Here is a 57,671-nt window from a genome sequence, read left to right as displayed (position 1 = left end):
TCGCGGTAGGCGGCCAGGGCGGGCAGGTCCGGGCCTTTGACTAGAGGCCGCACTCGGGGATCGGGGGCCTGTGTATAAGTAAGGCGCGTGTGGGCGCGCGGAGCCGGGGCAGGCCGGATATCGAGGTAAAGCTCGTCGGCTATGAGGGCGATGCGGGGGAAGAGCTCGCCGCCTGAAAGCAGCTCCAGCATGGCGGGGACGAAGCCGGCGGGCAAGGCTCCAGCCACGGATTCGAAGCGCTTCAGGTGGAGCTGGAGGCCGTGCGTGCGGCCTTGCGAATGGCGCCAGGAATCGGCCACGGTGCAGGAAGCGGTTGGTGGGGTGCAGGGGATAAAGGCGCCGTCGCGCCAGATATAGGAGCTCATGACCACGCCCCGAGTACCGATTGGGCCTTGAGGTTTCTTTCGGCCAGCTCGGCTGCGGGATCGGAATCGAGGACGATGGCGCCGCCGGCACCGACGGTGACCTCGTTAGCCGCGCGCACCGCGGTGCGGATCACCACGCTGAAATCCGCCTCGCCGGAATAGCCGAGGTAGCCCACGATGCCGGAATAGACGCCGCGGGGTCCTGCCTCGAGGGCATCGATAATCTCGCAGGTGCGCAGCTTCGGCGCGCCGGTCATGGAGCCGGGCGGGAAGGCGGCGCGGATGGCATCGAGCGCGGTGGTGCCGGGGCGCAGCTGGCCGGTAATCGTGGAGACGAGCTGGTGCACGGTGGCGTAGCTTTCCACGTTCATCAGCCCTGGAACGCGCACGGTGCCGGGCTCGCACACGCGGGATAAATCGTTGCGCAAAAGGTCCACGATCATAAGGTTTTCGGCGCGGGTCTTGGGGTCGTCGCGAAGCAGGGAGGGGTCCTGGTGGGCTGGAATGGTGCCCTTGATGGGCTTGGCCTCGACGCGGTTATCGCGCACGCTGAGGAAGCGCTCTGGCGAGGCGCTGCAGATTTCCACGCCGTCGAATACCAGATGCGCCGCGTACGGTGCTGGGTTGTGCCGGCGCAGCGCTGTATAAATATCGCCGGTGGCCTGCGCGGTATAGGTATCGGTCAGGCAGACCTCGTAGCTTTCCCCGGCGTGCAAAAGCTCTTGGGCGCGCTGGATTCGGTCCAGGTAGTCGGTGGTGCGCCAGGCGCCCGCGCTTGCCGATGCCCCGCCACCACCCTCGCTTTCCTCCTGTTGCGCGCTGTGCACGGCGCTTTCCAGGCGGTCAAGCAGGCGCTGGGCACCGTCGCCGTCGAGGCAGCACAGGTGGGTCACCTGCCGGTGGTGGTCGTAGATGAGGAAGGACTGCGGCCGGATGAAGTAGGCATCGGGATACGGCGAGCGGTGGCGCAGCTGGATGGGCAAGGTAAGCTGCGCGCATCCGTAGCCCAAGTAACCGATTACCCCGCCGGTAAACGGTAAATCCGGCGCGTCAAAGACCTGCGTGGATAGCTCGCGCTCGAGGGTGGTGAGGATATCGGGGGCATCGCCAAGCCGGTAGCGAAAGGAGCGGCTAAGCGGACCGGTGGCATCGCCAAGAATGCTATAGCGCCCGCGCGCGTCGGCGGAGTCCAAGAAGAAGGCGTCGTTGCCGTCTGCCTGCAGCGCCGCGAAGACCCGTGGGCAGTCAATCGCGCCGGGGACCTCGCGGTGGAGCAGGCGAAAACCGCCGAGGAAATTGCGCAGCAGGGTCGCGCCGTGCTGGGTGAGTACCGATTCGGGGTGGAATTGCACGCCCCAATGCGGCAGGCCATCGACTTTGAGGGCCTGGACGGTGCCGTCCTCGCTGCGGGCGTGCACGGTGATGCCGGGGGCGGGCTCAATGTGCAGCGAGTGGTAGCGCACCGCCTGAAAATCCTGCGGGATGGTGGCGAAAATTCCCTCGCCGGAGTGGCTGATGGTGGATACGAAGCCGTGGCGCGGTTCGGGCGCGCGGCGTATGCGGGCACCGGCGAGCATCGCCAATCCCTGGTGGCCAAGGCAGACGCCGAGCAGGGGAATTCGCGCTGCGGCGGCCGCCTCGATAACGCGCCGGGACATGCCAAAGTCGTTGTCTTCCTCCGGGGTCCCTGGACCAGGGGAGATAACCACGTGGCTGAACTCGCCGGCGCGCACGTGCTCTGGGATGCCGGCGGCCTCGCCCGCGGGAACGACGAGCGGCTCGGTTCCGGAGACCTCTGCGATGAGGTGCGCGAGGTTAAACGTGTACGAGTCGTAATTATCAATGAGCAGGATCATCAAAGGCAGAGTCTATAGCCCAGCGCGCCCCACGCGTAACTTGCTCCACGCGAGGGCTAACTACTGGGTTATGACCAATCAATTGACGGATGTCACACTGCGCTGTAAGGTTAACTTTAAGTTAACAAAAAGCAAACGGGGAAAGAATCCAGAAAAGGGGATAACAATGAACCAGTTTGAAACCCTCCGCCAAGACCTACACACCAAGTACGGTCACGGATATACCCGTGCTGACATCGATGCGAAGCTGGACGAGGTCATCGCCAAACACACCGCCAACGCCGAGCTCGTGGAATTCATCCCCGTGCTGGTAGAGCGCGAGGTGCGCGAGTTCTTCGGCGCCCACCGCATCCACGTTCGCTTCGCCGCGGGCAATAACCACGCCCTGGCCAAGGCCGCAGCGGACCTCACCAAAAAGCACGCCGGTGCGGCGCTCTACGTCGATACCGCCGCCGCCCACCCGGAAAATGACGGCAATGACCACCTGGCCCACGTCATGAGCGAGCGCGGCATGGGCCAGGCGCCCAAGAAGTACCTCGAAGAGGTGCGGACCGTGGCCATGCCGGATTACATCGTGTACCTGGGTCGCGAGGTCGAGCGCGATGAGGCCGGCAAGGACATCAAGATCTGGGACATCGCCCCGGCTGAGACCGTTGAGCAGGCCCGCGAGCTTGCCGATGACCTAGAGGCTCGCGTCTACTACATGCTGAACAAGCTGGGCATCGACCCGGTAACTGAATCCGTGCGCGTCTAGCCTAAGGCAGGGCGAAAGCAAAAAGGGCTGAGGGAAACCTCAGCCCTTTCATCATGCATGCAGTGTACTTCCATTCCGGTGGTAGGCCAGATAGAGCGGGCGGCGCGAGCGGAAGCCCGCGGCGTCGAAGACAGGGGTTAAGTAGCAGGAGGGGATCCGGACACTTTTAAGAATATTGGGGTTGCCCGCAAATAGCGGTTGCGTCCTTTCGTGTGGTGTCGTTTTTATAGAAGAGTTGGCCTATTCAGGCGTCATTGGTTTCCGTGGTGTTGCTGGTAAGCGGCTGAATGCGAGCCCTGTGGTTAAGGACAGGGCTAGTGCCATTGCCCATATTCTCTTTGAGAATGGTGTAAAGAAAATCAATTGACTTAAGTCCGCGCATTTTAGAGGGACAACCCTTATCGTAGGTAGAATTGCTACCTACGTAGGTTATCGACCTATCTTGGGTTGAAATATTTGTTGGAGGTTTCGTGAAGCAATGGACTCGTAAAATTGCATCTTCGGTGTTGCCCTTGTCGATTCTGGCGATTCTTTCAAAGGGAGAGTCATACGGTTATGAGATCAGAAAGATGCTCGTAAGTTTCAATCTTGGAGATTTTAAAAGCGGTACGGTGTATCCGCTTTTAACTCGGTTGGAGGAAGAAGGGCTCATTGCTTCGAGATGGGCGGAATTACATGATGATCCTCCTCGGAAAATGATTCAGATTACAGACGCCGGTCGAGATGCTCTCAAGGAGGGCGTCCAGGACGTGGAGTACTTACTAAGCGGTATCCGCAATGTGATGGAAGGGAAATAGCATGAGCACTCTCAATGACGAATACCTGAAAAGTCTGGCTCGGGAGCTTAGGTTAAGGTCAGTCTCCGAATCGGATATTAATCAAGAAATTCTAAGAGTCATGGAAAGTGACGGTGCTGGGGTTAACTTGAGGAACGAGTTTGGAGCCCCTGATGAATATGCGGAAGCGCTCTACCCAAATCGTCCTAAAAAGCAGTTCTACCTTTTTACGGCTATTGGAATTGCCCTTGCAGTTATAGGCTTCGTTACCTTGCATGTCTTGTTTAAAGGCGATGAGGCTTCCAGCGCAGTATCGTTAGTTAAATTTATTCCACTTATTTGCATGCCGATTGGTATAGCTATTGACGTAAAAAGATTCTCTAAAGTCTAAATTCGTCATCGGATCCAGCCTTTAGAGAAGTCGGACCCTTTCTGCAATTCCCGCCTGCGGCACGGCGGGTGTGTCACACCAGAGAGTGTCTGATGGTTTGTGTGTGGGAACCTAACCTGCATAAGGAGGGGCCTGACCCCCGACGTGTCCACTTTCCGGGGGTCAGGCCCGAATTGAGAATGCTACTATCGCAATCAATCGCGGATGATGATATTGCACACTTCAACTGCTTTAACATCGTCCGCCGAAAAGTCTAGGCAGTTTCGTTGTCAACTAAAGGACGTTAGGTCATGTCAGAACTTGTACGACTAGAGCGTCTTTGTAAGGCCTACCCCAATCAAGAAAAGCCCGCAGTCGACAACGTTTCGCTAAGCATCGACAAGGGTAGTGTCTACGGTTTAATTGGGCGCAACGGTTCAGGGAAAAGTAGTTTAGCTCGAATCCTCACCGGCCTACTACGCCCTACTTCCGGCCATATCTGGATAAATGAAGGCAGAGATGCGTCCGCGACCTCTGACTGGCAGAGGTCAAATGTCGCATATTTGTCGCAATCTCCCCTAGCCCTAAACACTATGACTGTAAAGGAATCAATGGATTTCTTTGGTCGGCTGTACAGGACGAAGTCATCGAACAAGCAGCAGAAATGTCTCCTAGAGAAGCTAGGCATTCTTCGATTCCACAATCAAGAGGTGAGATCGCTATCTGGTGGACAAAGTAAACTTGTCCAACTTGCGATCGCTATCTCCTCAAACCGCCCTTTCGTCATTCTGGATGAGCCCACGAATGAGCTGGATGCGCTAAATCGCCGTCTAGTATGGGACGAAATTGAGGCCCTCTCTCATAAGGGAGTTACCGTATTGGTAATCACTCATGCAGTCTCCGAAGTTGAATCCTGCTTAACCCATCTCGGAATTATGGATAAAGGACGGCTCATTGCTAACGGCACGGTTAACCAAGTCATGCAAAACGTTCAAAATAGACGAACCATTGCGTACCGCACTGCATCCAATAGTGATAAAAGTTCAAAACCTTGGGAGCAGATAGTAGATGTCGACCAAGTTCCGAGAATTGTCTCGAAACTATGTCACGAAGGAGCCGACGATATTACTATCAGTTCACCCAATCTCGAGGATGTTTTTGTCAACCTAATCGCATCCAAATCGAATAAAGCATGAGTAACACTCTTACATTTACGCGCATACAGCTGACCAATTGGCGATGGTCTTGGCCGTCCATGCTGCTTACTGGAATTGTCGTTCCTGTTCTAATGTCCTTAGGACTTGGTGTGTACGCACAAAATTCAGGCGGGGCCGCCGTTGAGTACGCTGTTATTGGTGGTCTATCGTTTTCTTTACTATTCGAGCTGCAGGGGAAAATTGCCACCAATATTTCCTTTATGAAGGCGAATGGAGCCCTAGATCAACTAGCGGCTACTGGGGCGAAGCGCCTCCAGTTTGTTGTGGGGAGCTTTATCGCCTTTAGCCTCTTAGCTACTCCTTCACTGCTCATAACCCCAGTTGCGGTAGTTAAGATTCTCGGGCTTTCTTTATCTCCTTCTTTCACTATCATTCCTTCCCTAGTTTTTGCTGGTTGTACTTTCCTTTCTGCCGGAATGATAATTGGAGCATTATGTTCCAGCCTTGAGCAGGCATCTTCCATCTCATTGTTATTGGCCATTACGCTGCTAAGTCTCGGCCCGGTTGCCGTTCCTGAAGACTTGTTGCCTTCGTGGCTTCAGATAGTGGGAGAAGCCAACCCGGCTGTCCACATAAGTGAAGCCATTAGATACGGCCTCTTTGGCGGCGATGGAATCCCCTGGGGATCCATAGCATATTTAGTGGGTGCCACTGTCGTCTTGCTTCTTGGTGCTGTGGTTTTTCTACCCTGGCGGCATAAACGGGTATAAACGTTGTTTTCCCACGTGAACTGTCCCAGGTTTTGTTCCGTTTGAGTAGATGGGAAAATCTGGAATATGCCAAGAAAATTTGACTAGGATGCCAAGGACCGTGTGGTCCGAGAGTGTCGGAGATTTTGTGTGTGGGGCTCTGATTTGAAAGGAGCTTCACCGATAATGACTACGGTATCCCCGCAGAAGAATTATGACCCGTCTAGGGTCAACGAGATCAGCGAGAAGCTGATGGAAAACCTTTAAGCTTGCCAGTCTAATCGGTGACTTGTCGACCTCGACTGACGATGCCAGCGAGCTTGTGCACGGCCATGTTGCAGGCCTCGGTTAACGCCGGGCTGCAGGCTGAAATGGATGCTCATTTGGGCTACGAGTATTCCGACCGTATGGCGAAAGCTCAGGTTGACCGCGGCCAAGGCAATAACTTCCGAAATGGGGCCTATACCTAAACCGTTGACTCTGGCTACGGCCGGCTTGAGGTAGTTATGCCCAGAGACCGCGTGGGTAGGTTTGTTGCGCGGATGGTGCCGAAGGCGCACGCCGGTTGACCGAACTCGATGACATGATCATCTCGTTGTACGCCGGCGGTATGACGGTGCGTGACATCCAGCATCACCGTGTGTCCACCATCGGGCTGGATATCAGGTGTCTACCAAACAGGGGTCAGGTCCCTTTTGCTACTTAACCCGAAGACACATCCGCGTGTAAACCCGAGTAATCCTCATAAAACAACTACGCTAAATCGCTGACTACTGTTTAAATAGTTTGGAGAATCGAAGCAATCGTGACTGCCAACAACACCACGGCTTATGAGCCCCTGCAGCGAATCTTGCTGCCCAAGCGCGGCGAACCCTTTGACGTACGCATGCTCTACCTCATCGAGGCGGAGCAAAACCGCGAGCGCTTAAGCTGGACAAACCGCACCGCCGTGACCATCCCGGCCGGCGAGGAAGCCTCCTTTGAAACCTACTTCAACGCCTTCCCAGCCTCCTACTGGCGCCGCTGGTCGCAATTGCGCTCGGTGGTCCTAAGCCTGGAGATCGAGGGCCAGGCCAACGTGTCTTTGTACCGTTCTAAACAGGATGGCCAGCGCATCTCCGTGGCCAACCACCTCGTGGGTACGGGTCACCACGAGTTTGAGCTGCCGCTGAAGAACTTCGAGGACGGCGGCTGGCTGTGGTTCGATGTCACCGCGGAAAAAGAAACCACGTTGTCGGATGCAGCCTGGTGCTCCCCGCAGGCCCCGGCGGCGCAGACGCTTCCCGATGGCACCGAGCTCGCCCCTTCCGAAAAGCGCGTCGCCGTCGGCATTCCCACCTTCAACCGCCCCACGGATGCCGTCGCCGCCCTGCAGGCGCTGGCAGAAGATCCCGTGGTGGATGAGATCATTGACTTCGTCCTCATGCCAGACCAAGGCAATCAGCACCCCGCCGATGAGCCCGGTTACGACGAAGCGGTAACGCACTTTGGCGATCGCTTCCGCGAATTCCGCCAGGGTAACCTCGGCGGTTCCGGCGGTTATTCCCGCATCATGTACGAGGCGCTGGAGAACACCGATTCGCCCTTCATCTTGTACATGGACGATGACATTGCCATCGAGCCGGACTCCGTGCTGCGCGCGGTACAGGCCGCGCGCTATGCGGAAAAGCCGATCATCGTTGGTGGACAGATGCTCAACCTGCAGGAGCGCTCCCAGCTGCGCACCACCGGTGAGCAGGTCAATCGCTCCGACTTCATGTGGGGCGCGGCCCCGCACGCCGTGTACGACCACGACTTTGCCAAGTACCCGCTGCGCGCCATCGGCACGCAGGAGACCCGCCTGGATCCAAAGAAGTACGATTCCCGCGACCTGCACCGCCGCGTGGACGTGGAATACAACGGCTGGTGGATGTGCCTCTTCCCGCGCGTGGTGGCAGAGACCAACGGCCAGCCACTGCCGCTATTTATCAAGTGGGACGATACCGAGTACTCGTTGCGCGCCGCCCGCAATGGCTTCCCCACGGTGACCTGGCCGGGCGCTGCCATTTGGCACATGGCCTGGGCGGATAAGGACGATGCCATTGACTGGCAGGCCTATTTCCACCTGCGCAACCGCCTGATCGTGGCCTCGCTGTACCACGATGGCGCGGTATCCGGCATTACCAGGTCCATCTTTAAGTCCACGCTCAAGCACACCATGTGCATGGAATACTCCACCATGGCCATCCAAATCGAGGCCATGAAGGATTTTCTGGCGGGGCCGGACCGCCTCTTCGATATCTTGGATACCTCGTTGCCGCGCATCGCGGAGATCCGCAAGAACTACTCGGACGCGGTCATCATCGAGTCCGCGGACCAGCTGCCGGCGCCGACCGGCGCGCCGGGCGTTCCCACCCGCAATGTGGGCGGGCGCCTGGGCAAGGTCAAAAAGCTGCCATGGGCGGCCAAGGGCCTCAAGCACCTGCTGAGCAAGGAGGATCCGGCGCACCACGCGGCACCGCAGCTAAACCTCACCCCAGAAGAGGCGCGCTGGTTCACCCTCTCCCGCCTGGATTCCGCCACCGTATCCACCGCCGGCGGCACGGGCGTGGCCTTCCGCAAGCGCGACCGCGATTTGGCCAAGGAGCTTATCGCTGAAACCCGTGGCCTGTTGAAGGAAATTGAAGAAAACTTCGATGACCTGCGGGCACGCTACCGCGCCGCGTTGCCAGAATTGACCGCGCGGTCCTCCTGGAAGAAGGTTTTTGATGCCCAATAAGCTTTCCATCGCAGAATCCCGCGTCCTGGAATCCATCCAGAACGCCGCCTTTGATGTGCCGGGAGTGCTGCCCACCGCCCGCGGATTAAGCCACTTGGGCGAGCACGCCCTGGGCTGGTTGGGCAGCGCGGCCTTAGGCGCCAGCTTGGACAAAAAGCGCCGGGAAGACTGGATTCGGATCGGTGCCGCAGCGTTTATCGCGCATGCGGCAAGCGTGGTGCTCAAGCGCATCGTGCGGCGCAAGCGGCCCGACTATTCCTACGTGCGCGTTGGGGTCAAGACTCCCTCGCGCCTGTCCTTCCCGTCCTCGCATGCCACCTCCACCACCGCCTTCTTGGTGGGCCTTTCCCGCCTGACGGGGTCCAAGGTTCCGCTTATGGGAGTGCCGGTGATGATGGCATCGCGTATGGTGCTCGGGGTGCATTATCCAACCGATACCGTCGCGGGCGCAGCCATTGGCGCTGCCACCGCGCGGGCAATGACGAAGGAGAAAGACGCATGAGTGAGGCTGAGAATCAGCACTTTCTCTATTCGGAGCCGCATACGTCCGGTGTCGATACCGGCCGCAAGCGCAAGCCGCCGAAGAATTTGGCCGATGGCATGGTCAAGGCCCTGCGCCCGAAGCAATGGGTAAAAAACATCCTCGTGCTGGCCGCGCCCGCCGCGGCCGGTGCGGACTCGCTCTTTCATGGGCGCGTGCTTGTCGATGTCCTCCTAGCCTTCATCGTCTTCTGCCTCGGCGCCTCTTCCATCTACCTAATCAATGACGCCAAGGATTGGCGCGAGGACCAGGAGCACCCCACCAAGCGCTTCCGCCCGATCGCCTCGGGTGTGCTGCCCATCAAGGTGGCCTATGTCATGGCCGTGGTGTTCGTTGGCCTGTCCATTGGGCTGTCCTTCTTGGCCACGGCGGGGCTAGAGCTCGCCATCGTCATGGCGGTCTACATTGCCCTGCAGCTGGGCTATTGCTTTGGCTGGAAGCACATTCCAGTCATCGATATCGCGCTGGTCTCCTCCGGATTCATGCTGCGCACCATGGCTGGCGGCGTGGCGGCCGATATTGAGCTTTCGCAATGGTTCTTGCTGGTCGCCGCCTTTGGTTCCCTCTTTATGGCCTCCGGTAAACGCTATGCCGAAATCCTGCTGGTGGAAAAGACCGGTGCGAAAATCCGCAAGTCCCTGCAGGGCTATACGCCAACCTACCTGCGCTTTGTGTGGACGCTAGCGGCTACCGCCGTGGTGATCTTCTACTCCCTGTGGGGCTTTGAGCTGGCTAATGCCGCAACCTCCGGTGGCGTGTGGTACCAGATTTCCATGGTGCCGTTTACCATCGCCATCCTGCGCTATGCCGCCGACGTGGACCGCGGTCAAGGTGGTGCGCCGGAAGAAATCGCGTTGGGGGACCGCACCCTGCAATTCCTCGCCATCGCCTGGCTGGCTTGTATCGCCATGGCCGTCTACGTCATGCCATTGGTCTAGGCAGCGGCGGATTTTCGATGTAGCAAATTCCGATCGGACTGATACACTCTATCCTCGTGTTTAACACCGATAACAAGGCCCTCGCGCGCTGGAGCATTCCAGCCTCGGCTCTTGTCATCGGTGTTTTGTCTTTGTGGGGCGGTTTCGCCCGCCGCTGGATTTCCGATGATGGGCTTATCGTCCTGCGCACCGTCCGCAACCTAGAGGCCGGTAACGGTCCGGTATTCAATGTGGGCGAGCGCGTTGAGGCCAATACCTCCACGCTGTGGCAATACCTCATCTTAGCGGTGCGGTGGGTCAGCAATGCTGAACTAGAATCCATCGCCATCTACCTCGGGCTGGTCCTAGCCGTGGCGGCGATGGTGCTGGGCACGTGGGCATCGGCAAGCATGCACTCCGGCATCGTGCTCCCGGCCGGCGCCTTGGTTTATGTGGCGCTGCCGCCGGCGCGTGACTTTTTTACCTCCGGCCTGGAATGGGGCCTGTGCCTATTTTACCTGGCCATGCTGTGGTGGCTGCTGCTGCAGTGGGCGCGCCCGCACCGCCACGAGCGAGGGAATTCCGCCGCGTATTGGCTCGCCTTTTGGGCCGGGCTGTCCTGGCTCATCCGCCCCGAGCTGGCACTGTACGGCGGCATCGTTGGAATCGTGCTGTTGATTTCCACGCGCTCGTGGAAAGTGCTGGCCATCGCCCTGCCGCTGCCCTTGGGCTACCAGATTTTCCGCATGGGATATTACGGCCTATTGACCCCGCATACGGCGGTGGCGAAATCCGCCAGCGGCTCCGAATGGGGAAAGGGCTTTACCTACCTCGGTGATTTCATTGGGCCCTACTGGTTGGTGCTGCCGCTTGCCGTGCTGGTGGTAGCCGCACTCTGGAAGGCTGAGCTGCGCCCGCCGCAGCTGCGCTCTACCGCAAGCGCCGTCTACCTCTTTGTCGGCACCGCGGTGCTGCACACCCTGTATGTCCTGCGCGTGGGCGGCGATTTTATGCACGGCCGCATGCTGCTTTTGCCGCTTTTTGCCGCGCTGCTTCCCATTTTTGTGGTGAACCTGCGGTTGTGGGTGGCCTCGGCCGCCTGCGGGGTGTGGGCCATTGTCATTGCGCTGCGCGGGCACCCGGTGGATCCAGCCGTCTATGACAGTGATATTTCCATTGTGGACGAGCGCGATTTTTGGACCCACGCCACGCAGATGGATACACCGCCCCGCCACCACGAAGAATTCCTGCGCAGGGAGATGATGCACGGCTATACGGACGCGATTAAGGAGCTGGAGGACGGCGATGCCATGACCTTCCGCTACCTGCAAGACGATGGCAGCCCCTCCTGGCTGGCTACCGAGGGGGATCCTTCGCGCACGGATCCGCCCACGGTCTATTTCTTGAACCTGGGGCTTACCTCCATGAATGCCCCGTTGGATGTGCGCGTGCTCGATGAGATTGGCCTGAGCAACCCGTTGGCCGCGCGCCAGCCCCGCATCGAGGGCGGGCGGATTGGCCACGATAAGAGTCTGGGCATGCCGTGGCAGGTGGCGGATTCCGCGGCCGATATTGATTCCGTACCGTTCTGGATTGATAAGGACGCGGCCCGCAAGGCCCGCACCGCGCTTAACGATGCCGATTTTCAGGAACTCTTTGCTACGTACAGGGATCCCTTAACTTGGGGCCGATTCTGGGAAAATATTAAATTTTCCCTGACAGACGGGCGGACGCTTTCCTTCTCTTCCGATCCGGGGTCTTACCTGGACTGATGGGGGAAGATGCAACATTTGGCCCGGGAGTGCATTAGACTGCTTGCTAGTTAGGCTTCTCGCGTCGGGATGTTAACGGTTCACAGATTCCGAGCGATAAAGCTAAGTGACAATTACCAAATACTTTGTGAAGGAGAAAGATGACTGCATCTATTAGGGGTCGCGTCCTTTCGGTCATCATGGCAGTCGCCGTAGCGCTGGGTCTTGCCGTAGTGGCAGGCGGCACCCAGCAGGCGCACGCAGCTCACCGCGATTTCTTGCGTGCGGACAATACTGGCACGTGCGAGTGGGACCAGGTGGGCTGGTGGGTCCAGCGCTGCGACGTGTGGTCTCAGTCGATGGGCCGCAATATCCCAGTGCAGATCCAGCCCGCAAAGAATGGCGGCAACGCTGGCCTGTACCTCTTGGACGGACTGCGTGCGACCGACCGCACCAACGCGTGGGTCAATGACGTCAACGCGGCACGTACCTACGAGCCGCACAACATCACCCTGGTCATGCCGGTAGGCGGCGAGTCTTCCTTCTACGCTGACTGGCAGGCACCCGCTAAGTACGACCCGAACGAGCCGGTCAACTACAAGTGGGAGACCTTCCTGACCAGCGAGCTTCCCGCCTACTTGGAGAGCAACTTCGGCGTGGCCCGCAATAATAACTCCATTGCTGGCCTGTCCATGGGCGCTGGTTCTGCCTTGACCTTGGCCGCAAAGCACAATGACCAGTTCCGCCAGGCGCTGTCCTTCTCTGGCTACCTGACCACGACGGTTCCGGGCGCGCAGACCTTCATGCGCTTTGCCATGCTGGATGCCGGTGGGTTCAACATCAACGCGATGTACGGCTCGCTGTTTAACCCGAAGCGTTTCCAGAATGACCCCTTGCTGCTCATCCCGCAGCTGCGCAATACCGATGTCTACATCTCCGCCGCAACCGGTATCCCGGGCGACCTTGACCGCCAGCGCTACCTCCCAGAGCACCAAGCAGCCGGTGCTGCCCTTGAGGTCGGTTCCCGCATCACCACCCACGTCTGGGAAGGTGCAGCTCGCCTGCAGGGCCTGAACCCGACCGTGGACTACCCGGCACAGGGTCTGCACAACTGGCTGCAGTTTGGCTACCAGCTGGAGAAGTCGAAGCCGCAGGTTCTCAACGTTATGAACGCTTGGTAAAAGCCGCTTAACGCTTTCGTCCCCTACCTTGTAGTAGGGGACTTTTTGCGTCTGTAATAGGGCTTGAGTTCAGCCTCGTCCGAACCGCAATAAATGGTGATATAAATTGCCTCCGGCGTGTCAGCCTTTCTTAAGCCTCAAGTTCAACTTAAACTTAAGCGCACAATAGACAGCTCACGCCGCAGGCGGCAGTCCGGAGGAGGGGAACCTTCGGAATGTAGCCGCGGTAAATCTTCAAGGACGTTTACCTATGCGCAAAAACACTTCCCCGGGCAAGGCCCGCAAGGGGCTTGCGGTAGCAGCCGTACCGACCGCCATCGCCGTTGGACTGGCCCTGCTGCCCAATGCCACAGCCCAAAGCTCACTTGGTGATATTAGCTCTGCTCAGCCAGGCGGTGGCGGCAGCCTGTCTGACCACTTTGCGCCCAAGGAACCGCCGGCTCGTACCCCAGTGGAGACCGAGTACCCAGAGGTAGAGGGCCTGCCGGATGGCGTAAAGATCAACCGTGTGGAGTACCTGTCCAACCGCCACCTGATGGTCTATATCAAGTCCGCAGCGATGCCGGATCAAGAGCAAAAGGTGCAGATCCAGCTCGCGCGCGACTGGTATTCGCAGCCGGAAAAGAAGTTCCCTGAGGTATGGGCACTCGACGGCCTGCGCGCCCGCGATGACGAGTCCGGCTGGACCATTGAGACCAATATCCTCAACCAGTACGCGGACCGCAACGTCAACCTCATCATGCCGGTGGGCGGCGAATCCTCCTTCTACTCCGACTGGCAGCAGCCGGATGCAGGCAAGAACTACAAGTGGGAGACCTTCCTGACCAAGGAATTGGTTCCCATCTTGGATAAGGAATACCGCTCCAACCAGAAGCGCGCGGTCACTGGGCTGTCCATGGGCGGTACCGCTGCGATCAACCTGGCGGAGCGCAACCCGTACCTGTTTGGTTTCGTGGGCTCGTTCTCCGGCTACCTTGATACGACCACCCGCGGCATGCCGCAGGCCATCATGGCTGCGCAGCGCGATGCCGGTGGCTTCGATTCCCGCAAGATGTGGGGCGAGCCGGGCTCGCAGGACTGGATTGACCACGATCCAAAGCTGGGCATCGAAAACCTCAAGGACATGCAGGTCTATGTCTCTGCCGGTAACGGCAAGGATGACTTTGGCAATGCCACCTCCGTGGCCAAGGGCCAGGCAAGCTTGGCCGGCATGGGCTTGGAGGTCATCTCCCGTATGTCCACCCAGACCTTCGTGGATTACGCGAAGCGCGCCAATGTGGAGCCTGTGGTGCAATTCCGCCCCTCCGGCGTGCACAGCTGGGAATTCTGGCAATTTGAGATGCAAAATGCATGGCCCTACATTGCGGATGCCCTCAACATTGACAAGGCCGACCGCGGTGCGGACTGTCAGACCGAAGGCGAGATCGCCAAGGCCACCAAGGAAGGCCACATCGGTTCCTGCCTGAATAACGAATATGACGTTGCCGATAAGGGCAAGGCACAAGACTTCGAAACCGGTACGGCGTACTGGTCCCCGGAGACCGGTGCGCACGCCCTGCACGGCCGCATTGGCGCCCGCTATGCGGAAATCGGTGGCCCTACCTCCTGGTTGGGCTTCCCGAAGTCCGATGAACTTAAGACGCCAGATGGCAAGGGACGCTTCGTGCACTTTGAACACGGTTCCATTTACTGGAGCCCAGAGACCGGCGCCTGGGAAATTACCAGCGACATGTTTAAGAAGTGGGGCGAGAAGGGCTACGAAGGCGGCGATCTGAAGTACCCGACCGGCGCGGTCAAGAAGGTGGGCGAAGGCTTTACCCAGGAATTCCAAAACGGCATTCTGACCCGCAACCCGGACGGCAAGAACCAGGTGTCCTTTGGTGCCATTGGCAAAAAGTACAAGGATATGGGCGGTGTCGAATCCCCACTGGGCTTCCCCACGGACGGCGAGAAGAAGGTCGAGGGCGGCTTCTTCCAGGAGTTTGAACATGGCTCCATCTACTGGTCCCCAGAATCCGGCGCGCACTACATCTTGAAGGGCGCCATCATGGATGAATGGGGTAAGAAGGGCTGGGAGCACGGCGAATTTGGCTGGCCCACCTCTGATTACTCCGAAATCGCAGCTGGTGGATTGAAGCAGGAGTTCCAGCACGGAACGATCAGTGAAGTCATGGGCCGCGTACAGACTGAAAAGAAGTAAGCATGCGTAAATTAGCCCTCGTAGGAGCGGTCTTATGCCTCGGCTTGGCAGGGTGTGACTCTGCCACCGTGGATAGTGACTCCGGCAATGACACTTCGGTGGCGCCGCTGTCGCGCGAAAAGACCTCCGAAGAATCGACCACGAGCAGTAGCGAGTCTGCATCTCGCAGTGCTTCCTCCTCGCAGGAGCCCTCCGAGTCCAAGGACGATTCCAAGGGCTCCGCTGAGCCGCGGAACGGCTCTGGTTCCGCGAACTCCCCGGAGGACCGCGGTGCCCGCGAGATCTCTGAAATCCCGTCCGCGCAGCTGCCCAAGGAAGAGGCTGCGTATCTGGATTCGTTGAAGGATGCAGGCGTGAACGTCGATGGGGTAGAAGATCAGCTCCTCGGTGCTGGCCAGGGCGCTTGCGGCGAGGATGAAATCACCATTCCCGCAGTGGCCGGGCAACTGATTGAGCAGCAACGCTCTGATAAGGACTTTGACGAGCTCACCAAGCTGCTGCAGGACAACGCACGTTCAGCACTTTGCTAGCTTCCTTTGAGGTTTTCCGGGTACAACTAGTTCATGCGAAAAATCATTACCGTCGTTGCCGTCCTCGCCCTCCTTGTTGTGATCGGCGCGGGGGCGGTGCATTACCTCACGACCTCGGACTCGGCGGGGCCTAGCGCCCCCGAGGAGTCAGAGTCTGCGGCACCACCGGAGCAACCCCAGCCGGATTGGTGCCCGGCCGTGGAGTTTATTTCCGCGCCAGGAACCTGGGAATCCGCGGCCGACGATGATCCCCTCAACCCTTCTGCTAATCCGCGCTCATTCATGCTGTCTATTACGCAGCCGTTGCGGGAGGCCTACGGGGATGATGTGAAGGTGTGGACCCTTCCGTATACTGCGCAATTTAAAAATATCAATGCGCAGGAGGAGATGAGCTACGACGATTCCCGCAATGAGGGCACCGCGAAGATGAATGAAGAGCTGCGCGGCATGCACGATAGCTGCCCACAGACCAAGTTCATTTTGAGCGGATTTTCCCAAGGCGCGGTCATCGCCGGCGATGTGGCCGATGATATTGGCGGTGGCGAAGGCGTGATCCCCGCGGAAAATATCGCGGGCGTGGCGCTGATCGCAGATGGCCGGCGTGAAAACGGCGTGGGCCAAAATCCAGGCCACGCGCTCGGCGGAATCGGTGCCGAGATTGCCTTGGAGCCCGTCTCCGGGCTCGTCCAGCCCATCGTGCCCGGAGCTACCATGCGCGGCGCGCGCCCGCACGGCTTCGGCGAGCTCGCGGATAGGACCTTCCAAATCTGTGCCCCAGATGATTCCGTGTGCGATGCGCCCACCGGCGTGGGCAATGGTTTGGAACGCGCCAAGGACTTGATCGGGGCCAATGGGGTGCACGCGCAGTACGCCAGCAACGACGGCGTGATTGATGGGACTACTGCGAACCAGTGGGTCGTGGATTGGGCACATCGGGTGATTGATGCCGTGTAACATGAGGCGCTACAACATCGATATTTTTTAAAACAAAACCATTTACCAAAGGAGAATCGATGGATATACAGCAACTCATGGGGAAGTTCTTTGATGCCGAGGGCAATATCGCCCTCCCGGCAGAGCTCACCTTGGCGGGCCTGGCGGAGACCCTCTACCAAGCAGAGACGGATACCTCGCAGGTTGTAATCCGCCAGTGGCTCTACGATGAGGGAGATACCTTCCGTGAGCTCAACCGCCAAGAGATCAATACACGGATCAAAGTGGTGGCAGGGCGCCTGCAACAGGTCGCAGAACCCGGTACCCGTGTGGCCATCCTGGCGGGCAACTCCCCCGAGTACCTCTTCGGTTTCTTGGGCGCGATGTACGCGGGAATGACCCCGATTCCGCTCTATGATCCGAATGAGCCAGGCCACGCGGATCACCTCAAGGCGGTCTTTGCTGACTGCGAGCCCACCGTTGTGTTGACCAACCGCGTATCGGCCGCAGCGGTGCGCACCTATTTCTCCACCGAGCGGGAGCGCCCGCGCGTCATCTCCATCAATGCGCTGCCAGATTCCTTGGCGGCGTCGTGGAAGCCGGTTGCCGGCGAGGGCGTGGAATCCACCGCCTTCTTGCAGTACACCTCCGGCTCAACGCGCACCCCTGCCGGCGTGGAGCTGAGCAACCGCGCGATCCTGGTCAATGTGCTGCAGATCTTCCACGCGATCAACATGCAGTTCCCGCCGCGCGTGGTCTCGTGGCTGCCGATGCACCACGATATGGGCATCATCTTGGCGCTATTCACCACGATCCTGGGCATCGAATTGGATTTGATGACCCCGCGCGATTTCATCCAGCACCCCAACCGGTGGGTTGAGCGCATCAGCCGCCAGCCGGGTGAGGAGAAGAAGACCTATACCGCCGTGCCCAATTTCGCCCTGGAATTGGCCGCGCGCTACGGCAAGGACGCGGATTTCTCCAACGTCGATGGCATCCTCATTGGTTCTGAGCCGGTGACGGAACCGGCGGTGCAGAAATTCCTGGACACCTTCAGCGTCGAGCGCTCCGTGCTGCGCCCTTCCTATGGTTTGGCGGAAGCCACCCTCATCGTTTCTACCGCACAGGGTGACAAGCGCCCGATCATCTCCCACTTCAACCGCGAGAAATTGGCGGACGGTAAGGCGGTTATTGAAGAAAAGTCTGCGGCAACGGTTGCCTTCGCCTCTAATGGCCAGGGCGTCTCGTTCCAGCACCTGGCCATCGTGGATCCTGAAACCAGGGCCGAGGTCCCAGAGGGCACCATTGGTGAAATCTGGGTGCATGGGCAAAATATGGCAACGGGCTATCTCAACCGCCCAGAAGAAACCGCGGCTACCTTCCGCAATACCCTGGGCGAGCGCATCCAGGATGGCCTGCCGGAGGATGATTGGTGGATGGCCACCGGCGATCTCGCCACCATCATCGAGGGCGAGCTGTATATCACCGGGCGGCTTAAGGATCTCATCGTCGTCGCCGGGCGCAACCACTACCCGCAAGATATTGAAGGCACCGTGCAGGACGCATCCGCGCACGTGCGCCCAGATTCCGTCGCCGCCTTTGCCGTAGAGGGCGAAAACTCAGAGTCCTTGGTTCTCTTGGTGGAGCGCGCCGATGACGCGGATCCATCTGGCGATGCCGCCGCCGGTGAGGCGATTCGCACGGCCGTGACGAAGAATCACGGCATTACCCCGAGCGATATCGTGTGGAAGGCACCGGGCGAAATTAAGCGCACCTCCTCGCATAAGATTGCCCGCCGCGTGGCAAAAAAGGACTACCAAGCTTAAAGCCGGATTCGGACGTTAAGTTAACAAGGTGACAAAATAGAGCGATATAGGTATTTGTCGTTCTATTAACCCCACTAGGAAAGACGGTTTATGACCATCGAGCAACTTCGTGCATGGCTGCGTGACTGGGTATCCCAGGCCACGGGCGTTGCCGCCACAGAGATTTTAGATTCCACCCCACTGGAAAATTATGGTCTTTCCTCACGAGATGCCGTAGTGCTATCGGGTGAATTAGAAAATCTCTTAGGCACGCGGCTCGATGCCACGGTGGCGTATGAGTACCCCACGATTGAGCTCCTAGCCAATCGCCTGCTCACTGAGCCCGCGGGGCGGCGCGACGATGCCCCGCGCGTGCAGCACTCGACTCGCGCTGCGCAGGGTACTGATATTGCGGTTATCGGCTTGTCCGGCCGTTTCCCAGGCGCCAAAGACGTGCCGGAATTTTGGACCATGCTCGCGGAATCGCGCGCGGGCACGGGGCCGCTGCCGGTGGGGCGGTGGTCTGAGTACAGCGCGGATCCGGTAATGAGCGAGAAGATCGCGCAGCAAAATACCGATGGCGGTTATATCGATGATGTTGCATCCTTTGATGCGGAGTTCTTCGGCCTATCGCCGTTGGAGGCCGCGAACATGGATCCGCAGCAGCGCATCCTGCTCGAGTTGGTATGGCACGCGCTGGAGAACGCTGGCCTTCCTGCCAATGAGCTGCGCGGCACGCACACGGGCGTGTACATGGGCTCGACCAATAATGATTACGGCATGCTGATTACCGCCGATCCCACGGAGATGCACCCTTATGCGCTTACGGGTAATTCCTCGGCAGTCGTCGCCAACCGCATTTCCTATGCCCTGGATTTCCGCGGTCCATCCATCAATGTGGACACGGCCTGCTCGTCTTCCTTGGTTGCGGTCGACCATGCCATCAAGGATCTGCGCACCGGCGCCGCCGATGTAGCGCTGGCAGGTGGCGTGAATATCTTGGCCGCTCCGCACGCCTCCACCGCCTTTTCGGAATTGGGTGTCACCTCTCCTACCGGCGCCATTCATGCTTTTTCCGATGACGCCGATGGCATCGTGCGTGCCGATGCCGCCGGCGTGCTGGTGCTCAAGCGCCTAGAGGACGCGGAGGCCGATGGTGATGAAATCCTAGCCGTCCTCAAGGGCTCTGCCGTCAATTCTGATGGCCACTCGAATGGCCTGACCGCACCCAATCCAGAAGCGCAAGAAGACGTGCTGCGCCGCGCCTACGCGGATGCGGGCGTGGCGCCCGAGGACGTAGATTATGTGGAGGCCCACGGTACGGGCACCATCTTGGGCGATCCCATCGAGGCCAGCGCGCTCGGTCGCGTGCTGGGCGCTGGGCGCGGCATCGAATCGCCCGTGCTCTTGGGCTCTGCCAAGACCAATATTGGCCACTCCGAATCCGCAGCGGGCGTCGTGGGCCTTATCAAGGTCATCGAGGCCATGCGGCACGATATTATCCCCGCGAATATCAATTACGCTGGCCCGAACCGCTATATCGATTTCGTGGCCGAGCGCCTCGAGGTCGTTGAAGACCCGCGCGAGTGGCCGGAATACTCCGGGAAAAAGGTGGCCGGCGTATCGGGCTTTGGCTTTGGCGGCACGAATGCCCACGTCGTCTTGACGGATTACCAGGGCACCCCGCGTACCAGCGAGCCGCAGCTATCCACCGACACGGTGGCGCTGCCGGTCTCCGGCCTCTTGCCCTCCCGCCGCGCGCGTGCGGCGGGGCTGCTCGCGGATTTCTTAGAGGCAGAACAGCCAGACTTGGCCGATGTAGCGCGCACGGTCGCGCGCCGCAACCACGCGCGCTCGCGCGCCGTCGTCATGGCCAGCTCCATTGAAGAGGCCATTAAGCGCCTGCGCCAGGTGGCCGAGGGCAAGGTGTCTGTCGGCATCGCCGCGGCGGATTCCCCGCAGGTGCAGGGGCCGGTCTTCGTGTACTCCGGCTTTGGTTCCCAACACCGCAAGATGGCAAAGGACATGATGGCTCTCTCGCCGCTGTTTAGCGCGCGGCTGAAAGAACTCGACGAGGTCGTTGATTTCGAGTCGGGCTGGTCCATCCTGGATATCGTTGAAGACGACTCCCAAACTTATGACACGGAAACGGCGCAGGTTGCCATCACCGCCATCCAGATTGCACTGACGGACCTATTGGCCTCCTTCGGCGTGCGCCCAGCGGGCGTTATGGGCATGTCCATGGGCGAGATCGCCGCGGCCTATGCCGCGGGTGGCATTTCCGCGCAGGATGCGATGATCATTGCCTGCCACCGCGCGCGCTTGATGGGTGAGGGAGAGGCATCGCTAAGCGAGGCTGACCAAGGCGCCATGGCCGTGGTCGAGCTGTCCGCCGAGGACATCGCCGCCCTCGATGTATCCATCGAACCAGCCGTCTATACCGGCCCCGGCATGACCACCGTGGGTGGGCCGCGCCAGGCGGTACTGGACCTGGTGGAAAAACTCGATGGGGAAGGAAAATTCGCCCGCGCGCTCAACGTGAAGGCGGCGGGGCATACCTCCGCCGTCGATCCGATTTTGGGCGAGCTCGAAGCGGCCATCGCCGGCATGGAGGCCCACCCGCTGCACACAACGCTCTTTTCCTCCGTGGATAAGGGCGAGGTCTACCGCCCCGGCGCCACCGTCCACGATGAGGATTACTGGCTGCGCATGACCCGGTACCCTGTGTATCTGCAGGACGCTACGGAACAGGCCTTTGCCGCAGGCCACACCCAGCTGGTGGAGATTTCGCCGAACCCGGTGGCGCTCATGGGGCTTATGTCTACCGCGTTTGCCGTGGGCAAGGCCGATGCGCAATTGCTGTATAGCCTAAAGCGCAAGGTGGATCCCACCGAGTCCTTGTTGGATCTATTGAGCAAGCTCTACGTAACCGGAACCCCGGTGAATTTTGCCGCCGTAGTGGGCTCGGGCGCGCAGGCAGAAGCGCCGTATACCCAGTTCAACCGCCAGCGCTTCTGGACCAATGCGCGGCCCTCGGCTGGGGTCTCCGGTCTGCCCGGTACTCGCGTGAACCTGCCGGAGGGCAAGGTGGCTTTTTCCACCAACGCGGATCAGGCCCCGTCCACGCTGGCCATCGTGGAGGCCGCCGCAGAAGCGGTGCAGCCTGGGGCACACATCGTGGCCGCGGAGGAACACCGCGATCTCCCGCCGTACGGGGAAATTACCACCGTGGTCACCACGTCCATCGGCGGCATGTCCATCGCCGTCTACAGCGTGCAGGAGACCCGGACTGAGCTCTTGGCGGAAGGTTTTGCCTCCGGCCTGGACTTGGGCGCGGGTGCGATCCCTGGGGTCGCGGCGGTGCCAGAGGGCAGCGCCGCCCCGGAGCCGACTGCCGATGACGCGGGTGTAGACGCGGTGCGTTGGGATCCGCGGCAAGAGACCGTCGAGGACCGCCTGGCGCTTATCGTGTCCGAATCCATGGGCTATGACGTCTCGGATCTGCCGCGCGAGCTGCCGCTGATTGACTTGGGCCTCGATTCCCTGATGGGCATGCGCATTAAAAACCGCGTGGAAAATGACTTCCAGATTCCACCGCTGCAGGTGCAGGCGCTTCGCGATGCCTCCTTGGCAGACGTCATCACCATGGTCGAGGAGGCCGTTGCCGGCGGCCGCATAGATAATAGTGAGAACAGTGCCGATGCTGCTCCGGCTACCGAGTCCGCGTCCGCAGCAGACGAGACCACCCAAGACTCGGAGCAGGGCGTGGGCGTCGCCCCGCGCGATGCCTCTGAGCGCATGGTCTTTGGCACGTGGGCAAGCATTACCGGCAAGGCCCCGGCGGGCGTGACCTCGCCGCTTCCGGAAATCTCTGCAGAAGTGGCCGCACAGATTGCCCAGCGCTTGCGCGATCGTGCCCACATCGATGTCACCGCGCAGCAGGTCCTCGACGCTGAGGCGCTGGAAACCTTGGCTGACCTGGTCCGTGAGGGCCTTGAGACCGAGGTGGAAGGCAATATTCGCGTCCTGCGCGAGGCCGATGGCCCAGCCGTATTCATGTTCCACCCGGCCGGTGGAACCACGGTGGTTTACCAGCCGCTGACCCGTCGGTTGCCAGCGGATGTCGCCGTCTACGGCGTGGAAAGGATTGAAGGCTCCTTAGAAGAGCGAGCCGCCGCCTATATCGAGGACATCGTTCGCTATGCGCGCGGCCGCAAGGTCGTCCTGGGCGGCTGGTCCTTTGGCGGCGCCTTGGCCTATGAGGTGGCCTACCAGCTGGCGGAGCGCAGCAAGCGCGGGGAGGAGAGCGCCGAGGTCGCGTTCATCGCTTTGCTCGATACCACGCAGCCTTCCCACCCGGCACCGGATACGCCGGAAGAAACCCGCGCCCGGTGGGAGCGCTACGCCGCCTTTGCCAAGAAGACCTATGGCCTGGACTTCGAGCCGCCGTACGAGATGCTGGAAACCATGGGCGAGGATGCCTTGATGACCATGCTGGCGGAATTCTTGGCCACGACGGATGCCTCCGAACACGGCCTTTCCGCCGGCGTCTTGGAGCACCAGCGGGCGTCCTTCGTGGATAACCAGATTCTGGCCAAGATCGATTTCCACCGCTGGGCCGATGTCAGTGTTCCCGTGCTGCTTTTCCGCTCCGAGCGGATGCATGACGGTGCGATCGAGCTGGAGCCGCGCTACGCTGAGGTTGATCCGGATGGCGGCTGGGGCGTTATCGTTAAGGATCTAGATATTGTGCAGCTGCCCGGCGATCACTTGGCAGTGCCGGACGAGCCAGCCATTGGCACCGTGGGCAAGCATATGAACGATTGGATCGAGGAGAAGATACGTGGCGGCCAAGCAAACAACCGCTGAGAAGCTCGCTGACCTGCGCAAGCGCCTAGAAGAGGCGCAAGATCCAGGCAGCGAGCGTTCCCGCACACGCCGCGACGAGGCAGGCCGTACCACCCCTCGCCAGCGCATCAACGAGCTCTTGGATGAAGGTTCCTTCGTCGAAACCGGCTCCTTGGGCAAGACCCCGGGTGACCCGGAGGCCATCTATTCCGATGGCGTGGTCACAGGCTATGGCCGCGTATCCGGCCGGCCCGTGTGCATCTATGCCCACGATAAGACGGTCTACGGCGGTTCCGTGGGTGTGACTTTTGGTAAGAAGGTCACTGAGATCATGGATATGGCCATCAAGATTGGCTGCCCGGTCATCGGTATCCAAGATTCCGGCGGCGCCCGCATTCAAGACGCGGTGACTTCGCTAGCCATGTACTCCGAAATCGCCCGCCGCCAGCTGCCGCTATCTGGCCGCAGCCCGCAGATTTCCATCATGATGGGTAAATCCGCCGGCGGCGCGGTCTACGCGCCGGTGACCACTGACTTTGTCATCGCCGTGGATGAGGAAGCGGAAATGTATGTCACCGGCCCCAATGTCATCCGTGAGGTTACCGGTGAAGACGTCACCTCCGCTGAGTTGGGCGGCGCCCGCCAGCAGGAGCTCAACGGCAACGTCTCCGCCGTGGTGGATTCTGAGGAAGACGCCTTTGACATGGTGCGCGATATTTTGGATCACCTGCCGCTGACCTGCTTTGATGAGTCGCCGATCTTTCCCGCGCCTTCTGATGCCGAAATCACCGAGGACGAGGATCTGAATTCCTTCATGCCGGATGACACCAACGCCGGCTACGACATGATGGAATTGCTCACCCAGCTTGGCGATGACGATGAGCTCATTGAAATCCAAGAAAACTTCGCGCCGAATATGATCACCGCCTTTGGCCGCATCGACGGCAAAACGGTCGGCTTTGTGGCCAATAACCCCATGCACTTGGCCGGCTGCATCGATGCCGATGCCGCCGATAAGGGCGCGCGCTTCATCCGTATCTGCGATGCCTACAATGTCCCGCTCGTCTTCGTCGTCGATACGCCGGGCTACCTGCCGGGCGTGGAGCAGGAGAAGGTGGGTCTGATTCACCGCGGTGCGAAATTCGCCTTCGCCGTCGTGGAAGCGACCGTGCCGAAGGTCTCGCTCATCGTGCGCAAGGCGTATGGCGGTGCCTATGCCGTCATGGGGTCGAAGAACCTGAGTGGCGATATTAACTTGGCGTGGCCTACCGCGCAGATCGCGGTCATGGGTGCGGCCGCGGCAGTCGTGATGATTGCAGGCAAGCAGCTCGAGGCCGCCGAGACCCCTGAGCAGCGCGAGATGACCAAGAAGATGTTCATGGACTTCTACGATGAGACCATGACGGCACCTTACGTGGCAGCGGAACGCGGCTACCTCGATGCCATGATTCAACCGAATCAATCGCGCATTGCGCTGCGCCAGGCGCTGCGGCAATTGGCCACGAAATCTGCGCATGACCTGCCCAAAAAGCACAATATTGCACCGATGTAACGCGGTGCTATGGCGTTGCGATACCTAAATAAGAGTTTCGTGACAGTTGAAGGAGAAAACCTTGTTTGCTTTGTCCAGCGCATTCGACCTGATTGGTGAAATCATCGGCTACATTTACTGGGCCTACAACCAGATCGCAGCAGGCGTGCCATTCAAGCTGCCGTTCTAAGCTGAGAACGTTCGCACAGATTTAAGGCTCCGAGGCTAGACGGCAGGATGCGTGGTTGAGGTTGGCTCGTTAGTGGGTCTGGGCTAGTGGTACTAGCCCTTTTCACTCTTCTACGGTGATAACCGGTCTTTGACTGGGAAATACCGTACACAACTTCCTGCTGTGCTAGCCGGTTCGGATCACGATGAAAGGATGAGTAAAAATCATCCTCGATACTCTGTTTGTGGCGGGGATGGTCAAGTCCGTAGAAGTGGTGTATCTGTTCTTTCTGAATCGAGGACAGACATGTAGCGCTTTTGCTGGATCCAATCATCATGTTGTTCGGCTAGAATAGAGCCGACCGCGCGGATCACAGACCTGCGGCTAAGGAAGAGCCCTACAATGTCGGTACGCCGCCGGATTTCCGGATTCAGTCGTTTTGTCGGTGGTCAGGCCCATTTAACGATCAAGTGTGAAGGAGGCCTAATGAACAGGCATAAAATATCTCCTAATGCGATTGTCGTTGCACTATTTGGGCTGGCAATTTCAGGTTATGTCGGCATCGCAAACAAGTCGATCCTCGGGTTTCTCATCCTCATACTGCTCACCATAGTTGGAGCAGTACTGGTCAATCGCATCAAAAACAGGCATCAGGAATAACCGGCGAGTAAAATCGTCTGCCGGACGCTAAGCCTTGTCGTCAACCTGGCGTAACGCTTTGGCATCGTTTATTTCTGCGTTGTTTGGCGTGGATTCCGGGCTCTCCTGCCCTCGGAGATGAACTCTGTTTGGTGGCTACCTGATACCTGGCCCGGTCGGGCTGGCACAATTGTAATCTACGACCATGCTACGTACTGGGAACAGTTCACACGCGATGGTGTGGCCGTCTAAGAGAACAATGCGTTTACTTTCCGGGGTCAGGCCCAAATTCTGAAGTGCGGAATGGAAGATCTATGTGGATAGATATCGAACAAATCGATATTGGCCGATTAGCAATAAAGCTGTCGGTGGCACTAAACAAATGGATAGCTGAAGAAAACAGCTATAAAAACAAGACAGATATAGCTCCATTATTCATAGTGCAATGTCCTTCTCATTTCGAGATCGCCCTTATCCTCCGTGTTAAAGCCCTAAAACAGACGGCAATCGTAGGATATGAGGCAGGCTACCAACGCTATACATGGTCACCTTATTTATACGACGAAATCGCTGATTCGATTGTTTTCGATACATTAGCCGGCGACTATCCGATCCTTAAAGCAGATTTTTCCGAACCGGACAAAATTGTATGGGCTGGAGCAAAAGAAGCTACAGATGCAAAAGCGCAGTCCATCGGAGATTTCTTAAGCTACTATGAGGACTTAAATGAGCGTGCTAAGGAAAGAATCTGGATCAATAAGGATCTCCCTTTAGAGAACCTCTTGTAAAGTAGGAGCAAAATGAGTTCATATAAAGACATCACCACTTTCTCTACTCCCATGCTCGTCAAGTCTCTGAATACGTTGCAGATTTCTGCGGGAGAGGAAAACGGCGAGTGGGGCTCCCAATTTCCGCAAGGTGTTGCCATCTTCGTTCCCGAGGGTGAGTATTTCACTGTTCGCATTGAGTCTTTTGGAGCAATCCCGTCGGATAAGAAGCTGGTGGCAATGAACGCTATTAATGCGACGAATGACAACCTGGCTTTCGGCAAAGTGGTTCCTAACCTCATCGAGGGACGCCGGACGATTGTATTCCGCAATCACTTCAACTTCACCCAAGGCGTGTCCCAATTTCAGCTGGATGCGCTAATCGACGCTAGCCTGCAGGTTGGGTTCGATGCGCTGGGAACGATCGAAGAACTTTTTGAAGGGGCGGAGTAAGACCATGGGATTGTTTGGAAAGAAGCAGCCAGCATTGCGTGAAGCATCCGTCGAATCTATTGGGGAGGCACTTTCTACTCAGGGGCTTAGCTGCTCGCAGCTGTCGACTGGTGGATTGCTGACTCAGGTCAATGGGGTTCCTGTCTACATCGTTGATCAGGACACGAACATTGGTATTGGTGGGATGATCCAGGCTCGTCAGTCCGAAGCAGCGGATCTTAATTGGATCAGCGACTTTAATAATCGTGCGCTGTGGCCGGTTGTTTTCCGTGCAGACCAGCAGACTGCGAGTGTTATCCACGCTGAGCATCGAATCATCAAAGGCGTTGAGTACTCCGAAGCACAGCTGCGTGACGAAGCTTTACTTGGAGCCCAGATTGTTGCGGAAACCTTGCTGCGCTATAGCGAAGAGCATCCACAGTAGGTCGCTAGCCAATGAAACTCTCGGTGTGAGCAAACAAGTGCGATGAGTTTTTGAAAACAGGATGCGACGATTAATCCACTACGAGTAGTTATAGGTTTGGTGCTGCCGCGGAAGTCGCGCCCGCGACCTCCTTGCCCCGTGTGATTGCCACGTCCTAGTGCTCGTTTGCATGTGCACGCCCTAACGTTTTGAGCGCGTTCTGTTGCTCATACTGATACGCGAATGCGCCGGCGCATTGCCGGACAAAAGCGCCCTGCTATCTGCTCACAGGTGTTCACGCCCCTGATCGCGACCTATGGCCGCTAGTGCGCCTAGTTTCATGCTAGAGAAGAAAGACCGAGTTCAACTATTTCATGGTTACCCCACGAGATCGGAAAGGAAAGCTTTTTCACTTAACGGGCAACCCCATCGGAGCCTTTTCATGGCGTAAGGGAGCAGTATTTACTGGCTTCCCTCCTCGTGCTGTAGCGCAGCGTCAATAGCTTTTACTGATTCGATGATGTGCGGAATAGTGCCGGTCGGGTGAGTGTGGGCGTTATTTGGGATGAAAGTGACATCGGCGCCGCGCTCAGTCCATTCATTTACGAGCTGTTCAGCAGTAGAGTACGGAATCACGTCATCACCGCGGCCATGCGTAATGACGACTGGAATCGCGGGAGCAGCGTAGCCAATATGCTGCTCTGCCAGCATCGATTTGAAAGGCTCACTGTCAATGAAGTCTTGCACGGTTCTGCCATCGTTGCTGATCCGCTCAACGGTAGTGCCGGCGGTCTTAAGGAGCCCCATGGTACAAGTATTCGTCGCATCCTGTAGCTTTCTTGCGCCCCGGTCATTGAGATGCGAGTACAGATCCTCGCCATAGGAGTTGCTTAGCCCTAGAAGGGCATACGACTCGAAGAGGAAATACAAGGAGCCGTCGAGGGTAGAAGGCAACAGCGTAAGGTCTGTTGGCGCAGCACCGATAGTCGCAAGCTTGATGTTGAGCTCCGGAGCATAGTCGTCATATAGCTCGGCAGCAGCGGCAGCAGCTCCACCGCCTTGGGAGTAGCCATTGATAAATACTGGGTTGGTTTCGTTAATGTCCCAGCCTTCTAGTTGCTGCGCAGCTCGAATACTGTCGAGGACTGTATGGCCTTGGGATGCGCGATCCATGTACGTGTGCATACCAGGGGTGCCAAGCCCTTCATAGTCGGTGAGTACTACGGCATAGCCCTTCTTCAGGTACTGATGGAAATAGAACTGCTCGTAGTCTCCAACCCCGTCTGCAAGTTTACGGGAGGCGGCACAACGGTCCGCTAATCCTTGAGTACCCGGTGCAAATGCCACGACAGGGCGTGGGCCTTCTCCGCCCCACTCGGTTTTAGGCTCAATGACCATTCCGCTTACTTGGATCTTTTCTCCAGAGCGGTTGGTGGAAGAATAGAGTATGCGGTCTGCCTTATAAGGGCCGACGTTGCTGATGCCAAGTGGATTTTTGGGGTTGCGCACAGATTCTGATCGGAAGAGCTGTCCAGGCTCCGAGGAGTCGAGTTCTACTGGATCGTGGTAGAAAGCGGTGTATTGATCTCCGATATGGTCACCTGGACCCAAGAGCCCTGATGAAAGGGGAGGGAGTTTGGAGGCTTCTTCGGCCATTGATGCCGCCTCTTGTGAATCTTCAGCGGGTCCTGAGCTTTTAAGTGCCTCGTCAATAAAAGAGGATTCTGAAAGCTCTGAATGCTCTTCAACTGGTGGAGCCGATTCGGCGGAATCGATAGCGCCGGCGACAGGGGAAGCGGCAGTCATGAGAACCCCTGAGGCCACAAGCGCTAGATAATTACGTGTTGCAGCTTTCACTACGGGAACCTTTCAACTTCTTGTGGGGATAATTGAGCGGTATCCGATTCTGAAGTTCTGTACTCGGATACGGGCAATTATTCACTAAAAGCTTTTCCCGGACTATTAGTGTTAACTGCTATTTCGAGCTGATTACCCCCATAAGGGGTAGGTTTGACGGCTTGAAGTCAAAAATTTGCTGAATTGATTTGACTGATGCGCGTTCTAGGGTAAGTCGCTTTTTACGATCTGCTACTTGCGGGCAAATAGCCGCCAGCCAAAGAAGAACAGGGCGGACATCACGGTCGCCACGATGAGGAAGCTCCAATGCGGCAGGCGGCCATTGACCATGATCCACAGGGCCATTCCGCCGATGATGGCGGATAGCCAGACTACGACGCCCTCTTTCCACTTGCCCTGGACCTTTGTGGCGAGGATGATGGCCCAGCCGATGAGCGCGCCTACCGCCCAGGGCCAGAAGGCATCGACCCAGCCGGAAAAGCTCAAACCGCCGTGAGCGAGGCGAGCGGCGATGGCAAAAATCATCAAGGCGATGATGTCAATGAGTGGAGCAATACGCGTGGAAGTCATACGGTTTCCTTTTCTTTTTCTTTACGGGATAGCGCGGCGTAGGTAATGCCCTTGCGGGCATAGTGCCAGAAATAAATGACCCAGCCAATAGCGGTGATGAAGGCAAAAGAGATAAGGCGGTAGATGATCGCCGTGCTGGTGGCATCGACTGCGGTCATGCCCGTGGCCACGAGCGTGGCGATTATCGCTGCTTCCACTGTGCCGAGACCCGCCGGGGTGACTTGAGCGGAGCCGGCCAGCTTGGCAGTGAGATAAGCCAGCGCGACGCCGGCGATGGTGGTGGTGTTATCGGCCGAATCGGTCGTGGGCATCTGGCCGGTTACGGCCCATACGCAGCCCCAGAGCGCGACCATGTCGATTAACCGGTTGGCCAAGGAGTAGAACGATGCCCAGGCGAATTGCCGGCGGGTGAGGTGCACTTCCTTGAGGCTTTCCACGTGCTCGAGCAGGGCTTCGCGCTTCGAGCCTTTGAGCAGCCGCTGCTTTTTTACCCAGCGCTCCAGCGTTTCGGGGTTGTTGCTTAGCCAGAAGAGCCCGCCGGAGAGCGCCAGCATTACCGCCAACGTGCCGATGAGGGACCACAAGGCCATATCGGCGTTAAGGAAGAGCACGCCGCCAAGCCCAATAAGCACCAACCACAAGGTGGAAATGGCCGATGACAGCACGAAGAACCAACCGCACAGGACCACCGAGGCGCCCCAGGTGCGCTGCACGTGGAAGGTCAAAATGGCAGAAAAGGCGGGGCCGGCGGGCATGGTGGTGGACCAGGAATTGGATGCAAAGGTAAGGGCGGCGGTTTCCGTGGCCTCAACCTCCACCCCACCGGCGCGGATGAGCAGGCGCATGACCTCGCCCATCGCCACGACGGAAATAATAGAGGCAACGACCACGAGGGTTACCGGCCCCGGTTCGGCGTGGGAGAGCCGTGAGAAGCCTTCGCTCAAAAAGTCCAGCTCATCGCGGAAGACGTAGATGAGGATGGCCAGCACTATGAGCGAGGCGATAACTTGCAGCCAATTTTTCAATTATTTATCTCCTTCAAGGCGCCGCTTTAACTCACTGAAGGGAATGGTCTTCCCACGGCGGGTGGTACCACCAGAAAGCCTAGTGGTCATGTGGTGCAGCCAGCTAGGTGCCCACCAGTTATCCTCGCGCAGCAGGTGCATGACGGCGGGGACGAGGAGCATGCGGACAATTGTGGCATCGATAAGCAGCGCAAAAATCATGCCGTACGCGATGTATTTCATCATCACGATATCGGAGAAGCCGAAGGCGCCCGCCACCACGATCATAATCAGGGCTGCCGCCGTGATGATGCCGCCGGTATGCGCGGTGCCTGCGGCGATGGCCTCGTCCGTGGAATCGCCGCGCCGCCGGGCCTCCACCATGCGGGAGACCAAAAAGACCTCGTAGTCGGTGGACAGGCCATAGATGATGGCGATGATGAGCACCAGAATGGGGCTCATGAGCGGGCCGGGCGAGAAGTTCAGCGCGCCAGAGCCCACGCCGATGACGAACATGAGCGTCAGGATGCCCAGGGTGGCACCCAGGGTCAGAAGCGTCATGACAATGGCCTTAATTGGCAGCACGAAAGAGCCAAAGACTAATGCCATGAGGATGAAGGTGGCGAGGACGACGTACAGCGCCATCCACGGCAGCTTGTGGAAGAGTGCATCGAGCGATTCCACCTCCATGGCTGGCGTGCCGCCGACATACAGGTTGACGCCCTCGGGCGCTTTAACATCCTCGAGCTCGTGGACGATCCGTGCGTAGTCTTCGCGGTCCTTAATGCCGGCCGAAAGGACCGTGGTTCCGTCCATGGTGGCGGTCGATGGCCCCATGGGCTCGGTAAGGCCGTCGAGGCCGCGGACTTGCATGACGACATCGACAAGCTGCTCGTTGGTGGCATTTTCCACCACGAGCTTGACCGGCTCGGTGCGGAAGGCGGGGAACTCGTCGTTGAAGGTATCCTGCGCCACGCGGGTGTCGTGGTTGGGCGGCAGGTAGGTCTCGTTGATGCCGCCGAAGGTGATGCTCATGATCGGCAGTGCGAGCGCGATGAGGAGGCCGCAGATGGCCAGGGTCAGGCCTTTGGCGCGGCGCATGGCCCAGCGCGGCAGCTTGTACCACCAGGTGTCCTGAATGGTGCGGGCCGTGCGGGAGGTGCGGCGCACCGACCACAGATCGATCTTGGGCCCGAGCATGCCAAACAGGGCCGGCAAGACGGTGACGGACAGCAGGGCCGCCAGGCCGACGGCGGAAATCGAGCCATAGGCAACGGACTTCAAGAAGGCCTGGGGGAAGAGGAAGAGCCCGGAGAGCGCGACGGCGACCATCGCCGCGGAAAAGACGACGGTCTGCCCGGCGGTGGCGGTGGTGGTGGCCACGGCATCCTTGGTGGAGCTTCCCTTGTCCAGTTCCTCGCGGAAGCGGGAGACCATAAATAGGCCGTAATCGATGGCCAGGCCCAGCCCCAGCAGCGTGACCACTGCCTGGGCAAAGACGTTGACCTGCAGGAAACCGGCCAGGATGGCCAAAATGCCCAGCGAACCCAGGATGGATAGGCCACCGACGATAAGCGGCATGAACGCCGCTACTACGGAACCAAAGACCACCAGAAGCAGCAGGCCAACGAGCGGGAGCGCGGCCTTTTCCGCGCGCGCAATATCTTCTGCCATGCCTTCATCGAGGGCGTCCGCCACGGCCGTAGCGCCGGCAACCTTGACCGGCGCGGAGGTATCCGTCAGCGCGCCCTCGATGGCGCGGAAATCCTTCAGGGTTTGTTCATCATCGCCCTTGAGCCCAATAGCGGCAAAGGCCAGCGAGTGATCATCGTTGACCAGGTTGGGGTTCTTACTATCGAAATAGCTGGTGACAGAGTCAATCTGATCTGGGTAGTCCTCTTTGAGCTGCGCCAAGTGCTCCTTGGCGGCATCGAAATTCTCATCGGGCGAGCTAAAGAGCAAAATCACGTCGCCGGAATTATCGCGGCCGAACGTTTCTTGTTCGATTTGCGCCGCGCTTGTCGATGCCGCATTCGGGTCCTCCCAGCCCTCCTGGCTCATGCGTTCCTCGAGCTGGGTTCCAAAGCCTACGAAGAGGGCAAGGATGGCACCGAGGATGACGATGGGAATGACCTTGCGGTGTGCGTAGGAAAATCGTCCCCATTTTTCAAACATGTGGGGTAAGCCTCCTAGCTATTATTCAGTAGCGCAGCCAGCGGGCGGAATGGCTGGAGCCATGCACCACCTTCAGGCAGGTTATCCAGGTTGACGCGCGGCAGCGGCTCGCGGAAGACGCCGTCAATATCTTCTAAGTCAACAAAGTCGATCTCGGGGTGGCCCACGGCCCAGGAGGCGTGTTCGTGGAAACCCAGGACGGTAACGGGAAGGCCCTCATCAATGAGCTCTTCTAACAAGGGCTGAAAGTTCTGGCCATCGGCAGAGGCCACCACGACGCCGGCGAGATCATCGCGCAGTTTTTCAATGTGGTCGATCATATCCGGATCCACGTCATCATCTTCGTGGATCTTCGGCTTGGCAAAGACTCCAAAGCCCACATTGCGGATGGCCTCTACCCATGGGCGAATCACATCGGCACCGCCGGGGGAGACATTGGTAAAGACCGCGGCCTGCGGATCCGCATCGACGTCCACCGCGCGGTAAACCAGCCACCGGCCGATGGCATCAAAACGCGGGCGGTGTGCCGCGGTGGGGCGCCCGCCGAGCAGGGAGCCGAGCCCCATATCCATATTGGGTGCGTCCCACACCAGTAGATAGGTGCTCATTTACTTCTTCTCCCACAGGTATTCAGTAATGACGTGTTCTTTATCTAGGCCCTTGCCCTCAAACTTGGTGATGATCTGGCGGTCCACCAATTGCGGGCAATCCGGCCACGGCCAGCCCTTGTACTCCAGGCTGGGCTCGACGTGCACGAGCTCATCTATCCATTCGGCATAGCCGGCGTGGTCGGTAGCAACGTGCAGGACGCCGCCCTTCTTCAGCCGGGAGGCAAAGAGATTGAGCGTGCCGGATTGGATGATGCGGCGTTTGTGGTGGCGCGCCTTGGGCCAGGGGTCCGGGAAAAAGACGCGGATGCCGTCCAGGGATTCGGGGGCGATCATGCGCACCATGACCTCCACGCCATCGCCACGGATCATGCGGATATTATCGATGCCCTCGCGCTCCACCTGCCCCATGAGCTTGGCCAAGCCAGGCTTATAGAGCTCCACCGCGATGATATTGGTGTCCTGCTCCAGCGGCGCCATGGCCGCGGTGGAGGTGCCGGTGCCGGAGCCGATTTCCACGATGGTCTTGGCACCGGTGCGGCCGAACCACTCATCGACATCGATAAGCTCATCGCTTAAGACGCGGCCCAGCTCGGGCCAGCGCTGCTCAAAAAGCTGGTGCTGGTTATCTGTGAGCGTGCCGCGGCGGAAGGTGACATTGCCCAGGCGCGGGTAGTCCAGGTCATTATTAAAGACCGCATTGAAGTCCGTTTGCGGCGGGCGACCCGGCGGCATTTCTCCGGCAGGGGTGTTTTGAGAATTATCCGTGCTATTCATCGCGCCCTATTTTTCCCTGTCCAGGCATGGCAAGCAATATGCCGCGCCGGGTATTTTCCCCGCCGTATGGGGGAGGGGGATAACCGGAGGCTTTGACGGGGGTGGTGTCTTGTGGCGCGGAACGGGCGAACGGGCAACTTGTCTACCCCCGAAATGGTGTGGAGGATATCACGCCTAATATCACAATTGTTCGTGGTGCGCTTGGTAAACGTCCGCTCACGGCGGTGGATATAACCGGAGTGGGAAAAATGACACTTAATGTGAACAATATTTTGGCTCTGCCGGTTAATCTGGAGGCGGAAGGCAAAGTTGGGCCGTGATGTGCCCCGATTTTCACATCCTATCCAGAGGAGAATTTTTAATGACCGCCACCATTCAGGGCCTCGTTGGAGAGCTGCCTACAGACAATCAAAAACTGATCGACTGGATTAATGAAAGCGTTGAGCTTTTCCAGCCGGACGAGGTGGCTTTTGTGGATGGCTCGCAGGAAGAGGCTGACCGCCTCGCCGCGGAGCTAGTAGAAAAAGGCACCCTCATCAAGCTCAATGAGGAAAAGCGCCCGAATTCCTACTTGGCGCGGTCCAACCCTGCGGACGTTGCCCGCGTGGAATCCCGCACCTTCATCTGCACCTCGAAGGAAGAAGACGCGGGCCCAACCAATAACTGGGCGCCGCCAAAGGCCATGAAGGAAGAAATGACGGAGGCCTTCCGTGGATCCATGAAGGGCCGGACCATGTACGTCGTTCCTTTCTGCATGGGCCCGATCAGCGATCCAGAGCCCAAGCTCGGCGTGCAGCTGACCGATTCCGCTTATGTGGTCTTGTCCATGCGCATCATGACCCGCATGGGCGCAGAGGCGCTGGACAAGATTGGTACGGACGGCGATTTCGTCCACGCCCTCCACTCCGTCGGCGCCCCGCTACAGCCAGGCGAAGAGGACGTTGCTTGGCCGTGCAACGACAATAAGTACATCACCCAGTTCCCAGAGACCAAGGAGATTTGGTCCTACGGTTCCGGCTACGGCGGCAACGCTATCTTGGCTAAGAAGTGCTACGCGCTGCGCATCGCGTCCGTCATGGCCAAGGAAGAAGGCTGGATGGCTGAGCACATGCTCATCCTGAAGCTGACGAACCCAGAGGGCAAGAACTACCACGTCGCCGCCGCATTCCCATCCCAGTGCGGTAAGACCAACCTGGCCATGATCACCCCCACCATTCCTGGCTGGAAGGCTGAGGTCGTGGGCGATGACATCGCCTGGCTGCACCTGCGCGAGGACGGCCTTTATGCCGTGAACCCGGAAAACGGTTTCTTCGGCGTTGCCCCTGGCACCAACTACGATTCCAACCCGATTGCCATGGATACCATGAAGCCGGGCAATACCTTGTTCACCAACGTTGCGCTTACCGATGACGGCGATGTCTGGTGGGAGGACATGACCGAGGAGGCACCAGACCACCTCATCTCCTGGACCGGTGAGGACTGGACACCAGCATCGTCCACCAAGGCCGCCCACCCGAACTCCCGCTACTGCGTACCGATTTCCCAGTGCCCCACCGCCGCGCCGGAATACGACGACTGGAAGGGCGTCAAGATTGATGCCATCCTCTTCGGCGGCCGCCGCAAGACCACGGTTCCGCTGGTTACCCAGTCCTTCGACTGGGACCACGGCACCATGATCGGTGCACTGCTGTCCTCCGGCCAGACCGCAGCCGCAGAGGGCGAAGTTGGCGCGCTGCGCCACGACCCGATGGCCATGCTGCCGTTCATGGGCTACAACGCCGGTGACTACCTGCAGCACTGGATTGACATGGGTAAAAAGGGCGGCGACCGCATGCCAGAGGTCTTCCTGGTTAACTGGTTCCGCCGCGGCGACGATGGCCGCTTCCTGTGGCCGGGCTTCGGCGAGAACTCCCGCGTCCTCAAGTGGATCATCGACCGCATTGAAGGCAACGTAGAGGCCGAGGACACGGTGGTCGGACGCACTGCCCGCGCCGAGGACATCGACTTGCAAGGCCTTGACTTCGATGTCGACGACGTTCGCGCCGCACTCGCCGTTGACCCGAAGGAATGGGAAGGCGATATGCAAGACAACGCCGAGTACCTGAACTTCTTGGGCTCCCGCGTGCCCGAGGAAGTGTGGAACCAATTCCGCGCCCTGAAGAAGCGCGTGGAGGACGCCGCTTCCTAACGCGTTCAGCCGCGGTAATCCCCGCATAAAGCTAACCCCAGCAGCGTAAAGCTCTGGGGTTAGATCTTTGTTGGGGTTAAACCGATACCCCAGTTACAACGGAAAAGACCTCGCCACCAAAGGAGCTGCAATCCTTAACTTGATGAGCGGAGTCCTCAACTTTGTGACCGCTACCGTGAAGTTCGTTAGCGCGATTCTTCATGTGGGTGTTTAGACCCGAGGGTCACAATGAGCTGGCACTCGTTGGGGCCCTTATTATTCTACTACGACTCTTGAGTTCAGAGGGTCGTTGCAACACTTTCCCTTAGGAGGGTGTTGTTGTGCCTGGAGTTGTTGGCCCGTTTCATTCGTTGTCTGAGTCGGATCGTCGTGGCTTGGTCGCCTTGGTTGGCAGTGGGCGTAGTGTTCGTTCGGCTGCTGGTGAGCTTGGCTGTCATTACGCGCATGCTTTGAATTTTTGTCATGCTCATGGATTGCCAGTCATACATAAAGCCAAACGAGTTGATCGTCGCGGTAGCCAGGCTTTACAGCTTGTAGAACTAGTTAAAGACGGACTTTCGGTACACCAAGCCGCCAAAACATGTGGGATGCATCCCACCGCTGCGTATGCCGTTGCTACAGAAGCTGGGTGCCATATCCGGCTAACGAGGTATGCCCGGAAAGTCCGCCAAACACAGTTAAGGGTGGAATACTTACGCCTTCGGTTGGCGAGCTTGCCTGTTTGTGATGCTGGGACTGCAGTAGGAATTGATCGTCGATTGTCTTTAGACTTCGAAAAAGGTCTCATCAAATCCGGAGGGCCACGTAAAGAGTTCATACCTGTCGGCGAGGATGCCACCACGTATAAAAGACTCATGAAAGCGCTGCGCCAACGCCATGACGTCATCGAATCTGGACGGCTTCGGCCCCCTGCCTTGCCTGTCGGTGTGGATCCGTATAAACGCATCAGTGATCGCTATATTTGCTTTGAAGAACGCGTTATTATCGCCGACCTTCTTCGTGAGCATGTGCCGCTGCGGGAAATCGGGCGCCGTTTAGGGCGAAGTGCTTCGTCAATTCAGCGTGAAGTACGCAGAAACCACAGCGCTGAAGGCCCGTACCGTGCGGAGACCGCCCAGTTAAAGGCTTGTGCGCGTAGGCTGCGGCCGAAAATACCGAAACTGCTAGCCAACAAAAGGTTATGGGACTATGTATGCACACAATTGCGGGCACAATGGTCACCGGAGGAGATTTCCAATCGCCTGCCCATCGACTACCCCACTGATAAGGACATGCGCATTAGTCACGAAACGATTTATGACGCCTTTTATCTACAGTCCAAAGGAAGACTCAAAGACCTCGGCCTGGACTTGCCTACCGGCAGAAAGAAACGCAAGAAACGCCAAACACGCACCACCACACCGGCCCAGCAACGCTTCGTTGACGACATGATCCTCATCGACGACCGGCCAGAAGAGGTTACTGAACGTATTTTGCCAGGCCACTGGGAAGGCGACCTCATCCTTGGTAAAAATAACCAATCAGCGGTGATCACGTTAGTAGAACGCGTTAGCCGATTTGTTGTCCTTGGCCACCTGCCAGGAAGGCATACCAGCAAAGAAGTATTCACAGCCCTGCACAAGGCTGTTGCTGGAATCGATAAAGCTATCTGGTCATCAATTACCTGGGACCAAGGAAGTGAAATGGCTGGCCATAAAGCCTTTACCATGGCCACTGACATTCCCATCTACTTCTGCCATCCAGGATCGCCGTGGGAGAGAGGCAGCAACGAAAACACCAACGGCAGGCTCAGGAGAAACCTTCCCAAAAACAGTGACCTGTCCATCTACAGCGCCGAGGACCTGGAGATGATCGCCAACATTCACAACCACAAACCACGCAAAGCACTCAACTGGCGCACCCCAGCCGAAGTCATGACCAACGCCCTGACACAAACCGGTAGTATCAAACCAAAGTAACCGTCATCGTTGCAACGACCCCTAGAATCCGCCACTTTTAAACCCCAAGAGGAATTTGCTTTCCAGGGCTGGTCCCGATGAAACCACTGGAATAGCGGTACTGAGGTCGATTTTGGATTGAAAATGCTAGTTTTTATCTTGAAAGCCTCGAAACGTTCCCTAGGGTAAATTGGGAATCAAGGCAAATGTCTAGGGACAAAATCCGGGGTTCTTCAGTCCCGGGTAGACAGATACTGTCCCAGGATTGTGAGGAAATATGCGCGAATCATCAATACTAATCGCAGCTTTGTTTGCGTTGACTATTGGAGTTGGGGTTTTTATTTTCTCAATATCCACATCTAATCCGTCTACGGGACTTTTGATCAGCTCCGGTGCATGCGCGTTAATGGGCGCCTTCAGCACTTATCTTGCAACCAAAAGGTACCAGGAGTCTAAGAACAAAAAGCTTCAGGAGAATGAGAATCAAAAGCTATAGCTTTTGCTATAGCCCGAGATATCGAATTACGAGATACCCTACGCCCTCTCAATCTGCAGCCATTACTCGTCGTCTCGCTGCAGATCCTGAAGTACTCCCTGCGGAGTAAAGTGTTCTGGGGTCAAATTAGCTAGCATTTCAGCGAAACTACCCCGAATAGTTTAGAGTTTCACCAACTTCGATGGTCGGTTTGTCACAGGTATGCAAATCATGTATGCTAAGGATCAGAGAAGGCAAGGACAGGTTCCCTTGTCATGAGTTGAAAAGGTCAACAGGACGAAAAGCGCCTGTTGGCCTTTTCTTATATCGGTCGTTTCTTGTGTACTGCACTAACAGTGCTAGTACTGGTCAACCAACTGGCTAATGCAGAATTAATACTTTCTGCTAGGGTAAAGGCATCCTTGGTAACGTCCAAAATATCTACGTTTAACAGACTGTCCATGTGTGAGACGCGATTCCGAAGATCGTGCAGGTGGGCAACTCTCCAGTAAGTCTTTTCGCCACTTAAATCATCTGCGAAAGGAAAAGCGTCCTTTACTGCCCCTTCCCATAAGGTGAAGCGGTTTTTATTTTCGGTCTTTTCCGGATCTGCGCCAGGTGCATGATTAGGGAGGATATCTTTCCACATCCCGAACATCGTGTGAGCAAGCACATCATCGTGTGTAATCGCCTGCCCATGCCGAAAATGACTAGCAGGGCGACGATCTGCTGACTTCTGAGCCCGCCTTTTAGCTTCTAACCTCTTGCCTTGCGTTAGGCTACGTAAAGGCCTTGCTGGGGCCTCGAGGAGCCAACTGGTACTGCGTTGTCCAAGTTGTTCGCTGTTCCACTTTTGCAATTGTGTATCAATGGAATTACGAAGAAAAACCTCGGTAATACCCAGTGTTTCTTGAACGGAGGCAGTCATCTCAACGCCCCAACGATAAAGAGCAAGTGCATGCTTCTCATTTCCATTTGCAGCCTCTAGATACGGCTCAATGCGGGGTTTGCCCAAATTTTCAATGATCTTCTTGCGGTTAGAGCTCTTCACTCTCTCCATGGTGCCAGAAGTTGTGTCCATAAAATACTGTAGAAACCTTTCCGTACTTTTGGGTACATTGAAGCATTCTGGACGTAGTTTCCACCTCGGCTACTGAACTAGCGTTTTTCTCCCGCTGCGCAGCGACTGCTTAGCCCGATAGTCCCGCCAGGGCCGTGATTGCCACGACCGTGTTATTCGCAATGTGAATGCATAGGGGAGCGGTGAGAGTCTTGAACCAAAGGCGCGCTAGCACCAAGAAGCTGCCAAAGAATGCGATGTAAAGCATTACTGCGGGGATGCCGTGCGCCAGGGCGAAGACAGCGATGGTGATAAGCGCTGCTGCCCAGGTGGGCATGGAGTTTTGCAGCCAATCCAATAGGACGCGGCGAAAGGCTACTTCTTCAACCAGGGGAATGACAAGCGCGGTGCTGAGTACCACCATGATGGTGGCAGCGGGGCTGATCTTTAGGCCGGCGGAAAGGTTATTGCCGGCTGGTTCGCTGCCTAGTAATGCATTGACGGCACCCGTGGCCGCACCAGAACCCAGGATGGCGAGGGGAATCCACCAGAGCAGGTGCCATAAGGAGTGATCGGCTTTCACAAACCCGGCATCGCGCCATGACCAGCCCAAGCGGCGGGAAAATCCGTACCAGACCGTTCCCAAGCCGAAGATGGCGCCGCCGACGGCGATGCCAAAGGCTACCCAGGAACCGCTCTTTGTAATGAGGCCACAGGCGATGCCAATGAGTGCCGCACCGGCAAATGTAGCGATGACGCTGGCTGCGGCCCACCCTAGGTGAGCTGCGCGAACGGCGGGGGATAGCTGTGAACGTTGTAGTTCGGCCGGCATGCTGGGCAGTATAACAGGACAACCTCGGCGCGAGTTGTGGCGCGGTCTAGTCCGGCTGCAGAACCAGCGTCAGGTTGGACACGGCCAATTCGCGCAGACCAGGAACCTTGGTCAGCCACCACGCCCAGCTGGGGTGGTAGCGCGGAAAGGCGAGCTTTAGCGCGCCGGTGGACTCGGCCCAGGTAAGGCCGGTGGAGCAGGGGACATTAAATAGCGAGGTGCCAAAGACATTCTTGGGCGGGTGCCCGTGGCGGCGGGTATAGCGGTCGCGGGCGAAGGCGCCGCCTATGTAGTGCTCCCATAACCCGGTTTCGTGGCCGCCGAAGGGGCCCAGCCAGACGGTATAGCTCATGATGCACAGGCCGCCGGGGCGGGTAACGCGCAGCATTTCTTTGCCCATATCCCACGGGCGGGGGATGTGTTCGGCGACATTAGAGGAATAGACCACATCGAAGGAATCGTCCGCGAAGGGCAGGCGCGTGCCATCGCCACGCACGGAATTGCTGAGGTGGATATTGGCCGCGGACATTTCCCCCGCATCGGGCTCAAGGCCAACGTAGGACGCGCCGCGGTCCGCGAAGGCGGCGGCAAAATAGCCGGGGCCGCCGCCTACGTCGAGCACGAGGGAATCGGCAAGCGGCACGCCCAAATCGCGGCCCAAGTTCTCCACCAGCGTGGCCGTATCTTCTGCTAGGCCGCCGTAGAAAATATCGGGGCGGGTTTGCTCGAAGCGGAACGAGCGCAGCAGCGCCCAGGAGCGGGAGAGCGTGGCCATGTCGCGGGTGTGTTTCATAAACCACTAGGCTAATACCCCACGATGAAAATTCTTTTACTATGCTGGCGCGATTCCACCCACCCGCAGGGTGGTGGCTCCGAGCGTTACCTCGAACGCGTGGGGGAGTACCTAGCGGCGCAGGGCCACGAGGTGGTCTTTCGCACCTCTAAGCACATGAATGCAGCGCGCCGGGAGGTTCGGGATGGCGTGCGCTATAGCCGCGGTGGTGCCAAGTTTGGCGTGTACCCGCGCGCGTGGGTGGCCATTGTGGCCGGGAGGATGGGCCTGGGGGATCTGCGCGGCATTGACGTGGTTATCGATACCCAAAACGGCATTCCCTTCTTCGCGCGGCTGATTTCCGGCGCGCCGACGGTGCTTCTTACCCACCATTGCCACCGCGAGCAATGGCCCGTGGCCGGTCCGGTGCTCGGGCGGCTGGGCTGGTTTTTGGAATCGCGCGTGGCACCGCGGGTATATCGGGATTCGACCTACGTCACGGTCTCGCAGGCCTCGCGCGAGGATTTGGAGGCGCTCGGCATTGACGGCGCGTGGATCATCGCCAATGGCTTAGACCCCATTCCGGCGCACGTGCCTTCCCTCGAGCGCGAGGCGGATAAACACTTAGTGACCCTGTCGCGGCTAGTCCCGCACAAGCAGATTGAGCACGCCATGGATACGGTGGCGCGCACGCCGGGGGCGGTTTTGGATGTGATTGGCTCGGGCTGGTGGGAGTCGAACTTGCGCGATTATGCCGAAAAGCTCGGCGTGACCGATCGCGTGCGCTTTCGCGGCCAGGTTACGGAAGACTATAAGCACGCCTTGCTCGCGCGTGCCGATGCCCACCTCATGCCCTCCCGCAAAGAGGGATGGGGCCTTGCCGTTATGGAGGCCGCCCAACATGGGGTTCCCACAGTGGGTTATGCATTTGGCCTGCGCGATAGCGTAATCGATGGCGAGACCGGAATCCTTGTAGAAGAAGAGGGCGACTTCGTGGCGGCCACCCAAGAGTTATTAGAGAACGCGGAGTTGCGCCGCCTCCTAGGTTCTAATGCCCGGGAGTTTGCCGCGCGCTTTTCGTGGGAGAAGACCGGCGCTGCCTTTGCGCAATTGCTAGAAAACTTAGTAGCGGGTAAGCAATCCACAGGGCGGTAAGCGCCCACGGTAGTTCGGGGCGCGGGGCGGTGGTCTCTGCGGCGATGGCGCCATCTATCACAACGACGCCCACCCCAAGATCTGCAAGGCCCGCCATATCGCGGTCCTGCCAGGCGCGCAGCGCCGCGCGGTACTGCGGCGAGGCTTGATCGATGACGTCACCGTCCACGCTGAGCTCGCCGGATTCCACCATCGGCACGGCCTTGGAATAGGGATCGACCGCGACTCCCGGGGTGGCTTCTCCATGCGCGCGGCCATCAGGTGGGGGAACCTCCACCAAATTGGGCCGCTCCGGAAAGAACGCCAGGCGTCCGTCGATATCGCGCACCAACTGCTCATCCACCCCGGTATCGCGGGGAGAAAGCACGGCAAGGCGGGACGGGGCGGGAAGGACCTGAATCGTGGCGGCTACCAGCGCCAGTGCGGCTGGAATCTGCGGCAGTGCACCGATGGAGGCAACGTATAGCGGCAGCGCGAGCATCGTGAGTTTGTGGCTATCGCGCAAGAGTCCCGCCCCTGGAACGTTATCGATGGCCCATTCCAGCATGCCGGGCAGTAGCCAACATGCCAGCGCCCCACCTATGCCCAGCGCGGCCAGGACGGTCAAGCGCGCCGGGACGCGGTGCGCACCCGCCAGCGCGAGAACTGCGACGAAGAGGCCGAACACTGCCAGGCCAAGGGCGGCCTCGCCATTCCAGATTCCGCCGAGGCGCAGCAGCGCGCCCACCGTGCTCACGTGTTCTTCGGCGCGCGGGGAAAAGGCCGCGACGGCGGCTGCGGCATCGCCAGGCACGCCGGGTTGGAAAAGGCCTGGAACCAGCCACGGCAGCCACAAGAGGCAGCCTGCCAGGGCGACCCGCTTCCGGCAGGTAAAAAGGGCTGTGACCACCGCGAACAGCCCACCGGTAGGGGTAAGCGATGCGCCCCACATGGCCAGCCAGGCCAGCCAGCTGTGGCGGCGCCCCGCCCAGGCGATGACCGGGAGCAACCAAGCGGCAATGGACAGGGACCACTGGCCTTGTAAGAGGCGTTCGATGACAAAGGGATTGGCCACCGCGATGGTCATCGCGGCCAGTGCCGCTACCGTGGTTCGAGACCACAGCGCGGCGGTGAACGCGGCGGCCCCGGCGGCGGCAAAGATGAGCACCCGGGCGGCCCAGGCGCCGCCGAGTAAGGCCAAAAACCCATCTTGTGGTGCGTTGCGGGCGGGCAGGCTTCCTGCGCCTAGCGCGGATGGGGTAAGCCCCGGATTGTTTAGGAGCACCATATCGCGCCAGAGGAATTCGCCGGACAGCGCGAAGGGCCAGCACACCGCGGCCACGAGGATAATTCCCCATAGCCCGAGGAGGATGCGTCTAGGCGTGTGCGGCATCATGGGCGTCACGGTGGCGGCGCATGTACTGGTAGGCGGCGAAAATGAGCAGGGAAACGCCGATGGCCTTGCCCAGCCAGCCAACGGCCATAAGCCCCCGGATAGCGTAGATTACCGGGCGGACCTCAGCGAGGCGCTCCGCACGGGTATCCTCTGACCACCGGAAATCCGCTGCCAGCACGGAGCGATCCTCGGTGTCATCCTCTGCGATGAGGGTTCCCGCCTGCTGGATATCGGTGGCGAAAAAGACCTTGACGTTTTCCCGGACATCCACGATGGTGCCGGTGGTGGGCTCGACCGAAATATCGCGGCCCACGGTATAAAAGGGCTCGACAATAACGGTGGCATCCGCATCCAAGTCCAAAAGCTCGCGCGAGTGGCGGTCATAAAAACGGCTTGCGGGACCCTTCAACTGGAAGTCGCCGGATTTCAGCTCGTCCGTTTTGGTGGTGCTATCTAGCCCCGCGCTGATATTGCTAAAGATATTCTTCAGCGGCAGCGGCTGTACGTCCTGGTGATAGGAATAGATGGGAATGCCATCCATTTTTGAATCACCAGTAAAGTCTATCGGCGTGGATTCTTGGGCCAGGAAGTCAAAAAATGCGTAGGAGCGTTGCTCCGTGCCGGAGGGGAAGAAATAGGTCAGGCCGTCCCGCTCGAAGTCCGCGCGGGTTAGATCGGCGTTGAATTGGGGCAAGGCGAGGGCCCATTTATTGACCGGATCCGCGACTGGGAACGTGGATTCGCGGTTGAGCACCGAGTCCTGATCAATGGTGGCGATTTCCTCTTGGGAGTCCCCAGCTTTTCCGGCAAGTAGGCTGGTCACGGAATCGGTGGTGGCGATGGTGTCATCATCGTCGACCTCGCCGGTGGCAATGGTGCGCTCCAAGGTCAGCGGCTCGTGGTGCTGGTAGCACCACACCGGGGCGGATTTCTCGGCGCAGCGCGGGTCATCGCTGGATGCGGTATCAGAAGGGGCCTCGCCGGCCATGAGGGCGCGCACGTCCATCCACACTGCGTCGGTGGGCCCGCTTGAGGTGGAAAAATCCTTATCCAAGCCCAGCGGGCGGGTCCGATTATTGTAGAGCGTTGGCGCGAGGGTACCAATGAGGAGGAAAATGATTGCGGCAATGACAACCCACGCCCGTGGCGAGCGTGGCCAAAGGTAGCGGCTCATTGCAGTACTATATCCAATCAGTTTCAGGTTTCCGGGGTAAAGGAGCAAGCGTGCGCACGCAGGCATCTGTGAAAAGACTACCCCAGCACCTACCGGAGCTAGACGGCCTACGCGCGGTTGCCGCATTAGGGATCATTGTCACCCACGTATCCTTCCAAACCGGCACCGGGTGGGGATTTGCCGGGCGCTTCGATTTCTTCGTCGCCGTCTTCTTCGCCCTCAGCGCCTTCCTCCTGTGGCGCCGGCGCGGGCTGCACACGGTGCGCGGCTATGCCCACTCCCGCATCGCGCGCTTGGCACCGGCCTATTATGCCTGCGTGGTATCGGTATTGCTGCTGCTTCCCGATGCCCACTCCATCACCCCCACCCAGATCCTCGCCAACCTGACCTCCACGCAGATCTATGTGGTCGATGGCCTTGCCCCGGGCCTTACCCACCTGTGGTCGCTGTGCGTAGAGTTCTTCTTTTACCTGGTACTACCGCTCCTCGTGTGGGCCATTGGCGGCCTGCCGCAGCGCTGGCGCATGGGCGTTATCGCCGGCGCTGCCGTACTGAGCTGGGGCTGGGGATTTATCCCCTTTGTCGCGGACTACGGTGAGGACCAGGTCAACTCGCAAATCTGGCCACCGGCCTATGCCTCGTGGTTCGCGGTGGGCATGCTGGCGGCGGAGGTGGAAGAAAGGGGCATCGGCAAGCGCACGGCGCGCATTCTGCAGGTGCGCTGGGCCTGGGTTGTGCTGGCGGGGCTCGTGCTGTGGGTGGCGAGCCGGGATTGGTTTGGGCCGGCCGGGCTGGTGCACCCGGAGCCGGCGGAATTTGCCCGCCGCATCATCGCCGGGGCGGTATTCGCGGGGTGCGTGGTGGTGCCGGTGGCCCTAGTTCCACGTGGAACCTCGTGGCTTAACTCGCCGCTGATGCAGGCGCTGGGCGCGTGGTCCTATTCCATTTTCCTGTGGCACGTGGCGGTGCTCGCCGTGGCCTTTCCGCTGACCGGGGTGGCGCTGTTTAGCGGGAAACCGCTGGATTTTTGGGTGATCCTTGCCGTCACGGTGGTGGGCACCGTTGTGGTCTCTGCGGCGAGCTATACGCTTATCGAGCGCCCGGGCCGCGACCTCCTGATGGGCCGGGTCCGGGGCCGGGGCCAGGGCCGTCGGCGGCGAAAAGGCAGGCCAGCCCCGCGGCACATAAGCACATGAGCAGCACGGAATCGCCTGCATAGGCCCCTGAGGTCCACGGGGCCCGGGCGAGGATGGCCCCGGCAGCCGCTACCACGCCGCTGGCCAAATAAGCCCGCGGAATGGTGGTCCAGCGCACGATGAGCCAGGCTGCCATGCCCGCAAGTGCCGCCGGCCACCCCACCAGTGCCAGGCAGGTCAGCGAATACATCGCAGAGGCCATGCCGCCAGGATGCGGGTGCCAGGTGGGCTGCGGGCTACGGCGCGCGGCGAAAAGCAGGCAAAATCCCAGCGCGGCCAGGCCGAGCGCGCCCCCAAAGAGCAAGGCGGCGCGGTAGGCAGGCTGCGCCTTAAAGGTCATGCGGAATTCCCCATGCGTGCCCGCAGGGACGATAAATGCCTGGGTGGCGGCATCGATCTCGTACGGGGCGAGCTCGGTATCGCCTATAAACCCGCGCAGGCCCTTATTAAAGGCGCGGCCGGTAATGAGCAGACGCTCATCCTCTGCAGCAGCGATAGAAAAATCGGTGAGGCGATAATCGCTCGGCGGGGTCCAGCCCTTCTCCGTCATGGACACCCACGCGCCGGTGGTGCGCACGCGGTGGACGCCGGGCTCGAGGCTCAGGGTGCTGCCGGGGGAGTACCGGTGGGAATCGATGAGCACCGGCTTGGTGGAATCCACGGTGACCTCCATGCGGCGCGGCACGGTGACATCGCGAATGAGCACACCGGTATCGTGCACCATCTGCTGGAAGAAGAATTGGTGCACATTCGGCGAGGTATCCGGTACGGTCACCACGCGCTCGATGGGGTGGCCTTCTACCTCCAGTTCCGCGATGCCGGTGCGGTGGGATAGCTCCACGCGGATGGCCTGCGAATCCCCGCCGGGCACGCGCACCGTCTTGGAGCGGAAGGGTTGGAGATCCACTTCTACTGCAGCGCCACCCGAGCGCACCGTTACCGTGGTGGAGCTGGTGGCCATGAGCTTCAGGCTCGGTTGGCTAAAGTCACCGCGCAACTCGATCCAGCCCTCATCATCGCCGGGCGCGGGCCACCAGGCGGTGGAATTTTCCCCATCGACCGCCGCGGTGGCGGACTTTTCCGGCTGGGCGCCGCCAAAGGCGGTGGCATCGGCGGCAGAAGAAGAGACTTCGACATCGCCGCCGTGGGTCTCCATCGTGGTCAGCGGGCCGGCGGAGGGATAATCGCGCAGGCGGTTATAAACGTGGCTGGGATCGTCTGCGGCCAGCGGTGCCGAGGCGGCGCCGTGGAGCGTGCCGTAGTTGCGATCCACCAGCGTGGGGGTATCTGTGACGATATCGGCGTCCCTTTCCACCAGCTCGCGGGCGGCCGGGCCATTGTGGGCATCGAGGAAGGCCAGTGCCTCACCGCCACCGGCCACGCGGACGGGATCTGCTGAGGTCAGGGCCATGGAATGCTGCTCGAGCAGGATCACATCAATCTCGCCAAAAGTGTGCACTTCACCGCCAAATTTACTGCTCAAGGTGTCATTATCGGCGGCGAAGAGATCGTGGCGCACCATCACCGCGCCGATGCCTAAGCGCTGCAAGGCGCGCACACCGCTGGCTGGGTCCTCCTCAAGCGTTGCCATTACGCCATCGAGGCCCCGTATGGCCTCTGGGGGTACGAGGGGAATGGCATCGCGGACGGCCCAAGGGACATCAAGAAGCGGCTGCGCCGGCTCATCGCGGGTCCAGCCCCACTCTTGCCGCGCGAAAGAGGCCTCGGGATAGATCAGGGTGCGCGTATTCTCCGCGTGCTCGTTGATATAATCCGTGGCCTCGTGCCAATAATCCGGTACCTCGTCGTAGGCGCCTAGGGGCAGCAGCCGCTGCGACCACGCCGGGGAGAGCGCGCTGATGCACACGAGCAGCACCAGCGCGCCCACCATCTGCTTCTTGGTGGGGCGAAGCCCCGTGGGCAGCGGCAGGCGTTGACAGGCGCGGGCAAAGCCCAACAGCAACGGGATGCGCACCAACGAATCGAATTTGTGCAGGTTGCGCAGGGGCGCTAGTACCCCATCGAGCGCATCGAGGTACCACGCCGCCTGGCAGCCCAAAATTGCCACACCGGTAATGAGCATGATGGACCACACGCGGGGCAGCCGGCACAGGCCATAAATGCCTATCGCGGCCACAGCCATGGTGATAAGCACAAAGAAGGCTGAGGTCGCGAGCTCGTTGCCAGCGATGCGCTCGGCATCAGCAAAGGGTGACCAGCTCGTTGTCCCGCGCAGGATCTCTGGCAGGTTCAGCCACCGGGTGGTCACGCGGGAGGATTCGATAAATTCCGTAAACGGCGGGGCGTAGCGGCCCAAGATTAAAAGCGGGCCAATCCACCACGCGGATACGCACAGGCAGCCAAGCAGCCAGGCCGCGCCGGGCTTGAAGGCGCGGCGGTAGGCCACGATGACAAGCGCCGGGGTGCACGCCGCGAGCGTGGCGGTGGCGTTGACCGCGCCCATCAGCGCCACGGGAATCGTGGCGGCGGCAGCATCGCGCCAGGTGAGTTTTTCCCGCAGGAAGGGCAGGATGACCCACGGGGCGAGCATGACCGGCCAGGTTTCAGAAGAAATGGCCGTCAGCGTGGACAGCGAGCGCGGGGACAGGGCATAGAGCATCGCCGCCACCCAGACCCACCGGCCGCGCAGGCCTATCCGGGTGGCCAGCTTGTAAAAGCCAATAAAGCCCACGCTTAAGACCAGCAGCCACCACAGGCGTTGGGCTATCCAATCCGGCAGAGGCTCGGTTAAAACAAAAAAGGGGCCCTGCGGGAAGAGGTAGCCATAGGCCTGGTTCTGCAGTTGGCCCAGGGTAAAGATATCGGTATAGGCATCAAGCGCGCCGCGCAGGAAGTGCCGCGGGTTGGCGGCCAGATCGTGTTTGGTATCGGCGGCGGTCAGCCCCCACGGCTGCACCGCGAGGATGAGCGCCAAGGCAATAATGCCGAGCGGGTAGGGCCGGGCAAGGCGCGCGCAGCGGTGGCGCAGGGCGCGGCCTAGTGCGCGGTAGCGGTGTACGTAGGAACCGCTATGTGGGCCGCGGGGGAGCTGATCGGTCCGGTCATGCACGCCGGTGCGCCCATCTAAGTGCGGGAACCGTATTCAGGCCCGCCCAGCACCGCATCATCGGGGGAGACCGCATTGCCTTCCGGCACGGTATCACTGCCGGAGAACTGGGCGATGCCGATGATGGTGATAATGCCCAGGGCGATGCCCACAACAGCGCTACCCACGGCGGGGCCGAGGGTGCGCTTGTTTAAAGAATCGGATTCCAGAGCCATGGCTAAAGATATTAGCAGTTACTTAGAAGTATTCCGGATCGTCCTCGTCCGCGTCTTCGTCGTTTTCTTGCGGGACGATAAAGACGGGCAGGCCCGCATTGCGCACGATCTGGTCCGCCGTGGAGTTGGTCCACCAGGCGCGGAAGCCGGTGAGCGCGCGGGTGCCGGTCACGATGACATCCACGTCGAGCTCGTGCGCGGCATCCACGATGGCCGAAGAAATGGTGGTGGCGGATTCCACGAGGTGCGCGCGGCCGGCCAGGCCGAGGTTCTCTGCCAATTGGGTGCCCTGACGGCAGATCTTCAGCGCCTCTTCGTAAGCCGGATCGTCTTCCACGCTATCGGGGGACACGGTGGACTGGTGCATGCCCGTGCGGCTGACGGCGCGCGCGGTTTGGCGGGCCACCGGCTCCCACGCGGTGAGGATTTCCACCGTGGAGGGGCGCAAAAGCTGGGCGGCGTACTCCAAGGCGCGATCGGCGCGTTCGGTGCCATCATAGGCAATTAACATTGTTTTGCCGTTACTCATGTCACTAGTCTACCCACCGCTTGGGACAGTTCGCGAGGAATGCTGCACACTGGAAGGCATGACATATTCCCGCATCATTGTCAGTTTGGGCCTCGTGGCGGTGCTGAGCGCCTGCTCTAATTCCGCCTCGGACGAGGACAAGGCGCGCGAATCCGCGGCTCCCGCACCCTCGTCACCCGGTACCGCAGCCTCCGCCACCGAGGCCGCCCCAGCCCCGGCACCAGCGCCGGCGCCGGAAGATATTCGCGCCACCGCCGCCTCGGTGCTTATGCCGCCGGCGACCAGCTATGAGGACGCCAAGGCCAAGCTGGAGGCCGGCGTGGGAGGCATCTTCATCCCGAGCTGGGCGGATCCTGGTTTGCTAGAAGAAGAGGGCCGCAATATTAACGCCCTGCGCGCGGAACTAGGCCGCGATTTTGAGGTCGCCATCGACTTTGAGGGCGGTCGCGTGCAGCGTTTTTCTGAAATCTTGGGCGAATACCCCTCCGCGCAGCAGATGGCGGCGGAAAACTCGCCGGAGCAGGTGGAACAGCTGGCGGGGGACATCGGCAAGCGGCTCATGGACTACGGCATCAACGTGGACTTCGCGCCGGTGCTCGATGTCGATGGTGATGGCCTCGAAGTCGTGGGCGACCGCGCCTTTTCCACCGACCCCGCCCAAGCAGGCGATTACGGGGCTGCCTTTGCCCGCGGGCTGGATGCCGCCGGGGTCAAGGCCGTATTCAAGCACTTCCCGGGCCACGGTCGCGCCTCGGGCGATACCCACCTGGCAGAGGCCATTACCCCGCCGCTCGAAGAGCTTGAGAACCATGAATTCATTCCCTTCCGGAATGCCATTCCCGCAGCACCGAATGCGGCGCTGATGATGGGCCACCTCGCGGTGCCGGGCCTGGGCGATGGCCAGACTCCTGCCTCCATCCTGCCGGAGGCTTACGGCCTTGCCCGCGAGGCCTTGCAGTATGACGGCACCATCTATACCGATGACATTGGCGGCATGGCGGCCATTTCGGATTCGCTGCCGCTTGCCGATGCCGTCATTACCTCCCTCGCCGCCGGTGCCGACATGCCCCTGTGGTCCACCGAGGAAGATATCAATGCGGTGATCGATGCCGTCGTGGGCGCTGTGGATGAGGGCAGGTTGGCCCCTGAGCGCCTCGGCGATGCTGCCCGCCACGTACGCGATGGGGACAGCGACTAGGAAAAACGCCCCTTTACCCGTTAACCTTTAAGGCGTGAAGAAGGCAGAAGGAAAAAACGGTGCAAAGGGCTGGCTCATCACGCTTGGCGTGATCGTTGGCTTCGTCCTCATTACGGGCATCGCTTATGCCTGGGATGTCATAGCAAACCAGGACAAGATCCCGCGCAGTGTCTCCGTGGGCGGCGTGGATATTTCCGCCATGGAGCGCACCGCCGCCGTGGCCAAGCTCGAGGACGAGCTCAAGGGTGTTGAGACCCAGCCCGTGACCGTGACCGCAGGCGATCTGCAGTCTGAATTTACCCCTGCCGAATCCGGCCTGGCCCTGGATAATCAGGCCGCCGTCGATGGCATCGAGGAACCTTCCCTCAACCCAATTACCCGCCTGGCCAGCTTCTTTCGCTCCACCGAAGATATCCCGGTAGAAACCGATGTGGACGATAGCAAGCTGCAGCCCACCCTTGACCGCGTCAAAGACGAGCTTTCTACCGATCCCGTCGATGGCATGCTGGAGCTTAATAATGGCGAGCTCAAGGTCACCGATCCCACGTTGGGCCAGACCGTAGACGGCACCGAATTGCACGATGCGGTGGCAGCGAATTGGCTCGACAAAGACGGCGTGCAGGTGGAGCCAGAAGAAATCGAGCCGGCCATTAATGAGGCGGCCATTGAAAAGATGCGCACCGGCGATGCCGCAAAGGCCCTGGATAATCCACTGACCTTGAAGGCCAAAAATAACGTCACCGCCACGCTGAATAAGCCGGAGATCTCCCAGTTCACCAGCATTGAGGAAAAGGACGGCCAGCTACACCTGGTGGTTGATAGCAACCGCGCGCAGCAATTGCTGCAAGAGCGCAGCGATGGCGCCGACGTGCCTGGCGTGAACGCCAAGGTGAAATTCGCCGGTGGCTCCAGGCAGGTCACCCCCTCCCAGGACGGTGAGATCATTGACTGGAAGCCCACCATGGAGGGCTTTGATAAGCGCGTGACTGGCGATGACCGCGAGTGGGACGCTACCTACAAGCCTGACCCAGCCGAGTTCACCACTGAGGACGCCGAAAACGCGACGTTTAACGATACCGTGGGTGAGTTCACCACCGGCGGCTTTTCCTCCGCCTCTGGGCGCAATATCCAGCTCGTTGCCCAAGAGGTTAACGGCGCCATTGTCAACCCCGGTGAGACTTTCTCCCTCAACGGTTACACCGGCCCCCGCGGCACCGCGCAGGGTTATGTGGAATCCGGCATCATCATCAACGGCCACTCCGGTTCCGCCGTGGGCGGTGGCATCTCCCAGTTCGCCACCACCCTGTATAACGCCGCGTACTTCGCCGGCATGCAAGATACCGCGCACACCCCGCACTCGTACTACATTTCCCGCTACCCGGCCGGCCGCGAGGCCACCGTGTACGAGGGTGCCATTGACCTGCAATTTACCAATACCTTCAATACTCCAGTGCAGATTGAGACCAGCTTTGGCGGCGGCAATATCACCGTCCGCTTGAAAGGCACCAAGACGGTAGAGGTGGAATCCATCAATAACGGCCGTTGGGCCAATACCGAGCCACAACCGAGGTCCGTGCCAGGCAGCGACTGTTCGCCATCATCCGGTGCCCCGGGCTTTACGACGTCCGATACCCGCATCATCAAGGATCTCAGCGGCAAGGAGCTTTCCCGCGAGACCAAGACCACGGTCTACGACCCCCAGCCCATCGTGCGGTGTAGCTAGCTAGCGGCTACGCCTCAGGGCATGGGTTAGCCGTGGGGTGGAAGACGTCGTGCGCGGTAGTCTCGGCGACAATGAGAATGATTCACCAAGGCATCCCGCCGCGGCCTCGACAGGTTTATCGACGTGGAGGAATCACTAGAGACCAAGCATCAAGCCCGACAAGCAAAAGTCCACCGAGAAGATCGACGGTGTCGTCGCCACCATCATGGCCCTTGACCGGGCTATCCGGGGTGGTAGACGAGCGCGGACTCCTGGTTTTATGACCTCAGAGAAGCGGTGCCCCTGTTTTGAATGCTTGGACTGCGATTTCACCGTCCGGAAGGCGTCGCAGATAGAACACCTCACTGGAATCCGCGAGCTGAACTATGTGAGAGCGAAGCAAATCTTCTAGATCAGACGCGAGATCTTTGAGCATTGTGAAGTCTAGGTCTGGAGTAGATGTCTTCTCTTTGAACGGGTTTGGTGCGTGGAGGATTCCACTGAGGTTTCCCCAGATTCGTCCGACATCGGTTTCCTGAACACCCACGTTTGGCAGCACGCCAAGTCCTGTATTCCCATCGTGTGTGACCTGGCCAAAAGCTACAGGCCAGTAGTTACTATTCAGTTTCTTCAACTTCTTGCGGACTTCTCCAAAGTCCTTTGCCTTGGTGACGTTCTCCTGAGCTTCCAGAAAGATGTTGTATGCGGCGATGAATGACGCTGTGGTGACTCGTTCTAATACGAGTCGAAGGTGAGCAGCAGCGTGAATAAGGTTCGCAAAATCGATCTGCGGACCGGCAAGCTCAGACAGCGCATGATCGAGATCCCAGAAGATTCGGTCATACGTCATCTGATACGCGGAGATCGTTCCGGACTCGACGAAGCTGAATCCCTCAACCTTCTCAGATTTGAGGTTGGGGAGTTCTTGCGTGTCGTCTTTCTTCCCCATAAAAGAGATCTTACGGCTTCGTTTGACGCGGTGCAAGCCGAGATCTCCCGCCGTCGAGAAAACGGCCTGGCAGCAACCCCATCGAAAAACACCGGGTGCTTCACTGGCAAGATCACCTGCCCAGCCTGCGGGTGGAACTATCAACGCAAAACCCGCACACGTGCCACCATGCCCGACTACAAATTCTGGCGCTGCTGGAACGCCTGCAAAGGACACGGCAACTCGTGCGGGAGCCACAACTTGCGCGAAACCATGCGCGAAAACCTCATGACAGACATCCTCGATCTCGAGCGTTTCGATGAGAGCGCCGTCGCAGAGCACCTCGACGTCATCCACGCGTATCCCGATCGGCTCGACATCACGCTGAAGGATGGCACCACCATCACCACCGGCCTGGACGAGAAAGGACACCTACGATGACCCGCACCGTCACAACCATCCCCGCCACCAGACCGCTTGGCGGTGGCGCATCCGAGGGTGAGGCGCTGCAGGCTATTAAGCGTGTCGCCGCCTACCGCTCGGGTTTCCACAGACCTGGAAGAGCAACAATCCTCCTACCACGCCCAGGTCGACTACTACACCAGATACATCAACGAGCATGCAGGCTGGCAACTCGTCGGTATCTACACCGATGAAGGCATTACCGGAACCTCAACGAAACACCGTGAAGGCTTCAAACAGATGATCACCGATGCCCTGGACGGCAAGATTGATCTCATCATCACCAAATCCGTCTCCCGGTTCGCCCGTAACACTGTTGATACGCTCACTCACGTTCGCCTGCTCAAAGACCGGGGAGTGGAGGTCTACTTCGAGAAAGAAAACATTTGGACGCTGGACTCCAAAGGCGAACTACTCATCACCATCATGTCCAGCCTCGCGCAGGAAGAATCCCGCTCCATCTCCGAAAACGTCACCTGGGGGCACCGTAAGCGCTTCGTGGACGGGAAAGTCATGGTGCCCTACAAATCCTTGCTTGGCTACAAGAAAGGAGCGGACGGCAACCTTGCCATCGACGAAGAACGAGCCCCTGTGGTGCGTGAAATCTACGGCCTATTCCTGGCAGGCAAATCCATCCGCGAAATCAAAGACACCCTCGAAACAGAAGGACACTTGACGCCACGCGGAAAAACCACATGGCACGTCACCACGACCCGTTCGATCCTGTCGAACGAGAAATACAAAGGCGACGCCCTCTTACAGAAGACGTACACTGCTGATTTCTTGACTAAGACCATCAAGCGTAACGATGGTGAGGTTGCCCAGTACTACGTCACCGGAAACCACGCACCAATCATCGGCCCTGAGGTGTGGGATCAAGTTCAATACGAACTAGCCACCCGTCACGGGGAAGGAAGCGGCTCGAAACTCCACCTGTTCTCTTCCCGCCTGAAATGCGCCGACTGTGGCGGCTGGTACGGACGTAAAACCTGGTCATCGACCACGAACAAACACACCGTGTGGCACTGTAACAACAAACACGCAGGCGACCAGGTCTGCGCTACTCCCACGCTACGTGACCACCAGATCAAGACCGCCTTCCTGACCGCGCTGTCACAACTTGGCCCCGCCCTCGAGGCGCCGAGCCTTCGTGAAGACCTCGCAGCGGTATTCGACACCAAGCAACTCGAAGCCGAGCGGGAGGACCTGGCCGAATGGCAGGCTGAACTAGAAGCCGCGTTCACTGCGATGGTGGCACACAACCAGCATGTTGCGACCGACCAAGACGAGTACACCAAGCAGATCAAACGCATCGAGACCGACTACAACCACGCCACCGATCGATTGAAGAACCTGGAGACGCAGAGCAACGAGCGCCAAGTCAAACACAACGCGCTGCTTGCCGCGTACGACCAACTCTCAAGAGCGCCGGTCAGCACATTCCAGCCAACCCAGTGGACAGCCCTCATCGACCAAACCACCGTCAGGGAAGAGGCCATCAAGTTTTTCTTCCGTGACGGGCGCGCTATTAGCGTCGACCTATAGAACTATTCCGGGTAGCCGAGCCCGCCTCATATGAGGGCGGGCATTTTCATGTCCATAGTTAGCTGTTGCTCAACCCGCCACCGCTCTGACTAGGTAAAACGTAAACTCGCCAACGCTCGCCGAAATTTAGACCCCCAAGGGGATACTCGCCAAACGCAACCCCAGCCTCATCAAATGCGAGGTTATAGTGGAGCCGACGACGGGAATCGAACCCGCGCCAGCAGCTTGGGAAGCTGCAGTTCTACCATTAAACTACGTCGGCACTGCGCTAAATGCGCTTTCCCTACTATACACCTTAGGTAGGGGATTGAGTAGAATTGGGTCCGTGCTTCTTTCAGATCGTGATATTCGTTCCGCCGTTGATTCCGGAGAGCTGGGCATCGAGCCCTTTGATAGTGAGCTTATCCAGCCTTCTTCCGTTGACGTGCGCTTGGATAAGTACTTCCGGGTATTCAATAACTCCCGCTATACGCACATTGACCCCAAGGCGGAGATGCCGGAACTGACCACCTTGGTGGAGGTAGAAGAGGGGCAATCTTTTATTCTCCACCCCGGCGAGTTTGTCCTTGGTGCCACGCTGGAGAAATTCACCCTCCCGGCTGACCTGGCTGGACGGCTGGAGGGAAAGTCGTCGCTGGGGCGGCTGGGTCTGCTGACCCACTCCACCGCGGGCTTTATCGATCCCGGCTTTTCCGGGCACATTACTTTAGAGCTCTCCAATACCGCGAACTTGCCCATTGCGCTGTGGCCGGGGATGAAGGTGGGCCAGCTTGCTATCTTTAAGATGACCTCGCCGGCGGAAAGTCCGTACGGTACGGGTGCCTTGGGATCGAAATACCAGGGCCAGCGCGGGCCAACGCCATCAAAGTCTTACCTGAACTTCCGCAGGGATTAATCTGGTATTTACATAAAATCCCTAGGATGAGGTTTTATGCGGATGACTGTTATTGGCACCGGTTACTTGGGTGCTACCCACGCCGCCTGCATGGCGGAGTTGGGGCATGAAGTTTTAGGTGTCGATGTAGACGAAGATAAAATCTCCGTCTTGCAATCGGGCAAGGTTCCGTTCTTCGAGCCGGGGCTGCCGGAGGTGCTCGAGCGCAATATCACTGCTGGGCGCTTAGGATTTAGCACGGATTATGAGGAGGCCGCACAGTTTGCCGACGTGCACTTTCTCGGCGTGGGAACCCCGCAGCGCCGCGGTTCCTATGCGGCAGACATGACCTATGTCAAGGCTGTCATCACGGACTTGGTACCCAAGCTGCGCGGGGAACACGTTATCTTCGGCAAATCCACCGTTCCGGTAGGCACGGCGGCGGAACTCCAGGAACTTGCGGACGGTTTAGCGTCCGAGGGAACTCGCGTGGAGATCGCGTGGAATCCGGAATTTTTGCGCGAAGGTTATGCGGTGCACGAC

At 59.1% G+C, this 57,671-nt stretch carries 47 protein-coding genes, 1 tRNA gene and 2 pseudogenes (2 of these 50 cut by a window edge); 31 read left to right on the top strand and 19 right to left on the bottom strand.

All coding sequences use genetic code 11. The annotated features are described in order from the left end of the window. Together ACP8IT_RS11030 and ACP8IT_RS11025 are read right to left on the bottom strand one after the other, a co-directional pair. Positions 1-365, bottom strand: the 5' end (the start) of a protein-coding gene (locus ACP8IT_RS11030; RefSeq protein ID WP_035108575.1) for an aminotransferase class IV. The gene continues 388 nt to the left of window position 1, outside the view; the window shows 365 of its 753 coding nt (coding positions 1-365); the start codon lies at positions 363-365; the stop codon falls past the left edge of the window. Next, positions 362-2,221 carry a chorismate-binding protein gene (locus tag ACP8IT_RS11025; RefSeq protein ID WP_005279722.1) on the bottom strand — a complete coding sequence of 620 codons (1,860 nt, stop codon included), beginning with the start codon at positions 2,219-2,221 and terminating at the stop codon, positions 362-364. Before ACP8IT_RS11025 ends, ACP8IT_RS11030 begins: the two co-directional genes overlap by 4 nt. Positions 2,222-2,387: 166 nt before the next feature. Here ACP8IT_RS11025 and ACP8IT_RS11020 point away from each other — a divergent pair, with 166 nt between their 5' ends. The 17 genes and pseudogenes from ACP8IT_RS11020 (at position 2,388) to ACP8IT_RS10940 (ending at position 25,043) form a co-directional block, all read left to right on the top strand. Next, a complete protein-coding gene (locus tag ACP8IT_RS11020) occupies positions 2,388-2,975 on the top strand; it encodes a three-helix bundle dimerization domain-containing protein (protein WP_490290107.1) in 588 nt (195 codons plus the stop codon). A gap of 470 nt (positions 2,976-3,445) precedes the next feature. Further along, positions 3,446-3,772: a PadR family transcriptional regulator gene (locus ACP8IT_RS11015; protein ID WP_023018135.1), complete on the top strand. Its 327-nt coding sequence runs from the start codon at positions 3,446-3,448 to the stop codon at positions 3,770-3,772. Position 3,773: 1 nt separating this feature from the next. Next, positions 3,774-4,142: a DUF1129 domain-containing protein gene (locus tag ACP8IT_RS11010; RefSeq protein WP_023029460.1), complete on the top strand. Its 369-nt coding sequence runs from the start codon at positions 3,774-3,776 to the stop codon at positions 4,140-4,142. A 290-nt stretch (positions 4,143-4,432) separates the two neighbouring features. Beyond that, positions 4,433-5,317, top strand: a complete 885-nt coding sequence (locus tag ACP8IT_RS11005; protein ID WP_023029459.1) for an ABC transporter ATP-binding protein — start codon at positions 4,433-4,435, stop codon at positions 5,315-5,317. Next, complete coding sequence (locus ACP8IT_RS11000; protein WP_490290106.1) at positions 5,314-6,048, top strand: ABC transporter permease; 735 nt, start codon at positions 5,314-5,316, stop codon at positions 6,046-6,048. The genes ACP8IT_RS11005 and ACP8IT_RS11000 overlap by 4 nt, the downstream gene beginning before the upstream one ends. Positions 6,049-6,213: 165 nt before the next feature. Next, positions 6,214-6,691: pseudogene (locus tag ACP8IT_RS10995) on the top strand (transposase); the annotation flags it as partial. 141 nt (positions 6,692-6,832) lie between these two features. Next, positions 6,833-8,785, top strand: coding sequence for a glycosyltransferase (locus ACP8IT_RS10990; protein ID WP_490290105.1), 1,953 nt, complete (start codon positions 6,833-6,835; stop codon positions 8,783-8,785). After that, positions 8,775-9,287 carry a phosphatase PAP2 family protein gene (locus ACP8IT_RS10985; RefSeq protein ID WP_490290104.1) on the top strand — a complete coding sequence of 171 codons (513 nt, stop codon included), beginning with the start codon at positions 8,775-8,777 and terminating at the stop codon, positions 9,285-9,287. Before ACP8IT_RS10990 ends, ACP8IT_RS10985 begins: the two co-directional genes overlap by 11 nt. Further along, entirely contained in the window at positions 9,284-10,264 is a 981-nt protein-coding gene (locus tag ACP8IT_RS10980; protein WP_490290103.1) for a decaprenyl-phosphate phosphoribosyltransferase, read from the top strand. The genes ACP8IT_RS10985 and ACP8IT_RS10980 overlap by 4 nt, the downstream gene beginning before the upstream one ends. A gap of 56 nt (positions 10,265-10,320) precedes the next feature. Then, positions 10,321-12,015, top strand: coding sequence for an arabinofuranosyltransferase AftB family protein (locus ACP8IT_RS10975; RefSeq protein WP_288746849.1), 1,695 nt, complete (start codon positions 10,321-10,323; stop codon positions 12,013-12,015). A gap of 140 nt (positions 12,016-12,155) precedes the next feature. Next, entirely contained in the window at positions 12,156-13,175 is a 1,020-nt protein-coding gene (locus ACP8IT_RS10970; protein WP_005279732.1) for an alpha/beta hydrolase, read from the top strand. A 250-nt stretch (positions 13,176-13,425) separates the two neighbouring features. After that, positions 13,426-15,375, top strand: a complete 1,950-nt coding sequence (locus tag ACP8IT_RS10965) for an alpha/beta hydrolase-fold protein (RefSeq protein WP_005285234.1) — start codon at positions 13,426-13,428, stop codon at positions 15,373-15,375. A 2-nt stretch (positions 15,376-15,377) separates the two neighbouring features. Further along, entirely contained in the window at positions 15,378-15,905 is a 528-nt protein-coding gene (locus ACP8IT_RS10960; RefSeq protein WP_005285231.1) for a hypothetical protein, read from the top strand. A 33-nt stretch (positions 15,906-15,938) separates the two neighbouring features. Further along, positions 15,939-16,859 (top strand): cutinase family protein, encoded by a 921-nt coding sequence (locus ACP8IT_RS10955; protein WP_005285228.1) that lies wholly within the window; start codon positions 15,939-15,941, stop codon positions 16,857-16,859. Between the two features lie 59 nt (positions 16,860-16,918). Next, on the top strand, positions 16,919-18,664 hold the full coding sequence (locus ACP8IT_RS10950; protein WP_284623331.1) for a FadD32-like long-chain-fatty-acid--AMP ligase: 1,746 nt from the start codon (positions 16,919-16,921) through the stop codon (positions 18,662-18,664). 90 nt (positions 18,665-18,754) lie between these two features. Next, positions 18,755-23,512: a beta-ketoacyl synthase N-terminal-like domain-containing protein gene (locus ACP8IT_RS10945; protein WP_490290102.1), complete on the top strand. Its 4,758-nt coding sequence runs from the start codon at positions 18,755-18,757 to the stop codon at positions 23,510-23,512. Beyond that, positions 23,487-25,043, top strand: a complete 1,557-nt coding sequence (locus ACP8IT_RS10940; RefSeq protein WP_490290101.1) for an acyl-CoA carboxylase subunit beta — start codon at positions 23,487-23,489, stop codon at positions 25,041-25,043. Before ACP8IT_RS10945 ends, ACP8IT_RS10940 begins: the two co-directional genes overlap by 26 nt. 405 nt (positions 25,044-25,448) lie before the next feature. On the opposite strand, the pseudogene ACP8IT_RS10935 reads toward ACP8IT_RS10940, so the two are convergent. Then, positions 25,449-25,637 (bottom strand): annotated as a pseudogene (locus ACP8IT_RS10935) (transposase); the annotation flags it as partial. Here ACP8IT_RS10935 and ACP8IT_RS10930 point away from each other — a divergent pair. From ACP8IT_RS10930 to ACP8IT_RS10915, 4 genes are all read left to right on the top strand, one after another. Further along, on the top strand, positions 25,594-25,851 hold the full coding sequence (locus ACP8IT_RS10930; protein WP_167530832.1) for a hypothetical protein: 258 nt from the start codon (positions 25,594-25,596) through the stop codon (positions 25,849-25,851). The pseudogene ACP8IT_RS10935 and the gene ACP8IT_RS10930 sit on opposite strands and share 44 nt — an antisense overlap. A gap of 293 nt (positions 25,852-26,144) precedes the next feature. Beyond that, positions 26,145-26,618, top strand: coding sequence for a hypothetical protein (locus tag ACP8IT_RS10925; protein WP_005279744.1), 474 nt, complete (start codon positions 26,145-26,147; stop codon positions 26,616-26,618). Between the two features lie 12 nt (positions 26,619-26,630). Beyond that, positions 26,631-27,050 carry a hypothetical protein gene (locus ACP8IT_RS10920; protein ID WP_023018120.1) on the top strand — a complete coding sequence of 140 codons (420 nt, stop codon included), beginning with the start codon at positions 26,631-26,633 and terminating at the stop codon, positions 27,048-27,050. Positions 27,051-27,054: 4 nt separating this feature from the next. Next, a complete protein-coding gene (locus tag ACP8IT_RS10915) occupies positions 27,055-27,474 on the top strand; it encodes a hypothetical protein (protein WP_005279748.1) in 420 nt (139 codons plus the stop codon). 441 nt (positions 27,475-27,915) lie between these two features. On the opposite strand, the gene lipS1 is transcribed toward ACP8IT_RS10915, so the two are convergent. The 6 genes from lipS1 to trmB form a co-directional block, all read right to left on the bottom strand. After that, positions 27,916-29,310, bottom strand: a complete 1,395-nt coding sequence (gene lipS1 / locus ACP8IT_RS10910) for a triacylglycerol lipase LipS1 (RefSeq protein ID WP_490290100.1) — start codon at positions 29,308-29,310, stop codon at positions 27,916-27,918. 231 nt (positions 29,311-29,541) lie between these two features. Next, positions 29,542-29,880 carry a DUF3054 domain-containing protein gene (locus ACP8IT_RS10905; protein WP_005279751.1) on the bottom strand — a complete coding sequence of 113 codons (339 nt, stop codon included), beginning with the start codon at positions 29,878-29,880 and terminating at the stop codon, positions 29,542-29,544. Continuing rightward, entirely contained in the window at positions 29,877-30,905 is a 1,029-nt protein-coding gene (locus ACP8IT_RS10900; protein WP_237801546.1) for a lysylphosphatidylglycerol synthase transmembrane domain-containing protein, read from the bottom strand. The genes ACP8IT_RS10905 and ACP8IT_RS10900 overlap by 4 nt, the downstream gene beginning before the upstream one ends. Beyond that, entirely contained in the window at positions 30,906-33,059 is a 2,154-nt protein-coding gene (locus tag ACP8IT_RS10895) for an MMPL family transporter (protein ID WP_490290099.1), read from the bottom strand. It abuts the gene before it with no gap. A 14-nt stretch (positions 33,060-33,073) separates the two neighbouring features. Beyond that, the gene (locus ACP8IT_RS10890; protein WP_005279754.1) at positions 33,074-33,667 is read right to left on the bottom strand and encodes an NYN domain-containing protein; all 594 of its coding nucleotides are present in this window, start codon (positions 33,665-33,667) and stop codon (positions 33,074-33,076) included. Continuing rightward, on the bottom strand, positions 33,668-34,444 hold the full coding sequence (gene trmB / locus ACP8IT_RS10885) for a tRNA (guanosine(46)-N7)-methyltransferase TrmB (protein ID WP_023029445.1): 777 nt from the start codon (positions 34,442-34,444) through the stop codon (positions 33,668-33,670). A gap of 361 nt (positions 34,445-34,805) precedes the next feature. On the opposite strand from trmB, the gene ACP8IT_RS10880 reads away from it, so the two are divergent. Together ACP8IT_RS10880 and ACP8IT_RS10875 are read left to right on the top strand one after the other, a co-directional pair. Further along, positions 34,806-36,632 carry a phosphoenolpyruvate carboxykinase (GTP) gene (locus tag ACP8IT_RS10880; RefSeq protein WP_284636780.1) on the top strand — a complete coding sequence of 609 codons (1,827 nt, stop codon included), beginning with the start codon at positions 34,806-34,808 and terminating at the stop codon, positions 36,630-36,632. 758 nt (positions 36,633-37,390) lie between these two features. Beyond that, positions 37,391-38,590, top strand: coding sequence for an IS30 family transposase (locus ACP8IT_RS10875; protein WP_490289838.1), 1,200 nt, complete (start codon positions 37,391-37,393; stop codon positions 38,588-38,590). A 776-nt stretch (positions 38,591-39,366) separates the two neighbouring features. Here the strand turns inward: ACP8IT_RS10875 and ACP8IT_RS10870 are convergent. The 3 genes from ACP8IT_RS10870 to ACP8IT_RS10860 all read right to left on the bottom strand — a co-directional run bounded on the left by ACP8IT_RS10870 (position 39,367) and on the right by ACP8IT_RS10860 (position 41,729). After that, positions 39,367-40,095 (bottom strand): hypothetical protein, encoded by a 729-nt coding sequence (locus ACP8IT_RS10870; protein ID WP_232018304.1) that lies wholly within the window; start codon positions 40,093-40,095, stop codon positions 39,367-39,369. 139 nt (positions 40,096-40,234) lie between these two features. Then, complete coding sequence (locus tag ACP8IT_RS10865) at positions 40,235-40,936, bottom strand: CPBP family intramembrane glutamic endopeptidase (RefSeq protein ID WP_490290098.1); 702 nt, start codon at positions 40,934-40,936, stop codon at positions 40,235-40,237. 46 nt (positions 40,937-40,982) lie between these two features. Next, on the bottom strand, positions 40,983-41,729 hold the full coding sequence (locus ACP8IT_RS10860; RefSeq protein WP_490290097.1) for a class I SAM-dependent methyltransferase: 747 nt from the start codon (positions 41,727-41,729) through the stop codon (positions 40,983-40,985). Positions 41,730-41,753: 24 nt separating this feature from the next. On the opposite strand from ACP8IT_RS10860, the gene ACP8IT_RS10855 reads away from it, so the two are divergent. Further along, positions 41,754-42,863 (top strand): glycosyltransferase family 4 protein, encoded by a 1,110-nt coding sequence (locus tag ACP8IT_RS10855; protein WP_490290096.1) that lies wholly within the window; start codon positions 41,754-41,756, stop codon positions 42,861-42,863. On the opposite strand, the gene ACP8IT_RS10850 is transcribed toward ACP8IT_RS10855, so the two are convergent. Together ACP8IT_RS10850 and ACP8IT_RS10845 are read right to left on the bottom strand one after the other, a co-directional pair. Continuing rightward, complete coding sequence (locus ACP8IT_RS10850) at positions 42,757-44,238, bottom strand: MmpA family trehalose lipid delivery protein (RefSeq protein WP_490290095.1); 1,482 nt, start codon at positions 44,236-44,238, stop codon at positions 42,757-42,759. The genes ACP8IT_RS10855 and ACP8IT_RS10850 overlap by 107 nt on opposite strands. Next, positions 44,219-45,412 carry a porin PorA family protein gene (locus tag ACP8IT_RS10845; RefSeq protein ID WP_023018111.1) on the bottom strand — a complete coding sequence of 398 codons (1,194 nt, stop codon included), beginning with the start codon at positions 45,410-45,412 and terminating at the stop codon, positions 44,219-44,221. Before ACP8IT_RS10845 ends, ACP8IT_RS10850 begins: the two co-directional genes overlap by 20 nt. A 50-nt stretch (positions 45,413-45,462) precedes the next feature. On the opposite strand from ACP8IT_RS10845, the gene ACP8IT_RS10840 reads away from it, so the two are divergent. Further along, positions 45,463-46,608 carry an acyltransferase family protein gene (locus ACP8IT_RS10840; RefSeq protein WP_284624560.1) on the top strand — a complete coding sequence of 382 codons (1,146 nt, stop codon included), beginning with the start codon at positions 45,463-45,465 and terminating at the stop codon, positions 46,606-46,608. Here the strand turns inward: ACP8IT_RS10840 and ACP8IT_RS10835 are convergent. From ACP8IT_RS10835 to ACP8IT_RS10825, 3 genes are read right to left on the bottom strand one after another with little or no spacing between them, the layout of a single operon-like run. Then, entirely contained in the window at positions 46,502-49,678 is a 3,177-nt protein-coding gene (locus ACP8IT_RS10835) for an alpha-(1->3)-arabinofuranosyltransferase domain-containing protein (protein WP_490290094.1), read from the bottom strand. The two genes, ACP8IT_RS10840 and ACP8IT_RS10835, sit on opposite strands and share 107 nt — an antisense overlap. A gap of 14 nt (positions 49,679-49,692) precedes the next feature. After that, complete coding sequence (locus ACP8IT_RS10830) at positions 49,693-49,890, bottom strand: DUF2613 domain-containing protein (protein ID WP_005279801.1); 198 nt, start codon at positions 49,888-49,890, stop codon at positions 49,693-49,695. A 22-nt stretch (positions 49,891-49,912) separates the two neighbouring features. After that, entirely contained in the window at positions 49,913-50,419 is a 507-nt protein-coding gene (locus ACP8IT_RS10825; protein WP_005279803.1) for a universal stress protein, read from the bottom strand. Between the two features lie 58 nt (positions 50,420-50,477). Between ACP8IT_RS10825 and ACP8IT_RS10820 the strand changes: the two genes are divergently transcribed. Beyond that, positions 50,478-51,617 (top strand): glycoside hydrolase family 3 N-terminal domain-containing protein, encoded by a 1,140-nt coding sequence (locus ACP8IT_RS10820; RefSeq protein WP_490290093.1) that lies wholly within the window; start codon positions 50,478-50,480, stop codon positions 51,615-51,617. Between the two features lie 34 nt (positions 51,618-51,651). After that, positions 51,652-53,340: a VanW family protein gene (locus ACP8IT_RS10815; protein WP_490290092.1), complete on the top strand. Its 1,689-nt coding sequence runs from the start codon at positions 51,652-51,654 to the stop codon at positions 53,338-53,340. Positions 53,341-53,605: 265 nt separating this feature from the next. On the opposite strand, the gene ACP8IT_RS10810 is transcribed toward ACP8IT_RS10815, so the two are convergent. After that, a complete protein-coding gene (locus tag ACP8IT_RS10810; protein ID WP_284639682.1) occupies positions 53,606-54,268 on the bottom strand; it encodes a hypothetical protein in 663 nt (220 codons plus the stop codon). Between ACP8IT_RS10810 and ACP8IT_RS10805 the strand changes: the two genes are divergently transcribed. After that, on the top strand, positions 54,245-54,688 hold the full coding sequence (locus ACP8IT_RS10805) for a recombinase zinc ribbon domain-containing protein (RefSeq protein ID WP_284639684.1): 444 nt from the start codon (positions 54,245-54,247) through the stop codon (positions 54,686-54,688). The genes ACP8IT_RS10810 and ACP8IT_RS10805 overlap by 24 nt on opposite strands. 81 nt (positions 54,689-54,769) lie before the next feature. Continuing rightward, the gene (locus ACP8IT_RS10800; RefSeq protein WP_490290091.1) at positions 54,770-56,254 is read left to right on the top strand and encodes a recombinase family protein; all 1,485 of its coding nucleotides are present in this window, start codon (positions 54,770-54,772) and stop codon (positions 56,252-56,254) included. A gap of 188 nt (positions 56,255-56,442) precedes the next feature. On the opposite strand, the gene ACP8IT_RS10795 is transcribed toward ACP8IT_RS10800, so the two are convergent. Further along, positions 56,443-56,516, bottom strand: a tRNA-Gly gene (locus tag ACP8IT_RS10795). Between the two features lie 63 nt (positions 56,517-56,579). Here ACP8IT_RS10795 and dcd point away from each other — a divergent pair. Beyond that, positions 56,580-57,149 (top strand): dCTP deaminase, encoded by a 570-nt coding sequence (gene dcd / locus ACP8IT_RS10790; protein ID WP_005279340.1) that lies wholly within the window; start codon positions 56,580-56,582, stop codon positions 57,147-57,149. 42 nt (positions 57,150-57,191) lie between these two features. Continuing rightward, a protein-coding gene (locus tag ACP8IT_RS10785; RefSeq protein ID WP_490290610.1) for a UDP-glucose dehydrogenase family protein crosses the window boundary here: on the top strand, positions 57,192-57,671 show its 5' portion. The gene runs 837 nt beyond the window's last position; the window shows 480 of its 1,317 coding nt (coding positions 1-480); it begins with the start codon at positions 57,192-57,194; the stop codon falls past the right edge of the window.

Source organism: Corynebacterium sp. LaCa_23 (genome assembly GCF_058182375.1).
This window is presented reverse-complemented; position numbering and strand designations above follow the sequence as displayed.

What these genes read in the sequence shown, in the direction of transcription:
- ACP8IT_RS11025 (WP_005279722.1), bottom strand. Translation starts at nt 2,221, where the DNA reads ATGATCCTGCTCATTGATAATTACGACTCGTACACGTTTAACCTCGCG.
- ACP8IT_RS11020 (WP_490290107.1), top strand. Translation starts at nt 2,388, where the DNA reads ATGAACCAGTTTGAAACCCTCCGCCAAGACCTACACACCAAGTACGGT.
- ACP8IT_RS11010 (WP_023029460.1), top strand. Translation starts at nt 3,774, where the DNA reads ATGAGCACTCTCAATGACGAATACCTGAAAAGTCTGGCTCGGGAGCTT.
- ACP8IT_RS11005 (WP_023029459.1), top strand. Translation starts at nt 4,433, where the DNA reads ATGTCAGAACTTGTACGACTAGAGCGTCTTTGTAAGGCCTACCCCAAT.
- ACP8IT_RS11000 (WP_490290106.1), top strand. Translation starts at nt 5,314, where the DNA reads ATGAGTAACACTCTTACATTTACGCGCATACAGCTGACCAATTGGCGA.
- ACP8IT_RS10985 (WP_490290104.1), top strand. Translation starts at nt 8,775, where the DNA reads ATGCCCAATAAGCTTTCCATCGCAGAATCCCGCGTCCTGGAATCCATC.
- ACP8IT_RS10980 (WP_490290103.1), top strand. Translation starts at nt 9,284, where the DNA reads ATGAGTGAGGCTGAGAATCAGCACTTTCTCTATTCGGAGCCGCATACG.
- ACP8IT_RS10970 (WP_005279732.1), top strand. Translation starts at nt 12,156, where the DNA reads ATGACTGCATCTATTAGGGGTCGCGTCCTTTCGGTCATCATGGCAGTC.
- ACP8IT_RS10965 (WP_005285234.1), top strand. Translation starts at nt 13,426, where the DNA reads ATGCGCAAAAACACTTCCCCGGGCAAGGCCCGCAAGGGGCTTGCGGTA.
- ACP8IT_RS10960 (WP_005285231.1), top strand. Translation starts at nt 15,378, where the DNA reads ATGCGTAAATTAGCCCTCGTAGGAGCGGTCTTATGCCTCGGCTTGGCA.
- ACP8IT_RS10955 (WP_005285228.1), top strand. Translation starts at nt 15,939, where the DNA reads ATGCGAAAAATCATTACCGTCGTTGCCGTCCTCGCCCTCCTTGTTGTG.
- ACP8IT_RS10950 (WP_284623331.1), top strand. Translation starts at nt 16,919, where the DNA reads ATGGATATACAGCAACTCATGGGGAAGTTCTTTGATGCCGAGGGCAAT.
- ACP8IT_RS10945 (WP_490290102.1), top strand. Translation starts at nt 18,755, where the DNA reads ATGACCATCGAGCAACTTCGTGCATGGCTGCGTGACTGGGTATCCCAG.
- ACP8IT_RS10930 (WP_167530832.1), top strand. Translation starts at nt 25,594, where the DNA reads ATGTCGGTACGCCGCCGGATTTCCGGATTCAGTCGTTTTGTCGGTGGT.
- ACP8IT_RS10925 (WP_005279744.1), top strand. Translation starts at nt 26,145, where the DNA reads ATGTGGATAGATATCGAACAAATCGATATTGGCCGATTAGCAATAAAG.
- ACP8IT_RS10920 (WP_023018120.1), top strand. Translation starts at nt 26,631, where the DNA reads ATGAGTTCATATAAAGACATCACCACTTTCTCTACTCCCATGCTCGTC.
- ACP8IT_RS10915 (WP_005279748.1), top strand. Translation starts at nt 27,055, where the DNA reads ATGGGATTGTTTGGAAAGAAGCAGCCAGCATTGCGTGAAGCATCCGTC.
- ACP8IT_RS10905 (WP_005279751.1), bottom strand. Translation starts at nt 29,880, where the DNA reads ATGACTTCCACGCGTATTGCTCCACTCATTGACATCATCGCCTTGATG.
- ACP8IT_RS10895 (WP_490290099.1), bottom strand. Translation starts at nt 33,059, where the DNA reads ATGTTTGAAAAATGGGGACGATTTTCCTACGCACACCGCAAGGTCATT.
- ACP8IT_RS10890 (WP_005279754.1), bottom strand. Translation starts at nt 33,667, where the DNA reads ATGAGCACCTATCTACTGGTGTGGGACGCACCCAATATGGATATGGGG.
- trmB (WP_023029445.1), bottom strand. Translation starts at nt 34,444, where the DNA reads ATGAATAGCACGGATAATTCTCAAAACACCCCTGCCGGAGAAATGCCG.
- ACP8IT_RS10880 (WP_284636780.1), top strand. Translation starts at nt 34,806, where the DNA reads ATGACCGCCACCATTCAGGGCCTCGTTGGAGAGCTGCCTACAGACAAT.
- ACP8IT_RS10865 (WP_490290098.1), bottom strand. Translation starts at nt 40,936, where the DNA reads ATGCCGGCCGAACTACAACGTTCACAGCTATCCCCCGCCGTTCGCGCA.
- ACP8IT_RS10860 (WP_490290097.1), bottom strand. Translation starts at nt 41,729, where the DNA reads ATGAAACACACCCGCGACATGGCCACGCTCTCCCGCTCCTGGGCGCTG.
- ACP8IT_RS10855 (WP_490290096.1), top strand. Translation starts at nt 41,754, where the DNA reads ATGAAAATTCTTTTACTATGCTGGCGCGATTCCACCCACCCGCAGGGT.
- ACP8IT_RS10850 (WP_490290095.1), bottom strand. Translation starts at nt 44,238, where the DNA reads ATGATGCCGCACACGCCTAGACGCATCCTCCTCGGGCTATGGGGAATT.
- ACP8IT_RS10845 (WP_023018111.1), bottom strand. Translation starts at nt 45,412, where the DNA reads ATGAGCCGCTACCTTTGGCCACGCTCGCCACGGGCGTGGGTTGTCATT.
- ACP8IT_RS10830 (WP_005279801.1), bottom strand. Translation starts at nt 49,890, where the DNA reads ATGGCTCTGGAATCCGATTCTTTAAACAAGCGCACCCTCGGCCCCGCC.
- ACP8IT_RS10825 (WP_005279803.1), bottom strand. Translation starts at nt 50,419, where the DNA reads ATGAGTAACGGCAAAACAATGTTAATTGCCTATGATGGCACCGAACGC.
- ACP8IT_RS10820 (WP_490290093.1), top strand. Translation starts at nt 50,478, where the DNA reads ATGACATATTCCCGCATCATTGTCAGTTTGGGCCTCGTGGCGGTGCTG.
- ACP8IT_RS10810 (WP_284639682.1), bottom strand. Translation starts at nt 54,268, where the DNA reads ATGGGGAAGAAAGACGACACGCAAGAACTCCCCAACCTCAAATCTGAG.